This is a genomic window from Paracoccus limosus, from assembly GCF_009711185.1.
GTDB lineage: Bacteria > Pseudomonadota > Alphaproteobacteria > Rhodobacterales > Rhodobacteraceae > Paracoccus > Paracoccus limosus.
The window spans coordinates 54,406-109,248 of the sequence record NZ_WMIF01000010.1 but is presented as its reverse complement, the minus strand read 5'-3'; the positions used below and the strand labels follow the sequence as shown (position 1 = coordinate 109,248).

62 protein-coding genes and 1 tRNA gene (1 of these 63 only partly in view) are annotated in these 54,843 nt (G+C 64.5%); 8 read left to right on the top strand and 55 right to left on the bottom strand.

What is annotated here, in order from left to right; translation table 11 throughout:
- Window positions 1–34: 34 nt before the first annotated feature.
- The 48 genes from rplQ to GL279_RS09055 all read right to left on the bottom strand — a co-directional run bounded on the left by rplQ (window position 35) and on the right by GL279_RS09055 (window position 40,337).
- Window positions 35–448 carry a 50S ribosomal protein L17 gene (gene rplQ / locus GL279_RS09290; protein WP_155064347.1) on the bottom strand — a complete coding sequence of 138 codons (414 nt, stop codon included), beginning with the start codon at window positions 446–448 and terminating at the stop codon, window positions 35–37.
- A gap of 157 nt (window positions 449–605) precedes the next feature.
- Window positions 606–1,622: a DNA-directed RNA polymerase subunit alpha gene (locus tag GL279_RS09285; RefSeq protein WP_155064346.1), complete on the bottom strand. Its 1,017-nt coding sequence runs from the start codon at window positions 1,620–1,622 to the stop codon at window positions 606–608.
- A 121-nt stretch (window positions 1,623–1,743) separates the two neighbouring features.
- On the bottom strand, window positions 1,744–2,133 hold the full coding sequence (gene rpsK / locus GL279_RS09280; protein ID WP_155064345.1) for a 30S ribosomal protein S11: 390 nt from the start codon (window positions 2,131–2,133) through the stop codon (window positions 1,744–1,746).
- Between the two features lie 12 nt (window positions 2,134–2,145).
- Window positions 2,146–2,514 (bottom strand): 30S ribosomal protein S13, encoded by a 369-nt coding sequence (rpsM, locus tag GL279_RS09275; protein ID WP_343039761.1) that lies wholly within the window; start codon window positions 2,512–2,514, stop codon window positions 2,146–2,148.
- Window positions 2,515–2,668: 154 nt separating this feature from the next.
- Window positions 2,669–3,331, bottom strand: a complete 663-nt coding sequence (locus GL279_RS09270) for an adenylate kinase (RefSeq protein WP_155064344.1) — start codon at window positions 3,329–3,331, stop codon at window positions 2,669–2,671.
- Window positions 3,332–3,367: 36 nt separating this feature from the next.
- On the bottom strand, window positions 3,368–4,738 hold the full coding sequence (secY, locus tag GL279_RS09265; RefSeq protein WP_155064343.1) for a preprotein translocase subunit SecY: 1,371 nt from the start codon (window positions 4,736–4,738) through the stop codon (window positions 3,368–3,370).
- A gap of 103 nt (window positions 4,739–4,841) precedes the next feature.
- Window positions 4,842–5,327 (bottom strand): 50S ribosomal protein L15, encoded by a 486-nt coding sequence (gene rplO, locus GL279_RS09260; RefSeq protein WP_155064342.1) that lies wholly within the window; start codon window positions 5,325–5,327, stop codon window positions 4,842–4,844.
- A 153-nt stretch (window positions 5,328–5,480) separates the two neighbouring features.
- A complete protein-coding gene (locus GL279_RS09255; protein ID WP_170293944.1) occupies window positions 5,481–6,488 on the bottom strand; it encodes an acyltransferase family protein in 1,008 nt (335 codons plus the stop codon).
- Between the two features lie 141 nt (window positions 6,489–6,629).
- Window positions 6,630–7,373 (bottom strand): hypothetical protein, encoded by a 744-nt coding sequence (locus tag GL279_RS09250; RefSeq protein WP_246175258.1) that lies wholly within the window; start codon window positions 7,371–7,373, stop codon window positions 6,630–6,632.
- Between the two features lie 162 nt (window positions 7,374–7,535).
- The gene (gene rpmD, locus GL279_RS09245; RefSeq protein WP_155064340.1) at window positions 7,536–7,724 is read right to left on the bottom strand and encodes a 50S ribosomal protein L30; all 189 of its coding nucleotides are present in this window, start codon (window positions 7,722–7,724) and stop codon (window positions 7,536–7,538) included.
- A 12-nt stretch (window positions 7,725–7,736) separates the two neighbouring features.
- Window positions 7,737–8,303: a 30S ribosomal protein S5 gene (rpsE, locus tag GL279_RS09240; protein WP_155064339.1), complete on the bottom strand. Its 567-nt coding sequence runs from the start codon at window positions 8,301–8,303 to the stop codon at window positions 7,737–7,739.
- 110 nt (window positions 8,304–8,413) lie between these two features.
- Window positions 8,414–8,773, bottom strand: a complete 360-nt coding sequence (gene rplR / locus GL279_RS09235) for a 50S ribosomal protein L18 (protein ID WP_155064338.1) — start codon at window positions 8,771–8,773, stop codon at window positions 8,414–8,416.
- 11 nt (window positions 8,774–8,784) lie between these two features.
- Window positions 8,785–9,318, bottom strand: a complete 534-nt coding sequence (gene rplF, locus GL279_RS09230; protein ID WP_155064337.1) for a 50S ribosomal protein L6 — start codon at window positions 9,316–9,318, stop codon at window positions 8,785–8,787.
- Window positions 9,319–9,329: 11 nt separating this feature from the next.
- Window positions 9,330–9,728, bottom strand: coding sequence for a 30S ribosomal protein S8 (gene rpsH / locus GL279_RS09225; protein ID WP_017999568.1), 399 nt, complete (start codon window positions 9,726–9,728; stop codon window positions 9,330–9,332).
- A 9-nt stretch (window positions 9,729–9,737) separates the two neighbouring features.
- Window positions 9,738–10,043: a 30S ribosomal protein S14 gene (rpsN, locus tag GL279_RS09220; RefSeq protein WP_155064336.1), complete on the bottom strand. Its 306-nt coding sequence runs from the start codon at window positions 10,041–10,043 to the stop codon at window positions 9,738–9,740.
- 18 nt (window positions 10,044–10,061) lie between these two features.
- A complete protein-coding gene (gene rplE / locus GL279_RS09215) occupies window positions 10,062–10,622 on the bottom strand; it encodes a 50S ribosomal protein L5 (RefSeq protein ID WP_155064335.1) in 561 nt (186 codons plus the stop codon).
- Window positions 10,622–10,927 (bottom strand): 50S ribosomal protein L24, encoded by a 306-nt coding sequence (gene rplX / locus GL279_RS09210; RefSeq protein WP_155064334.1) that lies wholly within the window; start codon window positions 10,925–10,927, stop codon window positions 10,622–10,624. Before rplX ends, rplE begins: the two co-directional genes overlap by 1 nt.
- Window positions 10,927–11,295 (bottom strand): 50S ribosomal protein L14, encoded by a 369-nt coding sequence (gene rplN, locus GL279_RS09205; protein ID WP_010400243.1) that lies wholly within the window; start codon window positions 11,293–11,295, stop codon window positions 10,927–10,929. Before rplN ends, rplX begins: the two co-directional genes overlap by 1 nt.
- Before the next feature lie 63 nt (window positions 11,296–11,358).
- A complete protein-coding gene (gene rpsQ / locus GL279_RS09200; protein ID WP_155064333.1) occupies window positions 11,359–11,607 on the bottom strand; it encodes a 30S ribosomal protein S17 in 249 nt (82 codons plus the stop codon).
- 12 nt (window positions 11,608–11,619) lie between these two features.
- Window positions 11,620–11,826, bottom strand: coding sequence for a 50S ribosomal protein L29 (gene rpmC, locus GL279_RS09195; RefSeq protein WP_155064332.1), 207 nt, complete (start codon window positions 11,824–11,826; stop codon window positions 11,620–11,622).
- 188 nt (window positions 11,827–12,014) lie between these two features.
- Entirely contained in the window at window positions 12,015–12,428 is a 414-nt protein-coding gene (rplP, locus tag GL279_RS09190; RefSeq protein ID WP_155064331.1) for a 50S ribosomal protein L16, read from the bottom strand.
- A 12-nt stretch (window positions 12,429–12,440) separates the two neighbouring features.
- Window positions 12,441–13,163: a 30S ribosomal protein S3 gene (gene rpsC / locus GL279_RS09185; RefSeq protein WP_155064330.1), complete on the bottom strand. Its 723-nt coding sequence runs from the start codon at window positions 13,161–13,163 to the stop codon at window positions 12,441–12,443.
- A complete protein-coding gene (rplV, locus tag GL279_RS09180) occupies window positions 13,163–13,558 on the bottom strand; it encodes a 50S ribosomal protein L22 (RefSeq protein ID WP_155064329.1) in 396 nt (131 codons plus the stop codon). Before rplV ends, rpsC begins: the two co-directional genes overlap by 1 nt.
- A 5-nt stretch (window positions 13,559–13,563) precedes the next feature.
- Window positions 13,564–13,842: a 30S ribosomal protein S19 gene (gene rpsS, locus GL279_RS09175; RefSeq protein ID WP_019351882.1), complete on the bottom strand. Its 279-nt coding sequence runs from the start codon at window positions 13,840–13,842 to the stop codon at window positions 13,564–13,566.
- A gap of 3 nt (window positions 13,843–13,845) precedes the next feature.
- The gene (gene rplB / locus GL279_RS09170; protein WP_155064328.1) at window positions 13,846–14,682 is read right to left on the bottom strand and encodes a 50S ribosomal protein L2; all 837 of its coding nucleotides are present in this window, start codon (window positions 14,680–14,682) and stop codon (window positions 13,846–13,848) included.
- A 94-nt stretch (window positions 14,683–14,776) separates the two neighbouring features.
- The gene (locus GL279_RS09165) at window positions 14,777–15,073 is read right to left on the bottom strand and encodes a 50S ribosomal protein L23 (protein WP_155064327.1); all 297 of its coding nucleotides are present in this window, start codon (window positions 15,071–15,073) and stop codon (window positions 14,777–14,779) included.
- A complete protein-coding gene (gene rplD / locus GL279_RS09160; RefSeq protein ID WP_155064326.1) occupies window positions 15,070–15,690 on the bottom strand; it encodes a 50S ribosomal protein L4 in 621 nt (206 codons plus the stop codon). The genes GL279_RS09165 and rplD overlap by 4 nt, the downstream gene beginning before the upstream one ends.
- Window positions 15,687–16,550: a 50S ribosomal protein L3 gene (gene rplC, locus GL279_RS09155; protein ID WP_155064325.1), complete on the bottom strand. Its 864-nt coding sequence runs from the start codon at window positions 16,548–16,550 to the stop codon at window positions 15,687–15,689. Before rplC ends, rplD begins: the two co-directional genes overlap by 4 nt.
- Window positions 16,551–16,560: 10 nt before the next feature.
- Window positions 16,561–16,869 carry a 30S ribosomal protein S10 gene (gene rpsJ, locus GL279_RS09150; protein ID WP_042247848.1) on the bottom strand — a complete coding sequence of 103 codons (309 nt, stop codon included), beginning with the start codon at window positions 16,867–16,869 and terminating at the stop codon, window positions 16,561–16,563.
- A gap of 189 nt (window positions 16,870–17,058) precedes the next feature.
- Entirely contained in the window at window positions 17,059–17,652 is a 594-nt protein-coding gene (locus GL279_RS09145) for a hypothetical protein (protein ID WP_155064324.1), read from the bottom strand.
- Between the two features lie 144 nt (window positions 17,653–17,796).
- Window positions 17,797–18,972, bottom strand: coding sequence for an elongation factor Tu (gene tuf, locus GL279_RS09140; RefSeq protein WP_155064323.1), 1,176 nt, complete (start codon window positions 18,970–18,972; stop codon window positions 17,797–17,799).
- Between the two features lie 66 nt (window positions 18,973–19,038).
- The gene (gene fusA, locus GL279_RS09135) at window positions 19,039–21,162 is read right to left on the bottom strand and encodes an elongation factor G (RefSeq protein ID WP_155064322.1); all 2,124 of its coding nucleotides are present in this window, start codon (window positions 21,160–21,162) and stop codon (window positions 19,039–19,041) included.
- Between the two features lie 12 nt (window positions 21,163–21,174).
- Window positions 21,175–21,645, bottom strand: coding sequence for a 30S ribosomal protein S7 (gene rpsG / locus GL279_RS09130; RefSeq protein WP_017999551.1), 471 nt, complete (start codon window positions 21,643–21,645; stop codon window positions 21,175–21,177).
- A 12-nt stretch (window positions 21,646–21,657) separates the two neighbouring features.
- A complete protein-coding gene (rpsL, locus tag GL279_RS09125; RefSeq protein ID WP_022705687.1) occupies window positions 21,658–22,029 on the bottom strand; it encodes a 30S ribosomal protein S12 in 372 nt (123 codons plus the stop codon).
- 257 nt (window positions 22,030–22,286) lie between these two features.
- Complete coding sequence (locus GL279_RS09120; RefSeq protein WP_155064321.1) at window positions 22,287–23,135, bottom strand: putative rhamnosyl transferase; 849 nt, start codon at window positions 23,133–23,135, stop codon at window positions 22,287–22,289.
- Window positions 23,135–24,079, bottom strand: a complete 945-nt coding sequence (locus tag GL279_RS09115; RefSeq protein WP_155064320.1) for a DMT family transporter — start codon at window positions 24,077–24,079, stop codon at window positions 23,135–23,137. The genes GL279_RS09120 and GL279_RS09115 overlap by 1 nt, the downstream gene beginning before the upstream one ends.
- Before the next feature lie 496 nt (window positions 24,080–24,575).
- A complete protein-coding gene (rpoC, locus tag GL279_RS09110; protein WP_155064319.1) occupies window positions 24,576–28,781 on the bottom strand; it encodes a DNA-directed RNA polymerase subunit beta' in 4,206 nt (1,401 codons plus the stop codon).
- Window positions 28,782–28,830: 49 nt separating this feature from the next.
- Window positions 28,831–32,979, bottom strand: a complete 4,149-nt coding sequence (rpoB, locus tag GL279_RS09105) for a DNA-directed RNA polymerase subunit beta (RefSeq protein ID WP_155064318.1) — start codon at window positions 32,977–32,979, stop codon at window positions 28,831–28,833.
- Between the two features lie 265 nt (window positions 32,980–33,244).
- A complete protein-coding gene (rplL, locus tag GL279_RS09100; protein WP_155064317.1) occupies window positions 33,245–33,616 on the bottom strand; it encodes a 50S ribosomal protein L7/L12 in 372 nt (123 codons plus the stop codon).
- Between the two features lie 67 nt (window positions 33,617–33,683).
- Window positions 33,684–34,199 carry a 50S ribosomal protein L10 gene (gene rplJ, locus GL279_RS09095; RefSeq protein ID WP_343039760.1) on the bottom strand — a complete coding sequence of 172 codons (516 nt, stop codon included), beginning with the start codon at window positions 34,197–34,199 and terminating at the stop codon, window positions 33,684–33,686.
- A 234-nt stretch (window positions 34,200–34,433) separates the two neighbouring features.
- Complete coding sequence (gene rplA / locus GL279_RS09090; RefSeq protein ID WP_155064315.1) at window positions 34,434–35,129, bottom strand: 50S ribosomal protein L1; 696 nt, start codon at window positions 35,127–35,129, stop codon at window positions 34,434–34,436.
- A gap of 3 nt (window positions 35,130–35,132) precedes the next feature.
- Entirely contained in the window at window positions 35,133–35,585 is a 453-nt protein-coding gene (gene rplK, locus GL279_RS09085) for a 50S ribosomal protein L11 (RefSeq protein ID WP_155064314.1), read from the bottom strand.
- Between the two features lie 88 nt (window positions 35,586–35,673).
- On the bottom strand, window positions 35,674–36,213 hold the full coding sequence (gene nusG / locus GL279_RS09080; protein ID WP_155064313.1) for a transcription termination/antitermination protein NusG: 540 nt from the start codon (window positions 36,211–36,213) through the stop codon (window positions 35,674–35,676).
- 195 nt (window positions 36,214–36,408) lie between these two features.
- A complete protein-coding gene (gene secE, locus GL279_RS09075; protein ID WP_425495602.1) occupies window positions 36,409–36,600 on the bottom strand; it encodes a preprotein translocase subunit SecE in 192 nt (63 codons plus the stop codon).
- Between the two features lie 88 nt (window positions 36,601–36,688).
- A complete protein-coding gene (locus tag GL279_RS09070) occupies window positions 36,689–37,516 on the bottom strand; it encodes a hypothetical protein (RefSeq protein ID WP_155064311.1) in 828 nt (275 codons plus the stop codon).
- A gap of 113 nt (window positions 37,517–37,629) precedes the next feature.
- A tRNA-Trp gene (locus GL279_RS09065) sits at window positions 37,630–37,705 on the bottom strand.
- Between the two features lie 15 nt (window positions 37,706–37,720).
- Window positions 37,721–39,622, bottom strand: coding sequence for an ABC transporter ATP-binding protein (locus GL279_RS09060; RefSeq protein ID WP_155064310.1), 1,902 nt, complete (start codon window positions 39,620–39,622; stop codon window positions 37,721–37,723).
- 271 nt (window positions 39,623–39,893) lie between these two features.
- A complete protein-coding gene (locus GL279_RS09055) occupies window positions 39,894–40,337 on the bottom strand; it encodes a MerR family transcriptional regulator (RefSeq protein WP_155064309.1) in 444 nt (147 codons plus the stop codon).
- Window positions 40,338–40,413: 76 nt separating this feature from the next.
- On the opposite strand from GL279_RS09055, the gene GL279_RS09050 reads away from it, so the two are divergent.
- On the top strand, window positions 40,414–42,657 hold the full coding sequence (locus GL279_RS09050) for a heavy metal translocating P-type ATPase (protein ID WP_155064308.1): 2,244 nt from the start codon (window positions 40,414–40,416) through the stop codon (window positions 42,655–42,657).
- Window positions 42,658–42,663: 6 nt separating this feature from the next.
- Here GL279_RS09050 and cueR read toward each other — a convergent pair whose 3' ends face one another.
- From cueR to leuB, 3 genes are all read right to left on the bottom strand, one after another.
- Entirely contained in the window at window positions 42,664–43,053 is a 390-nt protein-coding gene (cueR, locus tag GL279_RS09045; RefSeq protein ID WP_155064307.1) for a Cu(I)-responsive transcriptional regulator, read from the bottom strand.
- The gene (locus tag GL279_RS09040; protein ID WP_155064306.1) at window positions 43,050–45,527 is read right to left on the bottom strand and encodes a heavy metal translocating P-type ATPase; all 2,478 of its coding nucleotides are present in this window, start codon (window positions 45,525–45,527) and stop codon (window positions 43,050–43,052) included. The genes cueR and GL279_RS09040 overlap by 4 nt, the downstream gene beginning before the upstream one ends.
- 151 nt (window positions 45,528–45,678) lie before the next feature.
- Window positions 45,679–46,800: a 3-isopropylmalate dehydrogenase gene (leuB, locus tag GL279_RS09035; protein ID WP_155064305.1), complete on the bottom strand. Its 1,122-nt coding sequence runs from the start codon at window positions 46,798–46,800 to the stop codon at window positions 45,679–45,681.
- Window positions 46,801–46,945: 145 nt separating this feature from the next.
- Here leuB and GL279_RS09030 point away from each other — a divergent pair, with 145 nt between their 5' ends.
- Both GL279_RS09030 and GL279_RS09025 read left to right on the top strand, forming a co-directional pair.
- On the top strand, window positions 46,946–47,365 hold the full coding sequence (locus GL279_RS09030; RefSeq protein WP_155064304.1) for a hypothetical protein: 420 nt from the start codon (window positions 46,946–46,948) through the stop codon (window positions 47,363–47,365).
- A 45-nt stretch (window positions 47,366–47,410) separates the two neighbouring features.
- Window positions 47,411–48,214, top strand: coding sequence for a uracil-DNA glycosylase (locus GL279_RS09025; protein WP_155064303.1), 804 nt, complete (start codon window positions 47,411–47,413; stop codon window positions 48,212–48,214).
- Here the strand turns inward: GL279_RS09025 and GL279_RS09020 are convergent.
- Window positions 48,211–48,984: a protein-disulfide reductase DsbD domain-containing protein gene (locus GL279_RS09020; protein ID WP_155064302.1), complete on the bottom strand. Its 774-nt coding sequence runs from the start codon at window positions 48,982–48,984 to the stop codon at window positions 48,211–48,213. The two genes, GL279_RS09025 and GL279_RS09020, sit on opposite strands and share 4 nt — an antisense overlap.
- Before the next feature lie 109 nt (window positions 48,985–49,093).
- Between GL279_RS09020 and GL279_RS09015 the strand changes: the two genes are divergently transcribed.
- Window positions 49,094–49,666, top strand: a complete 573-nt coding sequence (locus tag GL279_RS09015; protein ID WP_343039763.1) for a YqgE/AlgH family protein — start codon at window positions 49,094–49,096, stop codon at window positions 49,664–49,666.
- Window positions 49,667–49,755: 89 nt separating this feature from the next.
- Here the strand turns inward: GL279_RS09015 and GL279_RS09010 are convergent, their stop codons facing one another.
- A complete protein-coding gene (locus GL279_RS09010; protein ID WP_155064300.1) occupies window positions 49,756–50,706 on the bottom strand; it encodes an L-threonylcarbamoyladenylate synthase in 951 nt (316 codons plus the stop codon).
- A 119-nt stretch (window positions 50,707–50,825) separates the two neighbouring features.
- Between GL279_RS09010 and GL279_RS09005 the strand changes: the two genes are divergently transcribed.
- Genes GL279_RS09005 through GL279_RS08990 form a run of 4 tightly spaced genes read left to right on the top strand, consistent with a single transcriptional unit; the run spans window position 50,826 to window position 54,411 of the window.
- Entirely contained in the window at window positions 50,826–52,517 is a 1,692-nt protein-coding gene (locus GL279_RS09005) for an acyl-CoA dehydrogenase family protein (RefSeq protein WP_155064299.1), read from the top strand.
- The gene (locus GL279_RS09000; RefSeq protein WP_343039759.1) at window positions 52,514–53,539 is read left to right on the top strand and encodes an MBL fold metallo-hydrolase; all 1,026 of its coding nucleotides are present in this window, start codon (window positions 52,514–52,516) and stop codon (window positions 53,537–53,539) included. Before GL279_RS09005 ends, GL279_RS09000 begins: the two co-directional genes overlap by 4 nt.
- 57 nt (window positions 53,540–53,596) lie before the next feature.
- Window positions 53,597–53,749: an aa3-type cytochrome c oxidase subunit IV gene (locus GL279_RS08995; RefSeq protein ID WP_155064298.1), complete on the top strand. Its 153-nt coding sequence runs from the start codon at window positions 53,597–53,599 to the stop codon at window positions 53,747–53,749.
- A 14-nt stretch (window positions 53,750–53,763) separates the two neighbouring features.
- The gene (locus tag GL279_RS08990) at window positions 53,764–54,411 is read left to right on the top strand and encodes a hypothetical protein (protein WP_155064297.1); all 648 of its coding nucleotides are present in this window, start codon (window positions 53,764–53,766) and stop codon (window positions 54,409–54,411) included.
- Window positions 54,412–54,420: 9 nt separating this feature from the next.
- On the opposite strand, the gene GL279_RS08985 is transcribed toward GL279_RS08990, so the two are convergent.
- Together GL279_RS08985 and GL279_RS08980 are read right to left on the bottom strand one after the other, a co-directional pair.
- Window positions 54,421–54,747 carry an AzlD domain-containing protein gene (locus GL279_RS08985; protein WP_155064296.1) on the bottom strand — a complete coding sequence of 109 codons (327 nt, stop codon included), beginning with the start codon at window positions 54,745–54,747 and terminating at the stop codon, window positions 54,421–54,423.
- On the bottom strand, window positions 54,744–54,843 hold the 3' portion of the coding sequence (locus GL279_RS08980; RefSeq protein WP_155064295.1) for an AzlC family ABC transporter permease. 704 nt of this gene lie beyond the right edge of the window; 100 of the gene's 804 nt are visible here — the last part of the coding sequence; its start codon lies off the right edge, out of view; the stop codon is at window positions 54,744–54,746. The genes GL279_RS08985 and GL279_RS08980 overlap by 4 nt, the downstream gene beginning before the upstream one ends.

Genomic DNA, 54,843 nt, shown 5'->3' with positions numbered 1-54,843 from the left:
CGCTAAGCCTAAAAAAGGTTTAACGTTATCAGACTTATTCCGCCGATTCGGCCTCAACGCGGGCGCGATCGGCCGCACCTTTTGCATTCGGGTCACGATCGACCAGCTCGATGATCGCCATCGGAGCCATGTCGCCATAGCGGAAGCCGGCTTTCAGAATGCGGACATAGCCGCCCTGACGGTCCTTGTAGCGGGCACCGAGCACTTCGAACAGCTTGGCGACGTGCTGGTCTTGCTTCAGCTGGGCGTCGGCCTGACGGCGGGCGTGCAGGTCGCCGCGCTTTGCCAGCGTGATCAGTTTTTCAACGATCGGGCGCAGTTCCTTGGCTTTCGGCAGCGTGGTCTTGATCTGCTCGTGCTCGATCAGCGAGCCGGCCATGTTGGCGAACAGCGCTTTGCGGTGTTCGTGGGTACGGTTCAGACGGCGGTAACCGCGGGCGTGACGCATGATAATCTCCTATGACGTCTTTTGCTTTGTCTGGCGGCCCATGCGTGGCGGGCCACTCTCCTTGGGGCAGGATTGCCCAGTCGTTCCGGGGGCGTGCATCAGATGCACCGCGCGTACACAGGCTGTACACCGGGCGTATGCCGCCCCCGGCATTCGATCAGAACTGGTCGTCGAAACGCTTGGCCAGGTCTTCGATGTTCTCCGGCGGCCAGTCCACGACATCCATGCCGAGGTGCAGGCCCATGCCCGAGAGCACTTCCTTGATCTCGTTCAGCGACTTGCGGCCGAAGTTCGGGGTGCGCAGCATCTCGGCTTCGGTTTTCTGGATCAGGTCGCCGATATAGACGATATTGTCGTTCTTGAGGCAGTTGGCCGAACGCACCGACAGCTCCAGCTCGTCCACTTTCTTGAGCAGGCGCGGATCGAATTCCAGACCGTCCTCGGCATCCGAGCGGGTCGCGGCTTCGGGCTCGTCGAAGTTGACGAAGACCGAGAGCTGGTCCTGGATGATGCGCGCGGCATAGGCCACGGCGTCTTCCGGGGTCAGCGAACCGTCGGTTTCGACCTTCATCGTCAGCTTGTCATAGTCCAGCACCTGACCTTCGCGGGTCGGCTGCACTTCGTAGCTGACGCGCTTGACCGGCGAGAAGATCGCGTCGATCGGGATCAGGCCGATGGGCGCATCCTCGGGACGGTTCTTGTCGGCGGCGACATAGCCCTTGCCGTTGGCAACGGTCAGTTCCATGTGCAGCTCGGCGCCGTCGTCGAGATGGCAGATGATGTGGTCGCGGTTCAGGATGGTGATCCCGGCCGTTTCCTGAATGTCGCCGGCCTTGACCTCGCCCGGGCCCTTGGCCGAGAGCGTCAGGCGCTTGGGCGCGTCGACTTCCATTTTCAGCGTCACGCCCTTGAGGTTCAGGACGATGTCGGTCACGTCCTCGCGCACGCCGGGGACGGACGAGAATTCGTGCAGGACGTGGTCGATCTGCACCGAGGTGATGGCCGCGCCTTGCAGCGAGGACAAGAGCACGCGGCGCAGGGCGTTGCCCAGCGTCAGGCCAAAGCCACGCTCCAGCGGTTCCGCAACCACGGTCGCGACGCGCGAGGAATCGGCACCCGGCTTGATTTCCAGCTGGGTGGGCTTGATCAGTTCGGCCCAGTTCTTGTGGATCATGCGTTTTCCTCCATACCTGTTTCCAGCCCATGACCGGTGGCCGGAAACGCCCGAGGTGAAATGCGAAAAATCGCGCCCGCGCAAGACCAGCCTGCACGGAACGCGACAAGATCAAAGCCGATCAGACGCGACGGCGTTTCGGCGGGCGGCAGCCGTTGTGCGCGATCGGGGTCACGTCACGGATGGCCGTGATGTTGAAGCCGACAGCAGCCAGCGCGCGCAGAGCCGATTCGCGGCCCGAGCCGGGGCCTTGAACTTCGACTTCCAGCGAACGGACGCCATGTTCCTGAGCTTTCTTGCCGGCATCTTCAGCGGCCATCTGGGCGGCGTAAGGGGTCGATTTGCGCGAGCCCTTGAAGCCCATGGTGCCAGCCGACGACCACGAAATAGCGTTGCCTTGCACGTCCGAGATCAGGATCTTGGTGTTGTTGAACGAGCTGTTCACATGCGCCACGCCGGTGGCGATGTTTTTGCGCTCTTTGCGCTTGATACGGGTTTTATCGCGTGCCATGTCCGTTCCCCCTTACTTCTTCTTGCCGGCGATGGGCTTCGCCGGGCCCTTGCGGGTGCGGGCATTGGTGTGGGTGCGCTGGCCGCGAACCGGCAGGCCGCGACGGTGGCGCAGGCCGCGATACGAGCCCAGGTCCATCATGCGTTTGATGTTCATCTGAGTTTCGCGACGCAGGTCGCCTTCGACGGTGTAGTTGGCGTCGATGTATTCGCGGATCTTCAGAACTTCGGCATCCGACAGCTCGTTCACGCGGCGGGTCGGCTCGATGCCGACGGCGGTGACGATCTCGTCGGCGAATTTCGGGCCGATCCCGTGGATATAGGTCAGTGCGATCGGGACGCGTTTCCCGGTCGGAATGTTGACGCCAGCAATACGAGCCACGCGTTCTTCCTTTTCAAAGTTGCGGTTCCGTAGCACCGGAACCTTTTTTCACAACCAAAGACCCGAAAGCGTCGCCTTCGGGCCTTCGACGGCCATCCCCGAAAGGATGATTCTCATGCGAGATGCTGCGGATTAAGGGATTCGCCAGCCGAGGTCAAGCCTTGGAGGGCAATTGGTCCAGCACGGCGGCCATCTCGGCGCCGACGGTGTCGATCTCGGCCAGACCATCGACCGAGTGCAGGTTGCCCTTGCACCAGTAATAGCCGATCAGCGGCGAGGTCTTCTTGTAATATTCCATCAACCGGGTCTTGAGGCTGTCGGCATTGTCATCGGCGCGGCGGCGCAGATCGGTCGAGCCGCAGACATCGCAGGTGCCCGCCACCTTGGTCGGCTTGGTGACGTCGTGATAGACCTCGCCGCAATTGCCGCAGGTGAAACGGCCCGAGATGCGGCTGACGAGGGCGGCGTCATCGACGCGCATCTCGATCACGGCATCGACGCGCTGGCCTTCTTCGGCCATCAGCGCCTCAAGCGCGTCGGCTTGCGGCAGGGTGCGCGGGAAGCCATCAAAGATGAAGCCCTTGCCGCCCTGCTCGATCCGCTCGCGGATCAGGCCAATGACGATCTCATCGGTGACCAGCTCGCCCCGGTCCATGACCTCGGCCACGCGCTTGCCCATGTCGGTGCCCGAGCTGCGCGCTTCGCGCAGCATGTCGCCGGTCGAAAGCTGCACGAGCCCGCGCTCTTCGATCAGCCGGCGCGCCTGGGTGCCTTTGCCGGCGCCCGGAGGCCCCAGCAGAATGATGTTGACCGTCATTGTCGTCCCTCACTTGCCCTTGCCGGGCGTTCCCTCTCAGCGCCGCGCGGGTGCCTTGCGGGGCTTGGCGGCCCCGGCCTTGCGCTTGCCACGCAGCTGCGACTTTTCGATCAAACCTTCGTATTGATGCGCAAGCAAGTGGCTTTGCACCTGATTGATCGTATCCATCACAACGCTGACCACGATCAGAACGGAAGTCCCACCAAAGTAGAACGGGATCGCCAGCTGGTGACGGATCACCTCGGGCAGCAGGCAGACGGCCGCCAGATAGGCCGAACCGATGACCAGCACGCGGCTGACGACATAGGTCAGGTAATCCTCGGTCCGCTTGCCCGGCCGGATGCCGGGGATGAAGCCGCCCTGGTTCTTGAGGTTCTCGGCGACGTCATCGGGTTTGAAGCTGACGTTGAAGGTGTAGAAATAGGCGAAGAACACGATCATCGCGCAGAAGAACACCAGATACAGCGGCTGTCCGGGGCCGAAATAGGCCAGAATCGTCGACATGACCGGGCCGGTCTGGTTGCCCGAGAAGGTCGAGATCGTCACCGGCAGCAGCAGCAGCGAGGACGAGAAGATCGCCGGGATGACGCCGGCCGGGTTGACCTTGATCGGCAGGTGCGAGGACTGGCCGTCATAGATCTTCATGCCGACCTGACGGCGGGGATACTGGATGTGGATCTTGCGCAGCGCGCGTTCCATGAACACCACAAAGGCGATCACGGCGGCGACCATCAGAATCACGCCCAGAACCACCGGGGTCGAGATCGCGCCGGTGCGGCCCTGCGCCAGAAACTGCGCCAGATGGCCCGGGATCTCGGCCACGATGCCGACGAAGATGATCAGCGAGATGCCGTTGCCGATGCCGCGCGCGGTGATCTGTTCGCCCAGCCACATCAGGAACATGGTGCCGCCGACCAGCGTGATGACCACCGAGATGCGGAAGAACATGCCCGGCTCATGCGCGAGGTTGCCGTGCTCAAGGCTGACGGCAAGGCCCCAGGCCTGGAACAGCGCCAGCGCCACGGTGGCATAGCGGGTGTATTGGTTGATCTTTTTGCGGCCCTGCTCGCCCTCTTTCTTCAGCTGTTCCAGCGAAGGCACCATCGAGGCCAGAAGCTGCACGATGATCGAGGCCGAGATATAGGGCATGATGCCAAGCGCAAAGACACCCATGCGCCCCAGCGCGCCGCCGGTGAACATCGACAGGATGCCGCCGATGCCCGCTTGCGCGTTGTCCATGAAGTTGCGCAGCGCGGCGCCGTCGATGCCGGGCACCGGGATATAGGTGCCGAGGCGATAGATGATGAGAAGTCCGAGGGTGAACCAGATCCTCTGGCGAAGCTCGCTCGCCTTGCCGAACGCGCCCCAGGAGAGGTTCGCGGCCATCTGTTCTGCGGCTGACGCCATGACATGCCCCTTCGTGGCAGCGCCGCCGGATCGTTTTCCGATCCCGCGGCGCCTAGGAAAACTTGCAAGCTATCTATTGGGCGCGGGCGCGCCCTTCAACAGCTTATTCAGCCGCTGCTTCTTCTTTCGCCACGCGGGTGACGGTGATCTTGCCGCCGACCTTCTCGATGGCCTCGACGGCAGCTTGCGACGCGCCGGCAACGGTCAGGTTCAGCGCGGCGGTCAGCTCGCCCTTGGCCAGCACGCGCACGCCGTCCAGCTTGCGGCGGATGACGCCCGAAGCAACCAGCACGTCCTCGGTCACGTCGGCTTTCGCGTCCAGCTTGCCCGCGTCGATGAAGGCTTGCAGCTGGCCCAGGTTGACCACGGCGAAGTCCAGACGATTCGGCTTGCTGAAGCCGCGCTTCGGCAGGCGGCGATAGAGCGGCATTTGGCCGCCTTCGTAACCGTTCAGCGCGACGCCCGAACGCGAGGTCTGACCCTTGATACCACGGCCAGCGGTTTTACCCTTGCCCGAGCCGGGACCACGAGCAACACGTTTTTTCTTGCGCGAGGCGCCTTCGTTGTCGCGAATTTCATGCAGTTTCATATCGCTTCTCCATAAGCCGGAATCGCCCCATGAAGCGCAAGGGGGCGGACACGGCATTTCTTGCTTGTTGAGTCGGATGCCCGCAGGGGCACCGGCGGCTTTTAGCGACGGGGTGGGCGCAGGTCAAGGATGCTGTCGGCCAGCCCTGCCCTGTCAGCGCTGCGGCGGCGCGCCGGTCAGCACCGGGCCAGAATCGTGGCGCGGGCCCCAGATGCGAAGTGCAAGGCCGGTCAGCGGCTTTTCGACAAGCAGATAGGCCAGCACCCCGGCCAGCAAGCTGGCCGCGACCACCAGAAGCGCCGCCACGCCATCGGGCAGGGCCGGCAGCTTCTTGACGATACGAAAGGCAACCGGAATGGCAAAGACCTGCACCAGATAGATCGAATAAGAAGCAGCGCCGGCCAGTAGCGCCAGCCGGCCGCGTGCCTGCGGCAGCCCGATCAGCCCGGCTACGATCATCGCCGCCGGAATGCCATAGCCGATATGGCGCGGCACCGCCTGCAGCGGCAGATAGGCATGTGCCGCCATGGCAGCAAAGCCCAGCAGGACGAACAGCCAAGGCAGCGGCAGACGCCAGTTGCCGCGCAGGAAAAGCAGCCCGATCAGCATGCCATAGACAAATTCGATCGCGAAAAGCCCGATGAAACCGGCGACGTTCAGCAGTAGCAGGATCGCCAGCACCGGGATCCACGCCAGCCGCAGCGGCAGGACGGCAAAGCCCAGCGAAAACGCGACGTAGAAGATCCATTCATATTCCAGCGTCCAGCCGAGATACAGAACGGGCATCCCGTCTCCGGCCAGCCAGTTCACCATGAAAAGCGACGCAAGCGTCTTGCGCAGGGTAAAGCTGTCGCTGTTGAACAGCTGTGGCATCACCAGCAGCACCCCGGCCAAGAGCAGCGTCAGCGCCCAATACATCGGCAGGATGCGAATGGCGCGCTCGGTCAGAAAGGCCGCGGCCGTGCGGTGCTTGCGCGATTGCGACAGCATCATCACCAGCCCCGAGATGACAAAGAAGATGTCGACACCGCTTTCGCCCCAGATCCCGAAACCCTGAATCAGGCCCGGAGAGATCCCTTCGTTACTTGCGGTCAGGGCGACGTGGAACAGCACCACCATGCTGGCCGCGACAAAGCGCAGGATCTGGATGTTTCCAAGCAATGCAACAAACTCCATGGGCGCAAACAACAAGCCTGCGGCGCACCCGCAGCTGCTGACGCCCAGACTAATGCCTTATCACGCCTTGGTCATCGGCTTTCGCGCATCTTGCTTTCGCGCGCCCTGCCCCGTGGCCATTCGGGGTCAGAACCCGAACCACGCCCCCAGCTTGACGGCGCGTTCACCGGGGCCGGACAGCGGCTCGATCAGGCCCAGTTCGACCTTGGCCGGGCCGACCAGATCCTGCACCGCCGAAACCGCAAGCTTGCTGGAAAAGCCGGTGTCCTCGCGATCCTCGAAGCGGAACTGGTTGATCAGCATCAGCCGGTCAGAGACATGCCAGCCCAGCGTCGCCTCGGCCTTGCTGGTGCTTTCCGGGGTCAGGTAGGTGGTTTCGTCGGCGATGACATTGGGCCCGAAGTCGAATTCCTGCGTGACCGCGGCCATCTTGAAGCGGGTGTCCAGCGCCAGCCAGCCGCCGCCGGGCACCAGTTGCAGCAGCGGCAGGCTGTCGAAGCCCCTGCCCCATGCGGTGCCGATCTGCCCCATGGGATGGGTGCGCCCGTCGCGCTGGATCGCGCCAAGGCCCAGCGAGATCGACCAGCGATTCGGGCCGGACCCATCGTCCAGCGCCCGCTGCCACCAGATCAGCGCGCTGCTTTCGCCCTTGGTATGGCCCAGTTCCAGCCCCAGCGTATTGCGCGGGCTCAGCCCGTATTCGGTGTAGATGCTGTCATAGCGGCTGTCGTCGCGGTCCTGCTCGGTCGAGACCGACAGGAACACCCCGCCCTCTTCGCGCGGCCAAGGGCCGGCCAGCGCCATGCCAGTAAGGACTAGGGGCAGCAACACGGCCAGCACGGCGACAAGATGACGGATTGGCCTGGGCATCCCCTGCTCCTTTCGATGCGCACCCGGGCAGGTTAGCGCCAATCGGTTAGCAGAAGGTTAATGCCGGATGGCTGGACGTTCGACGGGACCGCGCCTGCCCGGCCCGAAACGCAAAACGCCCCGGATTGCTCCGGGGCGTTCGCCAGGATCGAGGGGCTGAAATCAGCCGCGCTCTTCGATGATGGTGGCCAGATGCGGGATCTTGGCGACCATGCCGCGCACGGCCGGGGTATCTTCCAGCTCGCGGGTGCGATTCATCTTGTTCAGGCCCAGGCCTTTCAGCGTTTCGCGCTGCACGGCCGGACGACGGATCGGCGAGCCGATCTGCTTGACGACGATGGTTTTAGCCATTGTTGCCTCTCCTTACGCTTCGACAGCGGCGTCAGCCGGCTTGTCGTTCGAGGGCAGGATGTCGGCCACTTTCTTGCCACGACGCTGAGCGACGTTGCGGGGCGAGGCCTCTTTCTTGAGACCGTCCAGAGTGGCGCGGATCATGTTGTAGGGGTTCTGCGAACCTTGCGATTTCGCAACAACGTCCTGAACGCCCAGCATCTCGAACACGGCGCGCATCGGACCACCGGCGATGATGCCGGTCCCCGGAACGGCGGTCCGCATGATCACCTTGCCGGCGCCATGACGACCTTCGATGTCGTGGTGCAGGGTGCGGCCATCACGCAGCGGCACGCGAACCAGCGAACGTTTCGCTTGCTCGGTGGCTTTGCGGATCGCCTCGGGGACCTCTTTGGCCTTGCCCTTGCCGAAGCCGACGCGGCCACGCTGATCGCCGACAACGACCAGAGCGGCGAAGCCGAAGCGCTTACCACCCTTGACGGTTTTCGACACACGGTTGATCGCGACGAGACGATCGGCGAATTCCGGGGTTTCTTCGCGCTCTTCGCGGCGACCCCGACGGTTTTCACGTTCTGCCATGAGGCATTCCTTATCAGGTTGGCGACAAGCGCCGGTTCATTCAATCCAGGTGGGCGCCCACGAAGGAGCGCCCCCGGATCATCGGGGCGGCTGGAACGCCGCCCGCAGGATCAGAACTTCAGACCGCCTTCGCGGGCTGCGTCTGCCAGTGCCTTGATCTTGCCGTGGAACAGGAAACCACCGCGGTCGAAGATGACTTCTTCCACACCGGCTTGCTTGGCCCGCTCGGCAATCGCCGCGCCGATCTTGGCGGCGGCTTCGACGTTGTTCTTGCCCACAACGCCCAGATCCTTTTCGAGCGTCGAGGCGGCGGCCAGAGTGACCCCCTTCACGTCGTCGATCAGCTGGACGCTGATGTTCTTGGAAGAACGGTGAACGGAAAGACGCGGACGACCGTCCGAGATTTTCCGCAGTTTGTTCCGCACGCGCAGGCGGCGCTTCAGGAACAGCTCTCGTTTGTTCAGTGCCATTTACGCGCCCCTTACTTCTTCTTGCCTTCCTTGCGGAAGACGACCTCACCCTTGTAGCGGATGCCTTTGCCTTTGTAGGGCTCGGGCTGGCGCCACTCGCGGATGTTTGCCGCGACCTGGCCGACCAGCTGCTGGTCGATGCCTTCGATCACGATTTCGGTCTGCTTCGGCGAGGTGATGGTCACGCCTTCCGGCGTTTCGAAGTTCACGTCGTGCGAATAGCCCAGAGCCAGCTTCAGAACTTTGCCCTGCATCGTGGCGCGGTAACCCACGCCCTGGATCTCGAGCTCTTTCTTGAAGCCGGTGCTGACGCCGATGGCCAGGTTCTCGACCATCGAGCGGGTCATGCCCCACTGCTGGCGAGCGCGCTTGGACAGGCCGCGCGGGGTCACCGTCACGGCGCCGTCTTCCAGCGACAGGGTCACGTCATCGGTCGCGGTGAAGCTGCGGGCGCCTTTCGGGCCTTTCACTTCGATCGTCTGACCTTTGATCTCTGCGGTCACGCCTTTCGGGAGAGCGACCGGTTTTTTACCAATCCGAGACATCTCTGCCCTCCTTAGAACACGGTGCAGAGCACTTCGCCGCCAACGTTGGCATTGCGTGCTGCTGCGTCCGACATGACACCTTTCGGCGTCGAGACGATGGAAACGCCGAGGCCGTTGCGGACCTGCGGGATTTCCTTGGCGCCGGCGTAAACGCGGCGGCCCGGTTTCGAAACACGAGCCAGTTCGCGGATGACCGGAGTGCCTTCGTAGTACTTCAGGCTGATTTCCAGTTCCTTGTGACCGGCTTCGGTCGTGGTTTCTTCATAGCCGCGGATGTAACCTTCGGCTTTCAGCACGTCCAGAACCCAAGCGCGCAGCTTGGAGGCAGGCGTGCGAACGGTCGATTTGCCGCGCATCTGAGCATTGCGGATGCGGGTCAGCATATCGCCGAGAGGATCGTTCATCGACATATTGCCCCCTTACCAGCTCGATTTGACCATGCCAGGGATCTGGCCGAACGAGCCGAGCTCGCGCAGCATGATCCGCGACAGTTTGAGTTTGCGGTAATACGCATGCGGACGACCGGTCAGTTGGCACCGGTTGTGCAGACGCGTTTCCGACGAGTTGCGCGGCAGTTCAGCCAGCTTCAGCGAGGCCTTGAAGCGCTCTTCCATCGGACGGGACTGATCGTTGATCACCTCTTTCAGAGAGGCTCGTTTGGTGGCGTATTTCGCAACCAGACGCTCGCGCTTCTTCTCGCGCTCGACCATGGATTTCTTAGCCATATCTTCTTCCCTCCGCGATCAGCTGTTGAACGGCATGTTGAAATGCTTCAACAGCGACTTCGCTTCCGCGTCGGTCGGCGCGGTGGTGCAGATGATGATGTCCATCCCCAGAACTTCGTCGACCTTGTCGAAGTTGATCTCCGGGAAAACGATGTGCTCTTTCAGGCCCATGGCGTAGTTGCCACGACCGTCGAAAGAGGTGCCCTTCACGCCGCGGAAGTCGCGGACGCGCGGCAGCGCGATGTTGATCAGACGATCCAGGAATTCATACATCCGGTCGCCACGCAGGGTCACTTTCGCGCCCAGCGGCATTTCCTCACGCACGCGGAAGCCGGCGATCGACTTTTTCGCATGGGTGACGACGGCTTTCTGACCGGCGATCAGCGAGAGCTCTTCAGCGCCTTGCTTGACCTTCTTGGTGTCCTTGACGGCCTCGCCGATGCCCATGTTCAGGACGATCTTGTCCAGACGCGGGATCTGCATGTCGTTCTTGTAGCCGAACTCTTCTTTCAGGGCAGCGCGGATGCTGTCCTTGAAGAGCGACTTCAGACGCGGGGTGTAATTGACTTGGTCCAGCATCAGATCACGTCTCCCGTGGTCTTGGCGAAACGGACCTTGTCGTCACCTTCCACGCGGAAGCCGACGCGGGTCGCTTTGCCGTTCTTGTCCAGCAGCGCGAGGTTCGACAGGTCGATCGGCATGGCTTTCGCCACGCGGCCACCCTGCGAGGTCTGGCTCTGACGGGTGTGACGGATCGCGATGTTGACACCGTCAACAACGGCCTTGTTCTCTTTCGGGAACACGGCAGTGATCTCGCCCTGCTTGCCTTTGTCCTTGCCGGCCAGCACGACGACCTTGTCGCCCTTTTTCAGCTTGGCAGCCATTACAGCACCTCCGGCGCGAGCGAGATGATCTTCATGAAGTTCTTGGCGCGCAGCTCACGAACGACCGGCCCGAAGATACGGGTGCCGACCGGTTCGCCCTGGTTGTTCAGGATGACGGCGGCGTTGCGGTCGAAACGGATCGAGGTGCCGTCTTCACGCTTCACTTCTTTGGCGGTGCGCACGACGACGGCCTTGCGGACGTCACCTTTCTTCACGCGGCCGCGCGGGATGGCTTCCTTGACGGAGACGACGATAATGTCGCCCACCGACGCATAGCGACGGTGCGAACCACCCAGGACCTTGATGCACTGCACCCGGCGAGCGCCGGAGTTGTCAGCGACATCCAGATTGGTCTGCATCTGGATCATAGGGTTACTCCCGACCTTTGGGGACCGGCATCACCCGGCCCCAGGGTATCGATTAAACTGGTGTCAGGCTTGGGCTTCAGCAGCGTCAAGCAGAACGGTCCAGCGCTTGGTCTTCGAGATCGGCGCACATTCGACGATGCGAACGGTGTCACCCACCTTGAATTGGTTTTCCGCGTCATGGGCGCGGTATTTCTTGGACGACCGCACGGTTTTGTGCAGCAGCGGGTGTTTGAAGCGACGCTCGACCAGAACGGTGACGGTCTGTTCGTTCTTGTCGCTGACGACCTTGCCTTGCAGGATGCGTTTGGGCATGGGCTTGGCTCCTTAGTTCGACGCAGCGGCCGCGGCCGCTTTCTGGTTCAGAATCGTTTTCACGCGAGCAACGTCACGTTTGACGGCGCGCATACGAGCGGTCGATTCGAGCTGGCCGGTGGCCTGCTGGAAGCGCAGGTTGAACGCTTCCTTTTTCAGCGACAGAAGCTGCTCGCGCAGCTGTTCCGGCGACTTTTCTTTCAGTTCTTGCGCTTTCATGCGCCTGTTCCTTTCAACATCACCGGAGGGCCCTTGCATGCAAGGCCACCCTGATTCCGGTGGAGTTTCATGTGAAGGCTTGCCCATACAGGCCTGCCCGGGCTTTGGCAACCCTTTTCACGGAATTGCCATGAAAACGCCCCGCCGGTTTCCCGACGGGGCGCTGGTCTTGAACCGGCGAGGCTGGATTACCAGTCTTCGCGGGCGACGATGCGGGTCAGCACCGGCAGCTTGTTGGCGCCCAGGCGCAGAGCCTCACGCGCGATCTCGTCGGACACGCCGTCGATCTCGAACATGATGCGGCCGGGGTGCACGCGGGCCGCCCAGTAATCGACCGAGCCCTTACCTTTACCCATCCGCACTTCGGTCGGTTTCGACGAAACCGGAACATCCGGGAAAATCCGGATCCAGACCCGGCCCTGACGTTTCATGTGACGGGTGATCGCGCGGCGGGCCGCTTCGATCTGACGGGCGGTCACACGCTCGGGCTCGGTGGCCTTCAGCGCGAACGAGCCGAAGTTCAGGGCGAAACCGCCCTTGGCTTCGCCATGGATCCGACCCTTGAACTGTTTGCGGAACTTGGTCCGTTTCGGTTGCAGCATGACAACTTCTCCTTAGCGCGCGTCGCGGTCGCGATCACGACGCGGACCACGCGGAGCCGGGCCGTCCTGCGCCTCGGTGGCGCGACGGTCACGGGCCTGCGGGTCGTGTTCCATGATCTCGCCTTTGAAGATCCAGACCTTCACACCGATGATCCCATAGGGGGTCGAGGCTTCCGACAGCGCATAATCGATGTCGGCGCGCAGGGTGTGCAGCGGCACACGGCCCTCGCGATACCATTCGGTGCGCGCAATCTCGGCGCCACCCAGACGACCCGACACGTTCACCCGGATCCCCAAGGCGCCCATGCGCATGGCGTTCTGCACGGCACGTTTCATCGCGCGACGGAACGACACCCGACGTTCCAGCTGCTGGGCGATCGACTCGGCCACCAGTTGGGCGTCCAGTTCGGGCTTGCGGACCTCGACGATGTTGAGGTGCAGTTCCGAAGCGGTGAAGTTCGCCAGCTTCTTGCGCAGGGTTTCGATATCGGCGCCTTTTTTGCCGATGATCACACCCGGACGCGCGGCATAGATCGTGACGCGGCACTTCTTGTGCGGACGTTCGATGATGACGCGGCTGACGCCGGCTTGTTTGGCTTCATCATGGATGAAGTCGCGGATCTTCAGGTCTTCCAGCAGCAGATTGCCGTAGTCCTTGTCGTCCGCATACCAGCGGCTGTCCCAGGTGCGGTTGACCTGAAGACGCATCCCGATGGGGTTGACTTTCTGACCCATTACGCGCGCTCCCCGGCTTCAATGGCCTCGACCTGACGAACCTTGATGGTGATTTCCGAAAACGGCTTCATGATCTTGCCGTAACGGCCACGGGCGCGCGGGCGACCACGTTTCATAACCAGGTTCTTGCCGACCCAAGCCTCGGCGACGATCAGATTGTCGACGTCCAGGTTGTGGTTGTTCTCGGCATTGGCGATGGCCGACTGAAGGCATTTCTTCACGTCGCCGGCAACGCGCTTGTGCGAGAAGGTCAGGTCGGCCAGAGCCTTGTCCACCTTCTTGCCACGGATCAGCGCCGCAACCAGGTTCAGCTTCTGCGGCGAGGTGCGAAGCATCTTGGTTTTCGCAAACGCCTCGTTCTCCGCCACGCGGCGCGGATTTTGTTCCTTACCCATGGGGATTACTTCCTTTTCGCTTTCTTGTCGGCGGCGTGACCATAGTAGGTCCGCGTCGGCGAATATTCACCAAACTTCTGGCCGATCATCTCTTCGGTCACAGCGACCGGGATGTGCTTGTGGCCGTTGTAGACACCGAAGGTCAGGCCGACAAACTGCGGCAGAATGGTCGAACGACGCGACCAGATCTTGATGACATCCGACTTGCCGGCATCGCGGGCTTTTTCCGCCTTGCGAAGCACGTATGCGTCGACAAAGGGGCCCTTCCAGATAGAACGTGCCATGGATTAGCGCCCCTTCTTCGCGTTACGCGACCGCAGAATGTATTTGTCGGTCGCCTTGTTCGTGCGGGTCTTGTTGCCCTTGGTGCCTTTGCCCCACGGGGTAACCGGGTGACGACCGCCCGAAGTCCGACCTTCACCACCGCCGTGCGGGTGGTCGATCGGGTTCATGGCCACACCGCGGACACTCGGGCGGATGCCGAAGTGACGGTTGCGGCCTGCCTTGCCGAGGTTCTGGTTCGAGTGGTCGGCGTTCGACACGGCACCGATGGTGGCCATGCATTCCTGACGGACCAGACGCAGCTCGCCCGAGGACAGGCGGATCTGGGCGTAGCCGCCATCGCGACCGACGAACTGGGCGTAGGTGCCGGCCGAACGGGCCAGCTGGCCGCCCTTGCCGGGCTTCAGCTCGACGTTGTGGACGATCGTGCCGATCGGCATGCCGCTGAAGGGCATGGCGTTACCGGGTTTCACGTCGACCTTGGCGCCGGCGATCACCTTGTCGCCAACAGCCAGACGCTGCGGCGCGATGATATAGGCCTGCTCGCCATCTTCGTATTTGATCAGCGCGATGAAAGCGGTGCGGTTGGGATCGTATTCGATCCGCTCGACCACGGCCGAAACATCGAACTTGGTGCGTTTGAAATCGACGATGCGATAGAGACGCTTCGCCCCGCCGCCCTTGCGGCGCATCGTGATCCGTCCGGTGTTGTTCCGGCCGCCATTCTTGGTCAGACCCTCAGTGAGGGATTTGACCGGGCGCCCTTTCCAAAGCTCCGAACGGTCGATCAGAACCAGCCCACGCTGGCCAGGCGTCGTCGGTTTATACGACTTGAGTGCCATGCTTTCTGTCTTCCGTTGCTTTGGACCGTAGGTGGTCCGTTTCAGTCAAAAATTGACGGCCCCGCTGCCGGGGCCGTCGATTCGCTGGCTTCTATCAGAGGCCGGTCGAGACGTCGATGCTGTTGCCAGCTTCCAGCGTCACATAGGCCTTCTTGACGTCCGAGCGCACGCCCGGACGGCCTTTGAAGCGCTTGGTCTTGCCTTTGGTGATGGTCGTGTTCACGGCCTTCACCTTGACGTTGAACAGGGCTTCGACAGCTTGTTTGATCGCCGGCTTGTTCGAGTCCTTGGCCACCTGGAAAACATAGGCGTTGGCGTCAGACACCAGCGTCGCTTTCTCGGTGATCAGCGGCTTGACCAGCACATCGTAATGTTCGGGTTTCACGCTCATTTCAGGCGAGCCTCCAGAGCTTCGACACCGGCGCGCGTCAGCACGAGCGTGTCGCGACGCAGGATGTCATAGACGTTTGCACCCATCGACGGCAGCACATCGACGCCTTCGAGGTTGCGGGCGGCACGGGCGAAGTTCTCGTTCACTTCGGCACCGTCGATCACCAGAACGCGCTTCCAGCCGTTTTCCTTGACCGCTTTGGCAACGGCCGAGGTCTTGGCATCGGCAAGGTTCAGGCTGTCGACGATGACCAGCTCACCCGCAGCGACTTTCGCCGACAGCGCGTGTTTCAGGCCAAGCGCGCGGACTTTCTTCGGCAGATCGAAGGCATGCGAGCGCGGGGTCGGGCCTTTGTAGACGCCACCGTGACGGAAGATCGGGGCCTTCTTGGAACCGTGGCGGGCGCCGCCGGTGCCTTTCTGGCGATAGATCTTCTTGGTCGAGTAGCTGACGTCCGACTTGCCGAGAACCGAGTGAGTCCCGGCTTGGGCCTTCGCACGCTGCCAGCGCACCACACGGTGCAGCAGGTCGGCGCGGGGCTCCAGACCGAAGATGTCATCGTTCAGGTCGATATCACCGGCTTTGCCGGCTTCGAGCGTGATCACATCAAGTTTCATTTGCTCTCTCCTTCCGGCGCGGCATCGTCAGCGGAGTTGTCCGCGGCGATCGAAGCCTCGGCTTCGGCCAGAGCAGCCTCTTGCGCGGCGGCTTCGGCTTCAGCAGCGGCCTTGCGGGCGGCTTCTTCCTCGGCGGCGGCGGCAGCGGCGGCTTCTTCGGCCAGACGCGCGGCTTCCTTGGCTTTCGAGCGGGTCGCAGCAGGGAAGATCGTGGTTTCAGCCAGCGGCTTCTTCACGGCGTCCTTGATGGTGACCCAGCCACCTTTCGAACCCGGAACCGAGCCCTTGACCATGATCAGGCCACGGTCGGCGTCGGTGCGCACGATCTGCAGGTTCTGCGTGGTGACGCGAACGGCACCCAGATGACCCGCCATCTTCTTGCCCTTGAACACCTTGCCGGGGTCCTGACACTGGCCGGTCGAACCGTGCGAGCGGTGGCTGATCGACACGCCGTGCGAGGCGCGCAGACCACCAAAGTTGTGACGCTTCATCGCACCGGCAAAGCCTTTACCGATCGAGGTGCCGGCGATGTCGACGAACTGACCCGCGAAATAGTGGTCGGCGATGATCTCTTCGCCCACGTTCACGAGGTTTTCTTCTGCAACGCGGAATTCCGCGATCTTGCGCTTGGGCGCGACATTCGCTTTCGCGAAATGGCCACGCAGCGCGGCGGTCGTGCGTTTGGCTTTCGCCTCGCCCGCGCCGAGTTGCAGAGCCACATAGCCGTCCTTATCGGTCGTGCGCTGAGCGACGACCTGGACATTGTCCAGATGAAGAACGGTGACGGGAACTTGACGCCCGTCTTCCAGGAACAGCCGGGTCATGCCCAGCTTCTTGGCGATAACACCAGTCCGCAGCATGGGGGCCTCCTTAAACCTTGATCTCGACATCCACGCCGGCGGCGAGGTCGAGCTTCATCAGGGCGTCAACGGTTTGCGGGGTCGGGTCGACGATGTCGAGCAGACGCTTGTGGGTCCGGATTTCCCACTGGTCGCGCGATTTCTTGTCGATGTGCGGGCCGCGCAGAACGGTGAATTTCTCGATCTTGTTCGGCAGCGGGATCGGACCACGAACGGTAGCGCCGGTGCGCTTGGCGGTGTTCACGATTTCCTGCGTGCTGGCATCCAGGACGCGATAGTCGAACGCCTTGAGCCGGATGCGGATATTCTGGCTTTGCATAGACTTCCCTCTTGCGGGGAGTTCCAGTTGAGAGGCTGACAGCGCACCATGCCCCGCCAGCGTCGAACCGTATAAAACAACAGCAGGCCGCCATGGCTGGCGGCCCTGCCTGATGGCCGCCGATTCTGGGAGAACGGGCAGCGATGGGCGGGGAATAGAGGGTCACATCACTGCTGTCAAGCAGTCGTTCTAGGAGAAGTCCGTGCCGTGCTCGGGGTTGATCACCCAAGAAATAGTCACCTCATCTCTGTCATCATTTCGAGTAGAGTCCCTAACATCGCAGACCACCATCGCGGCATAATGACCGTGTATGTTCCGTAGTACCACCACATCGCCTTCGGCAGGAGAGATGACCCGATTACTATAGTCCAGAGCCTTGGCATCGCGGACCTCACTTGGCAGTCCGGCTCCGTGGACTAAGGCGACCGCCTCGATGTCCGAGGGATCTCTGTAGATGTGTATTCTTTCATCGCTGGCCTTCGAGAACTTTAGCGTAAAACTGAGCTCCTCTCTCCCAATGATGAACTCTTGGTTGTTGGACATATAGTCTATCGAAGCCCGGCCTTTCAGACGGCGGTCCGTATAGTGTGGCGCCCACGGCCAATAAGATGCCAGAAGTGTCGCGATCCCACCAACAAACACAACGATTGGCTCCATAGGAAAACTCTGATCGTACAGTTCGAGGACGAACCAGATGATCGAAAGGATCAAAAACACGCATCCTAGCACGGCCAAAGCACGCTTTTGGTTCCTTTCTAGACGATAGAGCAGTGTATGGAACATCGTCACCTTCGCTTCTTATTAAAATTGCAAACCAAAAGGCCCGCCCTGTTTCCAGAGCGGGCCCGTCTCGCCGCGATATCCCTGGCGGGATCACCCGGCGAAGTCTCGACCGGGCAGAGGCAAGCCCCCGCCCCGCCCGTCAGATCACTTCAGGATCTTCGACACCACGCCGGCGCCGACGGTGCGGCCGCCTTCGCGGATGGCGAAGCGCAGTTTCTCTTCCATCGCGATCGGAGCGATCAGCTCGACCGTGAACTTCAGGTTGTCGCCCGGCATCACCATCTCGGTGCCTTCCGGCAGCTTCACGGTGCCGGTCACGTCGGTGGTGCGGAAGTAGAATTGCGGACGGTAGTTCGCAAAGAACGGCGTGTGACGGCCGCCTTCTTCCTTGGTCAGGATATAGGCTTCGGCTTCGAACTCGGTGTGCGGTTTCACCGAGCCGGGCTTGCACAGCACCTGGCCGCGCTCGACGCCGTCACGGTCAACGCCGCGCAGCAGCGCGCCGATGTTGTCGCCAGCTTCCCCACGGTCCAGCAGCTTGCGGAACATCTCGACGCCGGTGCAGGTGGTCTTGCGGGTGTCGCGGATGCCGACGATTTCCAGTTCGTCGCCGACGTTCACGGCGCCACGCTCGACGCGGCCGGTCACAACGGTGCCGCGGCCCGAGATCGAGAACACGTCTTCGATCGGCATCAGGAACGGCTGGTCGATCGCACGCTCGGGGGTCGGGATGTATTCGTCGACAGCGGCGATCAGCGCGCGGATCGAGTCCTCGCCGATTTCCTTGTCGCGGCCTTCCATCGCGGCCAGAGCCGAGCCCTTGATGATCGGAATGTCATCGCCGGGGTAGTCGTACGAGCTCAGCAGCTCGCGCACTTCCATCTCGACCAGTTCCAGCAGTTCGGCGTCATCGACCTGGTCGACCTTGTTCAGGTAGACGACCATGTAGGGGATGCCGACCTGACGGCCCAGCAGGATGTGCTCGCGGGTTTGCGGCATCGGACCGTCGGCGGCGTTCACCACCAGGATCGCGCCGTCCATCTGCGCCGCACCGGTAATCATGTTCTTCACATAGTCGGCGTGGCCGGGGCAGTCGACGTGCGCATAGTGGCGCGCGTCCGATTCGTATTCCACGTGAGCGGTCGAGATCGTGATCCCGCGCGCACGCTCTTCCGGAGCGCCGTCGATCTGGTCATAGGCGCGGAATTCACCAAAATACTTGGTGATCGCTGCCGTCAGCGTCGTCTTGCCGTGGTCAACGTGACCAATGGTCCCGATGTTGACGTGCGGCTTGTTACGTTCAAACTTTGCCTTTGCCATAAGCAGGGCTCCTTGGATTCTTGGTGTCTACTATGGAGCGGCGGGGCCGAGACCCCGCCAACCCGATCAGGCGTATTTCTTCTGGATCTCGTCCGAGATGTTCTGCGGCACGGCCTCGTAATGGTCGAACAGCATGGTGAACACCGCACGGCCCGAGGACATCGAGCGCAGGTTGTTGATGTAGCCGAACATGTTCGCCAGCGGCACGAAAGCGTCGATGACGTTCGCATTGCCGCGCGAGTCCTGACCACGCACCATGCCGCGACGGCTGGTGAGGTCGCCGATGATCGAACCGGTGTATTCTTCCGGCGTCACGACTTCGACCTTCATGATCGGTTCCAGCAGCTTCGCGCCGGCTTTCTTCAGACCATCGCGCATCGCGGCACGGGCCGCGATTTCAAAGGCCAGCACCGACGAGTCGACGTCGTGGAAGGCACCGTCGATCAGCGCCACCTTGAAGTCGATGACCGGGAAGCCGGCCAGCGGGCCCGAGTCCATGACGGACTTGATGCCTTTTTCGACGCCGGGAATGTATTCCTTCGGCACCGCACCGCCCACGATCTTCGATTCGAACGAATAACCTTCGCCCGGCTCGGTCGGGGTGATGACCAGCTTGACGCGCGCGAACTGGCCGGTACCACCGGTCTGTTTCTTGTGCGTGTAGTCGATCTCGGCCTGGGTCGAGATGGTCTCGCGGTAAGCCACCTGCGGCGCACCGATGTTCGCCTCGACCTTGAACTCGCGCTTCATGCGGTCGACCAGGATGTCGAGGTGAAGTTCGCCCATGCCCTTCATGATCGTCTGACCCGATTCCAGATCGGTTTCGACGCGGAAGGACGGGTCTTCGGCCGACAGGCGCGCCAGGGCAAGGCCCATCTTCTCCTGGTCAGCTTTCGACTTCGGCTCGACGGCGATCTCGATCACCGGCTCGGGGAAGGTCATGGTTTCCAGAACCACCGGCTTGTTCGGGTCGCACAGCGTGTCCCCCGTGGTGGTGTCTTTCAGACCGGCCAGCGCGATGATGTCGCCGGCGAATGCTTCCTCGATCTCTTCGCGGTTGATGGCGTGCATGATCATCATGCGGCCAACACGCTCGCGCTTGCCCTTGGTCGAGTTCATCATCTGGTCGCCTTTTTTCAGCGAACCCGAATAGATGCGCGTGAAGGTCAGCGAGCCGACGAAGGGGTCGTTCATGATCTTGAACGCCAGACCCGAGAAGGGCTGCTCGTCCGAGGCGGAACGCTCGATATTGCGGGTTTCGCTCTCGTCGCCCGGGGCAAAGCCCAGGTAGGCGGGAACGTCGGTCGGCGCCGGCAGATAGTCGACGACGGCGTTCAGCAGCGGCTGCACGCCCTTGTTCTTGAAGGACGAGCCGGCCATGACCGGGAAGAAGGACAGCGACAGCGTGCCTTTGCGGATCAGCTGGCGCAGGGTCGCCTCATCGGGCTCGTTGCCCTCGAGATAGGCTTCCATGGCATCGTCGTCTTGCTCGACGGCGAGCTCGATCATCTTGCCGCGCCATTCTTCGGCCAGATCCTGAAGCTCTTCACGGATCGGCTGACGGACCCAGCTTGCGCCGAGGTCTTCGCCCTTCCAGACCCATTCTTCCATCTTCACGAGGTCGATGATGCCTTCCAGCTTGTCCTCGGCGCCGATCGGCAGGGCGATCGGGCAGGGGGTGCCGCCGGTGCGGTCCTTGATCATGCGGACGCAGTTGAAATAGTCCGCGCCGATCTTGTCCATCTTGTTGACGAAGACGATCCGCGGAACCTTGTAGCGGTCAGCCTGACGCCACACGGTTTCGGTCTGCGGCTCGACGCCGGCATTGGCGTCCAGCAGACAGATCGCACCGTCCAGAACCGCCAGCGAACGTTCGACTTCGATGGTGAAGTCGACGTGGCCGGGGGTGTCGATGATGTTGAAGCGGTTCCGCTGCGACTGGTCTTCGACATAGTCGGTGTCTTCGTGGCGCTGCCAGAAGGTGGTGGTCGCCGCCGAAGTGATGGTGATGCCGCGCTCGGCCTCTTGTTCCATCCAGTCCATCGTCGCAGCGCCGTCATGGACTTCGCCGATCTTGTGCGACTTGCCGGTGTAGAACAGGATACGTTCGGTCGTCGTGGTCTTGCCCGCATCGATGTGGGCCATGATCCCGAAGTTCCGGTACCGCTCAAGCGGGTATTCGCGTGCCATGGTAGCTTTCCCTTACCAGCGGTAGTGGCTGAACGCCTTGTTGGCGTCGGCCATTTTATGCGTATCTTCGCGCTTCTTCACGGCGGTGCCGCGGCCGTTGACCGCATCGGCCAGCTCGCCGGCCAGGCGCTCTTCCATGGTGTGTTCGTTGCGGTTTTTCGCAGCGGTGATCAGCCAGCGGATGGCCAGAGCCTCGCGGCGGGTCGGGCGAACCTCGACCGGAACCTGATAGGTGGCACCACCGACGCGGCGCGAACGCACTTCGACCGAAGGCTTCACGTTGTCGAGGGCTTCGTGGAACACCTCGATGGGCTCGCGCTTCAGCTTGCCCTGAACGCGGTCAAGGGCGCTGTAGACGATGCGTTCGGCGACAGATTTCTTGCCGTCGATCATCAGGTTGTTCATGAATTTGGTCAGCACGCGATCGCCATACTTGGCGTCGGGCAGAACTTCGCGCTTCTCAGCGGCGTGACGACGAGACATTCTGGGATCTCCTTACTTCGGACGCTTCGCGCCGTATTTCGAACGGCGTTGACGACGGTCTTTGACGCCCTGGGTATCCAGCACACCGCGCAGGATGTGGTAACGGACACCCGGAAGGTCTTTTACCCGGCCGCCACGGATCAGCACGACGCTGTGTTCCTGCAGGTTGTGCTTTTCGCCCGGGATGTAGGAGATGACCTCGAAGCCATTCGTCAGGCGCACCTTGGCAACCTTACGCATAGCGGAGTTCGGTTTCTTCGGCGTCGTGGTATAGACGCGCGTGCACACGCCACGTTTCTGCGGGCACCCTTGCAGGTGCTGCGACTTCGAGCGCTGCACTTTCGGCTGCCGCGGCTTGCGGATCAGCTGTTGGATCGTCGGCATTCGGTTCCCCGTCTTGCTTTCGTCAATACTCGCAACCGGTTGGTTGCACCACTTCTCGACAGCGAATCACGCGAATCGTGAAACGCCACGACCCATCCTGTCCCCGGACTGGGGGCGGGACGGGTTATTCTCCAGAGGACCGGGGCAATTACGGCCCGGATCGTGACCGGTAAGGGTTCTGGGCACCCGCGCAGTCACCTGTCGGGTGTGCGGCGTATAGGAGGAAAGCCCGGATGAGTCAACAGCCGGCCCCGCCCTCACAGGCCCCAGCGCGGCCGGTCGGCGCCCGGCAGGCTGAACGCGCGCGCGGCCTGATCGATGCGCGCAAGGTCGATGCGGAAGCGCTCGGCCAGTATTCCGGCCCAGTTGTCGTTCTCGGCCGGAACGGCATAGCCCGCGCCGATGGCACCCGAGTCGTTGTCATGGTTCAGGAAGCGCACGAACATGGTTTTGCCGGGCAGCGTCACGCCGGGCATCGACAGGCCGATCTTCCAATGCGGGAAATGCATCACGCTGCGCCCGGCATCGGGAGGCAGATAGACCGTAAGCCCGGCGACGGCATTGTAGATGATCCGCTGCTCGACCGAAACCCCGTCCTGCGTCGCCTTCAGCACCAGCCCGCGCGCATAGTCGCAGGACAGACGGCGGCGGCGTTCCCACAGCGGTTGCATGGCGGCGAAGTCGCGTCTTGCATCGCGGATGTAGTCGATGGCCACGGCATCGTCGTCGTCCTGACGGAAATGTCCGACCACATCGGCCTTGGGGTCGATATGCGGTGCGGTGGCAGCCATGCAGGCGTCCAGATGCTTGTCCATCGGCGGGATCAGCGCCAGCCGGGCCTGCGGCATCGAGGCGACCAGATCGCGCAGGCGCGACATCCAGGGTTCGGGCAAATCGGGGCCGGTCATCAGGATCAGCGTGAAATCGGGATCGGTCTGCGCCATCAGCCCCGGCAGGGTGACGTTCTCGAACCAGAACCAGCGCCGGGCCAGCCGTTCGGGATCGTAAAGAAAGGCGCGGCGCGCCTCGACGGTCTCGTGCAGGATCTGAAAGCCGCGCCCCCCCAGATAGGAGAACCGGCACAGCCCCAGCATTTGCACGCGCATCACGTCACCTTTCCCAATTGCCGCTCGCGCAGGATGGTATAGATCCCCGCCCCCACCACCAGCGCCGAGCCGGCCCAGGTCCAGGCGTCGGGCCACTCGCCGAAAAGCACCAGTCCCAGCACGATGGCCCAAAGCAGCGACGTATAGCGGAACGGCGCCACGAACGAGATCTCGCCCACCCGCATGGTCGCCACGGCCGAGATATAGCCGACGGTCAGGAACAGCGCCGACAGCAGCAGCAGGCTCCACTCGCGGGAATCGGGCCAGCGCCAGACCTCTTCTCCGGCCAAGGCAAAGCCCGACAGCATCACCGTCAGCGCCGCGTAAAAGGCGATGGTCGATGACCCCAGCGCCGGCGAAAAACAGCGCGTCGCCATGTCGCGCACCACGATCAGCACCATCGAGATCAGCGCGATCAGCGACCAGCGGTCAAAGGCGCCGGTGCCCGGCCGCAGGATCAGCAGCACGCCGACAAAGCCGATGCCGATGGCCAGAAGCCGCCGCCAGCCCAATCGTTCGCGAAAGAGCAGCGCCGCGGCCAGCGTCACGCCCAAAGGCAGCGCCTGCATGATCGCCGACAGATCGGCCAGCGCCATCTGCCGCAGCGCAAAGAGGTAAAGCAGCGTCGAGACGATATCGGCCAGACTGCGCAGCACCAGGGCCCGGCGGTCACCGCGCGGCACCGCCAACCGCACGCCGCCCTGCTGGACCTGCGCGATGGCCAGCATCAGCCCAAGGATCAGCATGCCGCGCAGCGCCACCGATTCATAAAGCGGCATGCTGCGCGTCACCGCCTTCATCACCGCGTCGTTGCAGGTAAAGGCCGCCATGCTGAGCACCATCAGAAGAGTGCCGCGCAGGTTGTCCGAAGCCCCTGCGAACAGGATGCGCGGCTCGGATCGGGGGCGGGTCTTGCGGAAAGGCGAAAGAAGCGGAGCGCGCATGTGGTTCTCAAGGGGCGAACGTCTCCAGAGTTACGCAAGACGCAGGCGAAATGCCAGTGCCACGGCAGGATGTCCCGCGACGGCATTCGAGGGGGGCTGCCCCGCACCGGGCGGTCGTCGGGAAAGCGCACCTCTTGCGGCAGTTCGATAATTTCGCCCGCCGGCCCCTCGGGCCTGCCCAGATCATGCATCTCGAGACCATGCAGTTGCCGGGCGCCCGCCTCGACGATGCGCAGGCTGGCGACATTGAAATCGGTGACCGTCAGGCAGGCATGGTCCGGCGCCCCGGACACCACCACTTGCCCCGGCCTTGCAGCGGGATGGCTGCTTGCGGGTCGAAAGTCTCGATCCAGACTGCCGGGGTTGGGCCCAAGGCAAACCGCAAGAAAAATCCCGTCGCAGGTCAGGACCAGAGCACCGCTGACCGGCGCCCGGCTCCGCCAAATGAAAAGGCCCGGCGATCCGCCGGGCCTTTCCCATTCCTATCCTGCGGCGATCACTCGCCGCTGCGCTCGACCGGAACTTCCTCCGGCGCGATCAGCGCGGCGGCGGCTTCGGCCTCGGCGCGGCGGGCTTCGATCACCTCATTGTCGCGCTCGCTGGCGATGCGCTTGACGCGGGCGGTGGCACCACCCGTGCCCGCCGGGATCAGCCGGCCGACGATGACGTTCTCTTTCAGCCCAACCAGCTTGTCGCGCTTGCCCTGAACGGCGGCCTCGGTCAGCACGCGGGTCGTTTCCTGGAACGAGGCGGCCGAGATGAAGCTGCGGGTTTGCAGGCTGGCCTTGGTGATGCCCAGAAGCACCGGCTCGCCCGAGGCCGGACGGCCCCCCTTGGCTTCGATCTTGGCGTTCTCTTCCTCGAACTCGTCGCGGTCGACATGCTCGCCCTTCAGCAGCGTGGTGTCGCCGCTGTCGAGGATCTCGATCTTTTGCAGCATCTGGCGAACGATCACCTCGATGTGCTTGTCGTTGATCTTCACGCCCTGCAGTCGATAGACGTCCTGCACCTCGTCGATGAGGTAGTCGGCCAGAGCCTCGATCCCCATGATGCGCAGGATGTCATGCGGCGCCGGGTTGCCGTCCATGATGTAGTCACCCTTCTGCACGAAGTCGCCTTCCTGCACCGGGATGTGCTTGCCTTTCGGCACCATGTATTCGACCGGAGCCAGCGTGTCGTCGGCAGGCTCGATGGTGATGCGGCGCTTGTTCTTGTAGTCCTTGCCAAAGCGCACATAGCCATCCAGCTCGGCGATGATCGCGTGATCTTTCGGGCGACGGGCTTCGAACAGTTCCGCCACGCGGGGAAGACCCCCGGTGATGTCCTTGGTCTTGGCACCTTCGCGCGGGATCCGCGCCACCACGTCACCGGCCTTGATCTCCTGCCCGTCCTCGACCGACAGAACCGCGTCGACCGACATCGGATAGGTGACCGGGTTGCCGTTATCGTTGCGCACCGGCTCGCCATCGGCGTCGACGATGATGATCTCGGGCTTCAGCTCGTTGCCTTTCGGGGCCGAGCGCCAGTCCGTGACGATCTTCTGCGTCATGCCGGTGGCATCGTCGGTCTCGTCGCGGACCGAGATCCCCGACAGCAGGTCGACATATTTCGCCACACCGGCCTTTTCGGCGATGATCGGCAGGGTATAGGGGTCCCATTCGAACATCTTCTGGCCGCGCGCCACGGCATCGCCTTCGCGCACGAACAGCTTGCTGCCGTAGAACAGCTTGTGGCTGGCCAGCGTCTCGCCCGTGGCCGAGATGATGTGCAGCTGCATGTTGCGGCTCATCACGATCAGCTCGCCCGAGGCATTTTCCAGCGTGTTCTCGTTCTCGAACGAGATCGTGCCTTCCTGCGCCGCCGCGATGAACGACTGCTGACCACCCTGGGCGATGCCGCCGATGTGGAAGGTCCGCATCGTCAGCTGCGTGCCCGGCTCGCCGATCGACTGCGCCGCGATGATGCCCACGGCCTCGCCGATGTTGACCAGCGTGCCGCGCGCAAGGTCGCGACCATAGCACAGCGCACAGATGCCGTCCTCGGCTTCGCAGGTCAGGGCCGAGCGGATGCGGACCGACTGCACGCCGGCCTGCTCGATCTCGTCCGCCTTGCGTTCGTCGATGACTTCGTTCTTGCGAACGATCACGACATCCTCGCCCGGCACCAGCACGTCCTCGGCCGCGACACGGCCCAGCACACGCTCGCTGAGCGGACTGACGACTTCACCGTCGTTGACCGCCGCCGAAGCGGTGATCGCGCGTTCGGTGCCGCAGTCATGCTCGCGGATGATGCAGTCCTGCGCCACGTCGACCAGACGACGGGTCAGGTAACCCGAGTTCGCCGTCTTCAACGCGGTGTCCGACAGACCCTTCCGGGCGCCGTGGGTCGAGTTGAAGTATTCAAGAACGGTCAGACCTTCCTTGAAGTTCGAGATGATCGGCGTCTCGATGATCTCGCCGTTCGGCTTGGCCATCAGGCCGCGCATCCCGCCCAGCTGTTTCATCTGGCTGACCGAACCCCGGGCACCCGAGTGCGCCATCATGTAGACCGAGTTCGGCTCCATTTCGGCGCCCTTCTCGTCCTTCTTGGTGGCCGAGATGGTTTTCATCATCGCGTCGGTGACCTTGTCGTTACATTTCGACCAGGCATCGACCACTTTGTTGTATTTCTCGCCCTGGGTGATCAGACCGTCGAGATATTGCTGCTCGAAGGATTTGACCTGATCCTGGGTTTCCTCGACCAGTTCCCATTTCGTCGGCGGCACCACCATGTCGTCCTTGCCGAACGAGATGCCGGCGCGAAACGCTTCGCGGAAGCCCAGACCCATGATCTGGTCACAGAAAATGACCGACTCTTTCTGGCCGCAGTAGCGGTAGACGGTGTCGATGACGTTCTGGATGTCTTTTTTCCGCAGCAGGCGGTTGACCAGCTCGAAGGGCGCTTTCGCGTTCTTCGGCAGCAGCGAGCCCAGACGCAGACGACCCGGCGTGGTGTCATAGCGCTTGATGACCTCGTTGCCGTTCTCGTCGATCTGCGGCAGGCGGGCCTTGATCCGGGCGTGCAGATGCACCGAACCCGAGGCCAGAGCATGCTCGACCTCTTCGAGGTTCGCGAAGACCATGCCTTCGCCCTTCATGCCTTCGCGTTCCATGGTCGTGTAATACAGACCCAGAACCATGTCCTGCGACGGAACGATGATCGGCGCGCCGTTGGCGGGCGACAGAACGTTGTTCGTCGACATCATCAGGACGCGCGCTTCCAGCTGCGCCTCAAGGCTCAGCGGGACGTGCACGGCCATCTGGTCGCCGTCGAAGTCGGCGTTGAAGGCCGAGCAGACCAGCGGGTGCAGCTGGATCGCCTTGCCTTCGATCAGGATCGGCTCGAACGCCTGGATGCCCAGACGGTGCAGCGTGGGCGCACGGTTCAGCAGAACCGGGTGCTCGCGGATGACCTCATCCAGAATATCCCAGACCTCGGGACGTTCCTTTTCGACCAGCTTTTTCGCCTGTTTGACGGTGCTGGACAGGCCCTTCGCCTCAAGCCGCGAATAGATGAACGGCTTGAACAGCTCCAGGGCCATCTTCTTGGGCAGACCGCATTGATGCAGCTTCAGCTCGGGACCGGTCACGATCACCGAACGACCCGAGAAGTCGACGCGTTTGCCCAGAAGGTTCTGACGGAAACGGCCCTGTTTGCCTTTCAGCATGTCGGACAGCGATTTCAGCGGGCGCTTGTTGTTGCCGGTGATGACGCGGCCACGACGGCCGTTGTCGAACAGCGCATCGACCGATTCCTGCAGCATCCGCTTTTCGTTGCGCACGATGATGTCGGGCGCACGCAGTTCGATCAGACGCTTCAGACGGTTGTTGCGGTTGATCACCCGGCGATACAGATCGTTCAGATCCGAGGTCGCAAAGCGGCCGCCATCCAGCGGAACCAGCGGACGCAGTTCCGGCGGGATGACCGGAACCACGGTCAGCACCATCCACTCGGGGCGGTTGCCCGATTCCAGGAACGACTCGACGATCTTCAGACGCTTGATGATCTTTTTCGGCTTCAGCTCGCCGGTCGCCTCTTTCAGCTCTTCGCGAAGCTGCTCGGCGGTGGCGGCCAGATCGATATTGGCCAGCATTTCGCGAATCGCTTCGGCGCCGATATTGGCGGTGAAAGCGTCGGCGCCGTACTGGTCCTGCGCGTCAAGGAACTCTTCCTCGGTCAGCAACTGACCATAGGACAGGTCCGTCAGACCCGGTTCGATCACGACGTAGTTTTCGAAATACAGGATACGCTCAAGATCGCGCAGCGTCATGTCCAGCATCAGACCGATGCGCGAGGGCAGCGACTTGAGGAACCAGATATGCGCCACGGGCGCCGCCAGCTCGATATGGCCCATGCGTTCGCGGCGGACCTTTTGCAGGGTCACTTCCACGCCGCATTTTTCGCAGACCAGACCGCGATATTTCATGCGCTTGTATTTGCCGCAGAGGCATTCGTAATCCTTGATCGGGCCAAAGATCCGCGCGCAGAACAGACCGTCACGCTCGGGCTTGAACGTGCGGTAGTTGATGGTTTCAGGTTTCTTCACCTCGCCATAGGACCAGGCGAGGATTTCCTCGGGGCTGGCCAGCGAGATCTTGATTTCGTCGAACTGCCGCGGCGAGGCCAGCGGGTTCAGGGGGTTGTGAGCGAGTTCCTGGTTCATTTCCAAATCCTAATGAGGGGCGCGGTGGGGTGAAGTGAGGGGATACCCCTCACTCCTCGTCCTCCGCATCCAGGAGTTCCATGTTGAGGCCCAGACCCCGGACCTCCTTGACCAGAACGTTGAACGATTCCGGCACGCCGGCTTCGAAATTGTCCTCGCCTTTCACGATGCTCTCATAGACCTTGGTGCGGCCTGCGACGTCATCCGACTTGACCGTCAGCATTTCTTGCAGGGTGTAGGCGGCGCCGTAGGCTTCCAGAGCCCAGACCTCCATCTCACCCAGACGCTGACCACCGAACTGCGCCTTACCACCCAGCGGCTGCTGCGTGACGAGGCTGTACGGACCGGTCGAGCGGGCGTGCATCTTGTCGTCGACAAGGTGGTGCAGCTTCAGGACGTATTTCATCCCGACGGTGACCTTGCGGGCGAACTGCTCGCCGGTGCGGCCGTCGAACACCGTGGACTGACCCGAGGTGTCGAAACCGGCACGCCGCAGCGCATCGTTCACATCCGCTTCCTTGGCGCCGTCAAAGACCGGCGTGGCAATCGGCACACCGCCGCGCACGGCGTCGGCATGTTCGATCAGCGCCTCGTCTTCCAGACCGTCGAAGGTCTCGCCGTAGAACTGATCGCCGTAGCCGATCCGCATGGCTTCGCGCACCGGGGCCAGATCGCCATTGCGGCGATAGTCCTGCAGCGCTTCGTCGATCTGGATGCCCAGACCGCGCGAGGCCCAACCCATGTGGGTTTCAAGGATCTGCCCGACGTTCATCCGCGACGGCACGCCCAGCGGGTTCAGCACCAGATCGACCGGGGTGCCATCTGCAAGGAACGGCATGTCTTCGATCGGAACGACCTTGGACACCACACCCTTGTTGCCGTGACGACCGGCCATCTTGTCACCCGCCTGCAGCTTGCGCTTCACGGCGACGAACACCTTGACCATCTTCATCACGCCCGGAGGCAGGTCGTCGCCCTGACGGACCTTTTCGACCTTGTCGTCGAAACGGTTGTCCAGCGCGCGCTTCAGGCTGTCGAACTGCTGGTTCAGCGCTTCGACTTCCTTGGCGGTCTCTTCGTCGGCGACGGCAAGCTGCCACCACTGACCACGCGACAGCTGACCCAGCACGTCCTCATCGACGGCCACGCCCGGCTTGATGCCTTTCGGACCCTTGACGACTTCGCGACCCGTGATCAGCGACTTCAGACGCGCGTAGATGTTGCGCTCGAGGATGGCCAGCTCGTCGTCCCGGTCACGGGCCAGACGTTCGACTTCCTCACGCTCGATCTGCAGCGCACGTTCGTCCTTGTCGACGCCGTGACGGTTGAAGACCCGCACTTCGACGATGGTGCCGTAAGCCCCCGGCGGCAGGCGCAGCGAGGTATCGCGCACGTCCGACGCTTTTTCGCCAAAGATGGCGCGCAGCAGCTTTTCTTCCGGCGTCATCGGCGATTCACCCTTCGGGGTGATCTTGCCAACCAGAATGTCGCCAGGGCCGACTTCGGCACCGATATAGACGATACCGGCCTCGTCGAGGTTGCGCAGGGCTTCCTCGCCGACGTTCGGGATGTCGCGGGTAATCTCTTCCGGCCCCAGTTTCGTGTCGCGGGCCGCCACTTCGTATTCGTCGATATGGATCGAGGTGAACACGTCGTCGCGGTGGATCCGCTCGGAAATCAGGATCGAGTCCTCATAGTTGTAGCCGTTCCAGGGCATGAAGGCCACGACCACGTTGCGGCCGATCGCCAGTTCGCCCTGATCGGTCGACGGACCGTCAGCCACGACCTGACCTTTGACCACGCGGTCGCCCACCTTGACCAGCGGACGCTGGTTGATGGTCGAGGACTGGTTCGAGCGTTTGAACTTGCGCAGACGATAGATGTCCACGCCCGCATCGCCCGCGCCCAGATCCTCGGTCGCCCGGATAACGATCCGCTGTGCATCGACCTGGTCGATGATGCCGCCGCGACGCGCCATGATGGCGGCCCCGGAATCGCGTGCCACGGTCGCTTCCATGCCGGTGCCCACCAGCGGCGCTTCGGCGCGCAGCAGGGGAACGGCCTGACGTTGCATGTTCGAACCCATCAGGGCGCGGTTGGCGTCGTCGTTTTCAAGGAAGGGGATCAGCGCCGCAGCAACCGACACCAGCTGTTTGGGCGACACGTCGATCAGGTCGATCGCATCTACCGGGTTCAGCATGAAGTCGCCCGCCTGACGGGTCGAGATCAGGTCGTCCACGAACTTGCCGTCATCGTCCAGCGTGGCGTTCGCCTGCGCGATGGTGTGGCGCATTTCCTCGGTCGCGGACATATAGACCACGTCGTCGGTGACCTTGCCTTCGATGACCTTGCGGTAAGGGGTCTCGATGAAGCCGTATTTGTTCACACGCGCGAAGGTCGCCAGCGAGTTGATCAGACCGATGTTCTGACCTTCCGGCGTTTCAATCGGGCACATCCGGCCATAATGGGTCGGGTGAACGTCGCGCACCTCGAAGCCCGCACGTTCGCGGGTCAGACCGCCCGGCCCGAGTGCCGACAGACGACGCTTGTGCGTCACTTCCGACAGCGGGTTGGTCTGGTCCATGAACTGCGACAGCTGCGACGAGCCAAAGAACTCGCGCACCGCAGCCGCAGCCGGCTTGGCGTTGATCAGGTCCTGCGGCATCACGGTGTCGATTTCGACGCCGGACATGCGTTCGCGGATCGCCCGCTCCATGCGCAGCAGACCGATGCGATACTGGTTCTCCATCAGCTCGCCGACCGAACGCACCCGGCGGTTGCCGAGGTGGTCGATGTCGTCGATCTCGCCCTTGCCGTCGCGCAGTTCCACCAGCCCGCGGATACAGGCGATGATGTCATCGGGACGCAGGGTGCGCTGGGTATCGGGCGCATCCAGATCCAGACGCATGTTCATCTTGACGCGACCCACGGCCGAAAGGTCGTAGCGCTCGCTGTCAAAGAACAGGCTGTCGAACAGGGTCGAGGCGGCCTCGACGGTCGGCGGCTCGCCCGGACGCATGACGCGATAGATGTCCATCAGGGCACCGTCGCGGTTCATGTTCTTGTCGGCCGCCATGGTGTTGCGGATGTAGGGACCGACGTTGACATGGTCGATGTCCAGGATCGGGATATCCTCGACGCCGTTGTCCAGTAGCACCTTAAGCAGGCCGCCCGAGATCTCGCCGTCGCGGTCGTATTCAACGGTCACTTCATCGCCGGCCTCGGCATAGATCAGGCCGGTGCGCTCGTTGATGATGTCCTTGGCGACGAAACGGCCGATGATCTTGTCGAACGGCAGCAACAGGTTGATGTCGCCTTTTTCCGCCAGTTGCTTGACCAGACGCGGCGTCACCTTGTCGCCCGACTTGGTGATGACTTCGCCGGTTTCGGCGTTCACCAAATCAAAGCTGGGGCGGGTGCCACGCATCCGCTCGGGGAAGAAGCGGGTGATCCAGCCGGCTTCCTTGCCCTTGACGGCGCGTTGCAGCTTGTAGTCCACGGTGTCGTAGAAGGCATCCATGATGCCTTCCTGATCCATGCCAAGCGCATAAAGCAGCGTGGTCACCGGCAGTTTGCGGCGGCGGTCGATGCGCGCGAACACCAGATCCTTGGCGTCGAATTCGAAGTCCAGCCACGAGCCGCGATAGGGAATGATGCGGCAGGCGAACAGCAGTTTGCCCGAGGAATGGGTCTTGCCGCGGTCGTGGTCAAAGAACACGCCGGGCGAACGGTGCATCTGCGACACGACGACACGCTCGGTGCCGTTCACGATGAACGTCCCGTTCTGCGTCATCAGGGGCATGTCGCCCATGTAGACGTCCTGTTCCTTGATGTCCTTGACCGACTTGGCGCCGGTGTTTTCATCGACATCGAACACGATCAGGCGCAGGGTGACCTTCAGCGGCGCGGCATAGGTCATGTCGCGGGCCTGGCATTCGTCCACGTCGTATTTCGGGCGCTCCAGCTCGTATTTCACGAACTCCAGCGTCGCGGTCTCGTTGAAGTCCTTGATCGGGAACACCGACTGGAAGACGCCCTGGATGCCTTCGCCATCCTGATGGCCCTCATCCTCACCCGACCGCAGGAACAGGTCGTAAGAGGATTTCTGAACCTCGATGAGGTTCGGCATCTCAAGAACTTCGCGGATATTGCCATAGTAACGCCGGATGCGTTTCTGGCCGACATAAGCTTGCGCCATAGAGGGTCTTACCTTTCGTCTTTCGCTTGCGGCGGTCGTCGGGGCCCGACCGGCACAAGGCGGCGAATGTGGGGTGGGGTCCAATTCGTGCCGCCCGTCCCACCGCGCGGCTCCCGAACCCCGAACATGCCCTGAAGGAAGGTCTGCGCCCCGCCTCACGCGGAAAACCGTCCTTCAAGACAGGTTCGGCAGGGACCGGGAAAGCCCCGGACCCTGCCATTTTCTTCCGAAATCAATCGGCGCGCACCATGTGGTGCAGGCCTGATTACTTCAGCTCGACTTTGGCGCCAGCCGCTTCGAGCTTTTTCTTGATGTCTTCGGCGTCGGCTTTCGAAGCGCCTTCTTTGACTTTGCCACCGGCTTCGACCAGGTCTTTGGCTTCTTTCAGGCCCAGACCGGTGATGCCGCGCACTTCTTTGATCACGTTGATCTTGTTGGCGCCGGCGTCGGTCAGAACGACGTCGAATTCGGTTTTCTCTTCGACGGCTTCGGCAGCAGCGGCCGGGCCGGCAACCATGACGGCGCCACCGGCGGCCGGCTCGATGCCGTATTCGTCTTTCAGGATGGTTTTCAGCTCTTGGGCTTCCAGCAGGGTCAGGCCCACGATTTGTTCGGCGAGTTGTTTCAGATCAGCCATTTTTCCGTTCTTTCCATTAAGTGTTCCAACGTCGGGGTTTCAACCCCACGACGGGACGGGGATTGCCTCAAGCGGCCTCGCGCTCTTCCAGAGTCGTGAGGATGCTCGCGATGTTGGAAGCAGGTGCGCCAATCGCGCCCGCGATGTTTGCAGCAGGGGCACCGATGCAGGACACGATCTGAGCGATAAGCTCTTCACGCGACGGCATCTGGGCCACGGCTTTCACACCGGCCGGGTCAAGCGCCGAGTCACCCATTGCACCGCCCAGGATCACGAACTTGTCGTTGCCCTTGGCGTATTTGTCCGCGACCTTGGCAGCAGCCACAGGGTCTTCGGAATAGGCGAGCACGGTCATGCCCGTCAGATAGTCGGCGATGCTGGCGCAAGGCTTTCCATCCAGGGCGATCTTGGCGAGCCTGTTCTTGGCAACGCGAACGGACCCGCCAGCTTCGCGCATTTGCGCGCGCAGGTCCTGCATTTCGGCAACCGTCATCCCCTCGTAGTGGGCAACCACCACGACGCCAGAGGCTTCGAAGATTTGGCCGAGCTCTTCGACCAACTGCTCTTTCTGCGCTCTATCCACGGTTTCACTCCAAGTATGGGGGTTTCCCCCCGGCTCTCACTTTCCTGTCGCCAGAACAGCGGCAGGAACGGGTCCGTGACGGTCCAAGATCCCCCGAAGAAACCTTCGGAAAAATGGTCTTGATCCCATCTCAGGAAGGAAATTAAGCCAGTTCCCCGGCACCCTCCGTCTCGGACAGGACGGGGCAGCGATGCCCCGCCATCCGCCAGATCACTCTGGCGAAATTCTTGCCGCTTACTGCGCGGCCGAAGACAGGTCCAGCGACACGCCCGGACCCATGGTCGAGCTGATCGAGACTTTCTTCATATAGGTGCCCTTGGCGCCCGACGGCTTCGCACGGTTGACCGCATCCACGAACGCGCGGATGTTTTCAGCCAGCTTGGCGGCATCGAACGAAGCCTTGCCGACGCCGGCGTGCACGACGCCCGCTTTTTCGGCCTTGAACTGGACTTCACCGCCCTTGGCAGCTTCCACGGCCGATTTCACGTCCATGGTCACGGTGCCGACCTTGGGGTTCGGCATCAGGTTGCGCGGGCCCAGGATCTTGCCCAGACGGCCGACCAGCGGCATCATGTCCGGGGTGGCGATGCAGCGATCGAACTCGATCTTGCCCGACTGGATGGTTTCCAGCAGGTCTTCTGCACCGACGATCTCGGCGCCGGCGGCCTTGGCTTCGTCAGCTTTCGGGCCACGGGCAAAGACGGCGACGCGCACATGCTTGCCGGTGCCGTTGGGCAGGGTGACGACGCCGCGGACCATCTGGTCGGCGTGGCGCGGGTCAACGCCCAGGTTCATCGCGATTTCGACGGTCTCGTCGAATTTCGCCTTGGTGTTGGCTTTCACCAGCGCAACGGCGTCTTCGACCGACAGGTTCGCTTTGCCTTCAAAGGCGGCGCGGGCGGCGGCTTTGTTCTTGGAAACTTTTGCCATGACTTAGCCTTTCACCTCGATGCCGATCGAACGGGCCGAGCCGAGGATGATTTGCATCGCGGCTTCCACGTCGTTCGCGGACAGGTCTTTCATCTTGGCTTCGGCGATCTCGCGGACCTGCTTGGCGGTCACGGTGCCGGCGACCACACGGCCGGGCTTTTCCGAACCCTTGGCGCGGTTGCGCTTGCCGACCGGCTTCAGGCCAGCAGCTTTTTTCAGCAGGAACGAGGCCGGGGCCGTCTTCATCTCGAAGGTGAAGGACTTGTCGGCGTAATAGGTGATCACGACCGGAACGGGCGAACCCTGTTCCATTTCCTGCGAGCGCGCGTTGAACGCCTTGCAGAATTCCATGATGTTGATGCCGCGCTGACCCAGCGCGGGACCGATCGGCGGGGACGGGTTCGCTTGGCCCGCCTTCACTTGCAGCTTGAGGCTGCCGACAACTTTCTTGGCCATCTGGCCCTCTCCTTATCATCACGCCCGGGAACCGGGCCGACTTAGCGGTACGGCCTGCGCCCCTCGGGACGCGGACCTCCCGCGACGATCACGCGGTCTTGGAGACCTGCGTGAATTCCAGCTCGACCGGCGTCGGCCGGCCAAAAATCGAAACGGTGACCTTGATGCGGCTCGAAACCTCATCCACCTCCTCGACCATGCCCGAGAAGCCCTCGAAGGGCCCGTCGGTCACGTTCACTTTCTCGCCCACGTCGAAGCGGATCAGGTTGCGCGGCGCAACCTCGACCCCGCCATCGCCGGTGCGATGCAGGATGCCGTTCACTTCGTCGTCGCGCATCGGCATCGGCTTGCCCTGCGCGCCAAGGAAACCGGTGACCCGGTTGATCGAGTTCACCAGATGATAGGTCTTGTCCGACAGGTCCATATGCACCAGCACATAGCCCGGCATGAAACGCCGCTCCGACGTCACTTTCTTGCCGCGACGGATCTCGATCACCTCTTCGGTGGGGACCAGAACCTCGTCGATCTCATCTTCGAGACCCTTTTCGGCGACAGCCTGACGAATCGCCTCGGCGACCTTCTTTTCAAAGTTCGACAGGACGCTGACCGAATACCAACGCTTTGCCATGTCTCGATCGACCCCTGTTTCTTCCAGCTTGGTTTGCACCAAGCCCTTGAATTCGCTTACCGCCCGTCAGCCGGCCGACCTGTTCTGGCCAGACCCCCGACAAAATTGAAATCGGCGCGCACGACCGAATCGATGCACGCCGCGTCACGGGCAGGTCGGGCGGACATACCGCCAGACGCCTGCCAATGCAAGCCCTCAGCCGACCAGATGCAGGATTCCCGACAGGCCCGACTTGATCGCAAGGTCCACGAGGAAGAAGAAGATCGAGGCCAGAGTCGCCATGACGAAGACCATGACCGTGGTCGTGATCACCTCGCGGCGCGTGGGCCAGGAAATCTTGCCGACTTCGGCACGCACCTGGCTGATGAACTGGACGGGGTTGGCCATGTTGATCCCTTCGGTCTTGCAGCGCGTCAGATAGCCGGTGCGGGCCGGCATTTCAAGCCGGGATCTGCCGCCGCCCGGCCTTGTGCGCTCAGGGCTGCAACAAGGTGACGCCCGGCAGGCTGCCGATGCGCGCAATCTCGGCGGCATAGGCGCGGGCCGAACGGGCGCGCGTCGCCTCGTCCATAAGGCGCAAGGGCGGATGGCCCTGACTGCGCGGGAACCGCGCCCGCGCCCGCCGCGCCAGCACCCGCAGGTCGATCTCGCTGTCGGCCATGGCGCGGCTCAGGAACCAGTCATAGCCCGGCTGGGTCAGGCTTTCGTTCGAGGGCGGCGGATCCGGGATCCGCGCCGCCAGATCGCCGGGCAGCAGCATGCGCAGCAACTGCGACCGCACCGCCGCATAGTCCTCAAGGCGCCAGACGACGATCCCGGCGACACCCGGCACCGTCAGCAGCCGCCTGACCAGCCCCGACCAGCCGACCCGCACCGGATCGCGCCCCTGCAGATAGGGCGCAAGCTCCAGCTCATTGCCCAGAGCCAGCTGCAGCGCAAAGGCCGAGACCTGAAAATCCGCCGGATCGCGCAGGCCCAGATACAGCGTGACCGGCCCGCCGCCGGTGATGTCGATGGCCTGACGCAGCCGCCGCACCGCAAAGGGATAAAGCACGCCTTGGGGCGAAAACATCGTGCCGCGCCGGGTGCCGCCAAGGATGTTCTCCTCGGTCAGCAGCAGATCGGGCGCATCGCCGCGCGCCTCGGCCAGCAGGCGCCGGCAGTCGTGCTGCGCGGCGCAGCCCTCGCCCTCGGCCAAAGCCTGACTGAGCGGGATCGTCGCCGCCTCCTCGCGCAGCATCGAGGGTTCGGCCAGAAACACCCCTGCCGCCCGCAGCTCGTCGCGCGCTCGGCGCAACGACAATTGCAGATGCGTTGAAGCGGTCTTGTGCGCGCCGAGATGTATGGAAACAGCCAATGCCCGTCTGCCGCGTGGTGTGATCGACCTGCGTGGTCAGGAATGTCGGGGGATGCGGCTGGCAGGGGTTGGGGGACTCGAACCCACGACCCTCGGTTTTGGAGACCGATGCTCTACCAACTGAGCTAAACCCCTAAGCCGCGCTGTTGATTACGCGAGGACCGAGCGCGGTTCAAGAGGGAACTCGCGGCCTTCGTCGCTTTCCGATGCGTCATCTTCCAGAAAGCCGCCCGATTGCCGCGCCCACAGGCCGGCGTAGATGCCGCCCCGCGCCAGCAATTCGGCATGGCTGCCCTGTTCGACGATGCGTCCCCGCTCCATCACCACCAGCCGGTCCATGCGCGCGATGGTGGACAGTCGGTGCGCAATGGCGATCACGGTCTTGTCGCGCATCAGGCTTTCCAGTTGCGACTGGATCGCGGCCTCGACCTCGCTGTCCAAGGCACTGGTCGCCTCGTCCAGAATCAGGATCGGCGCGTCCTTCAGCAGCACGCGGGCAATGGCGATGCGCTGGCGCTGTCCGCCCGACAGTTTCACGCCACGCTCGCCGACATGGGCCTGATAGCCGCGCCGCCCGCGCGTGTCGCCAAGGCCGGGGATAAAGGCACCCGCCTCGGCCAGTTCGGCGGCGCGGGCAATCTCGGCGTCGCTGGCATCGGGCCGGCCATAGGCGATATTGTCGCGAATCGAACGGTGCAGCAGCGAGGTGTCCTGCGTCACCACGCCAATGGCGGCGCGCAGCGATTCCTGCGTGACCTGCGCAATGTCCTGCCCGTCAATGGTGATGCGCCCCGATTCCACATCGTGGAACCGCAAGAGCAGGTTCACCAGCGTCGACTTGCCCGCACCGGAACGGCCGACCAGCCCGATCCGCTCGCCCGGGCGGATGGTCAGCGTCAGGCCGTCCAGCACCGCGTCGGGCCGCCCCTCGGCCGGCTCGCCATAGCGGAATGTCACATCGTGGAACGCCACCTCGCCCCGCGTCACGTCCAGCGCCCGCGCCTGCGGCGCATCAACCACCATGCGCGGCAGCGACAGCGAGCCGATGCCGTCGCGCACCGTGCCGATATTCTCGAAAAGGCCGGCGAATTCCCACATGATCCAATGTGACATGTTGCTGAGCCGCAGCGCCAGAGGGATCGCCACGGCCAGCGCGCCGACCTCGACCTGACCGCGCGTCCACAGCCACAGCCCCAGCGCGGTCACGGCAAAGGTCAGCGCCGAGTTCAGCGCCGCCAGCAGGATATTCTGCACCGAGGCCAGCCGCATCTGGCCATGCACCGTTTGCAAAAACCCGTCCATGCTGTCGCGGACATAGCTTTCCTCGCGCGAGGAATGCGAGAACAGCTTGACCGTCGAGATATTGGTGTAGCTGTCGACGACGCGGCCGGTCATCACCGCGCGGGCATCGGCCTGCGCCTCGCTGACGCGGCCGATGCGCGGGATCAGCCAGCGCAGCAGCACCGCATAGGCCAGCCCCCAGGTCACGAAAGGCAGCGCCAGCCAGCCGTCGGTCGAGGCCGCAAGCCAGATCGCGCCCAGGAAATAGACGCCGACATAGACCAGCACGTCCATGAACTTCATCGCCACTTCGCGCACGGCCAGTGCCGTCTGCATCAGCTTGGCGGCGATGCGCCCGGCGAATTCGTCCTGAAAATAGCTCATCGACTGGCGCAGAAGATAGCGGTGCGCCTGCCAGCGGATGCGTTGCGGCAGGTTCCCCATCAGCGTCTGGTGCATGAGCAGAGAAAAGATCACCTGCAGGACCGGCAGCGCGATCACCAGAAGCGCGCCCATGATCAGCAGGCGGTTGCCCTCGGTCGCCCAGAAACTGGCGCGGTCGGCCTGCGACAGCTTGTCGACCAGGTCGCCCAGATAGCCAAACAGCACCACTTCGGCCAGGGCGATCAGCGCCGAACAGGCGGCCATGCCCAGCATGAAGCCCCAGGCGCCGCGGGTGAAATGCACGATGAAGCGCCACAGGCCGCGCGGCGGCATCTGCGGGGCCTCGGCCGGATAGGGGTCGAGCCGGCGCTCGAACCAGGCAAACATGGCAATCCTCGGTGATGTGATGGGCCCCCGATCCTGACGCGGTTCACGGGCAGGCGCAAGGCGGCTGGGCATGTCGCCGACGCAGGGTCGCGGCGGGTGAAAACTAATTTGCGGCAATCCGCATGAACGCGGGAACCTTTGGCCGGTTGCGGGGTTTCCACCCCGTCCGCAGCCTGACTGCGGCCAGATCCGCCTCTACAGACCGTCGGATCGGCAGGCCCCGCCCCGCAAGGGCGGGGCTTTCCGTTTTGTGTCCCCTTAAGCGCTCCGGCTAGGCCGCATCATGGCGATGGTCGGCCTGATGGGTGTGCTGGCACAGGTCATGGTTGCCCAGCACCTCGATCACCCGGCAATCCGAGATGGTGCCATGCGCGCATTGCCCCAGCATGCGCTGCAGCTCCTCGCGCAGCGCCGTCAGCCGGGCGATTCGCAGCTCGACCTCGGCCAGCTGGCGGCGGGCGATGTCATCGGCGGCGGCGCAGGGATCGCCGGGCGCGCCCGACATGCTGAGCAGTTCGCGCACCGCCTCCAGCGGAAAGCCCAGATCGCGCGCGTGGCGGATGAACCGCAGCCGCTCGCGCGCCGCGCGGTCATATTTGCGCTGGTTGCCCTCGCTGCGCGGCGGTTTCGCCATCAGGCCGATCTGTTCGTAATAGCGGATCGTCGGCACCTTGACCCCGGTTTCCGCGCTGAGCCGCCCGATCGAGATTTCCATGAAATACCTCTTGAAGCTCTAGTTGCTAGAGGAATTAGGTATGGCCTGCGACCGGAACAAGGGCAGGAGAATCCCGATGGCCGACAAGGCAACCGAACGTCACGAATGGCGCGTCACCGGCATGGATTGCGCGTCTTGCACCACCAAGGTCACGCGCGCCGTCGAGCGGATGCCCGGCGTCAGCGATGTGCGCGTGGCGTTGATGAGCGAGCGGCTGTCGTTGCAGCTGACCCCCGGCACCACCGACCCCGCCCGGATCGAGGGCGCGGTGCGCGATCTGGGCTATGGCATTGCCGCGCCGCAGGCGGGGGCCGCCGCCCCGGCCGAGACGCAGGCCGCGCACGACCATGCCGGCCATGACCATGAGCATGACCACGACCACGGCGATCACGACCACGCCGCCAGCGGCCATGTGCACGACGACCCGGCCGAGCGTGGCCTGCCGTGGTATCGCACCGCCAAGGGCCGGCTGGTGATCGTGACCGGCACCCTGCTGGTGCTGGCCTGGGCATTCGAGCTTCTGACCTCGGCCCGCTTTGGTTACTGGGCCTTTCTGGCCGCCTGCCTGATCGGGCTGGCGCCGGTCGCGCGACGGGCGTGGGCGGCGCTGCGCATGGGCCAGCCGTTTACCATCGAGGGGCTGATGACCATCGCCGCGCTTGGCGCGGTGGCCATTGGCGCGGCCGAAGAGGCGGCGCTGGTCGTGTTCCTGTTCGCCGTGGGCGAGGTGCTGGAGGGCGTCGCCGCCAACAAGGCCCGCGCCAGCATCCGCGCCCTGTCGGCGCTGGTGCCCAAGACCGCATGGGTCGAGGACGCCGGCAACACGCGCGAAGTTCCCGCTGACAGTCTGGCGCTTGGCCAGATCGTGCTGGTGCGTCCCGGCGACCGCATCCCCGCCGATGGCGAGATCATCGAGGGCACCTCGGGCATCGACGAAAGCCCGGTCACCGGCGAAAGCATCCCGGTGACGCGCGGCCCCGGCGAGCAGGTCTTTGCCGGCGCCATCAATGCCGAGGCGGCGCTGCGCATCCGTGTCGACAAGACCGCCGCCGACAACACCATCTCGCGCATCATCCGCCTTGTCGAAGAGGCCGAAGAGGCCCGCGCCCCGACCGAGCGTTTCATCGACCGTTTCAGCCGCTGGTATATGCCCGCCATCGTGGCGCTGGCGGCGCTGGTGGTGCTGGTGCCGCCGCTGGCTCTGGGTGGTGACTGGGACACGTGGATCTATCGCGGGCTGGCGCTGCTGCTGATCGGCTGCCCCTGCGCGCTGGTGATCTCGGTCCCGGCCTCGATCGCCTCGGCGCTGTCCTCGGGCGCGCGGCGCGGTCTCTTGATGAAGGGTGGCGCGGTGATCGAGGCCACCGCCGCCGTGCGCCATATCGCCTTTGACAAGACCGGCACCCTGACCCATGGCCGCCCCCGCGTGACCGATGTGCTGACCGCCCCCGGCATCACCGAGGCCGAGCTGCTGGCCGTGGCCGGTGCGGTTGAGACCGGCTCCAGCCACCCGCTGGCGCAGGCCATCCTGAAGCGGCTCGACGAGGCTGGAATCGCCGCCCTGCCCGCGCGCGAAGCCCGTGCTCTGCCCGGTCGCGGCGCGCAGGCCATGGTCGGCGACAGCCTTGCCTGGGTCGCCTCGCCCCGCCACGCGGCCGAGCTTTCCGGCATCGCCCCCGAGGCCACCGCCCGCGCCACCGCACTTGAGGCCGAGGGCAAGACCGTCGTCGCCGTCTTCCGTCAGGACCAGCCGCTGGGCCTGATGGCGCTGCGTGACGAGCCGCGCACCGAGGCCGCCGAGGCGATGCGCCAGCTGGCCGCGATGGGCGTCGGGGCCACCATGCTGACCGGCGACAATTCCCGCACCGCCGCAGCCATCGCCGAAGGTCTGGGCATGTCCTTTCAGGCCGAGATGATGCCCGAGGACAAGCTGGGCGCCATCCGCGCCATAAGCAAGGACGGCGGCGTGATGATGATCGGCGACGGCATCAACGACGCCCCGGCGCTGAAACAGGCGGGCGTGGGCGTGGCCATGGGCTCGGGCAGCGACGTGGCTCTGGAGACCGCCGATGCCGCCATCCTGCGCGACAAGGTGACCGATGTGCCGGCGCTGATCCGGCTGGCGCGCGCCACCATGGGCAATATCCGCCAGAACATCGGGCTGGCTCTGGGGCTGAAGGCGGTGTTTCTGGTGACCTCGATCCTTGGGATCACCGGGCTCTGGATCGCCATTCTGGCCGATACCGGCGCGACCGTGTTGGTGACGCTGAACGCGCTGCGGCTTCTGGGCTTTGACCCGATGCGCGAGGGCGCGCGCTAGCAGGCGTCAGGGCCGCGCCAGCCGGTCTAGGATCGGGCAGTCGGGGCGGTCATCGCCCTGACAGCAATGCACCAGCTCCTGCAGGGTGTCGGCCATCTCCTGCATGTCGCGGATCTTTTGCTGCAGCGCCTCGACATGGGCCTCGGCAATGCGGCGCACCTCGGCGCTGTGACGTTCGCGGTCGCGCCACAGCGCCAGCAGCTCGTGGATCTCGGCCAGCGCAAAGCCCAGATCGCGGGCGCGGCGGACAAAGCGCAGCACATGCAGATCGGCCTCGGAATAATCGCGATAGCCCGAGGCGCGCCGCGCGGCGGGCGCAATCAGCCCGACGGATTCGTAATAGCGGATCATCTTGGCCGAAACGCCCGAGGCCCGCGCCGCATCGCCGATGTTCATGCCGCAACCTCTGCCCGGAACCGGCGCAGGCGCAGCGCATTGCCCAGCACGAACACGCTCGACAGCGCCATCGCCCCGGCGGCAAAGACCGGCGACAGCAGGATGCCAAAGCCGGGATAGAGCACCCCCGCCGCCACCGGAATCAGCGCCACGTTATAGGCAAAGGCCCAGAAAAGGTTCTGCCCGATGTTCGCCATGGTCGCCCGCGACAGCGCGATGGCATTGGCCACCCCCGTCAGACTGCCCGAGATCAGCACCACATCTGCCGCCTCGATGGCGACATCGGTGCCGCTGCCGATGGCGATGCCCACATCCGCCTCGGCCAGCGCCGGGGCGTCGTTGATGCCGTCGCCGACAAAGGCCAGCGCGCCATGCGCGGCCCGCAGGCGCTGGACGGCGGCGACCTTGCCCTCGGGCAGGACCTCGGCCACCACATCGTCGATCCCCAACTGGCCGGCGATGGCCTGCGCGGTTCGGGCATTGTCGCCGGTGATCATCGCGACCTTCAGCCCCATGCCATGCAGCGCGCGAATGGTGGCCGCGGCCGAGGGCTTCACCGGGTCCGCGACCGCGATCACTGCCGCCAGCCGGTCCCCGATGGCGGCATAAAGCGGCGACTTGCCCTCGGTGCCCAGCCGGGCTGCGGTCTCGGCAAAGGGCGCCACATCCAGCCCCAGCTGCGCCATGTAGCGGTCGGCGCCGATGGCGATGGCCTCGCCCTCCACCTCGGCATGCACGCCATAGCCGGTGACCGAGGCAAAGCGCGAGACCGGCGGCAGCGTCAGCCCCTCGGCGGTCGCGGCATCGGTGATGGCGCGGGCGATGGGATGTTCGGATTGCGCCTCGACTGCCGCGATGCGGGCCAGAGCCGTGGCGCGGTCAAAGCCGGACGCCAGTTCCAGATCGGTCAGTACCGGCTTGCCCAGCGTCAGCGTGCCGGTCTTGTCCAGCGCCACCACGCGGGCATCCTTGAGCTGCTGCAGCGCCTCGCCCTTGCGAAACAGCACCCCCATCTCGGCACCGCGCCCGGTGCCGACCATGATCGAGGTCGGCGTGGCCAGCCCCATGGCACAGGGGCAGGCGATGATCAGCACCGCCACCGCATTGACCAGCGCAAAGCCCAGGGCCGGGCTGGGGCCGAAGGCCAGCCAGACCAGAAAGGTCAGCGCCGCCGCCACCATCACCGCCGGCACGAACCACATCGTCACCCGGTCGACCAGCGCCTGGATCGGCAGCTTGCCACCCTGGGCCTGTTCGACCAGCCGGATGATCTGCGACAGCATGGTGTCGCCGCCGACCGCCGTGGCGCGAAAGGCAAAGGCGCCGGTCTGGTTCACCGTGCCGCCGACCACCGCCGCGCCGGCAGTCTTGGCGACCGGGACCGGCTCGCCAGTGACCATGGATTCGTCGACATAGCTTTCGCCCTCGACCAGTTCGCCATCGACAGGGATGCGTTCGCCCGGGCGCACCTCAAGGACATCACCCAGCGCGACCGCCGCCACCGGCAGCTCGACCACCGCGCCACCGCGCCGGACCCGTGCCTGCTGCGGTTGCAGCCGCACCAGCCGGCTGATCGCCTCGGAGGTGCGCCCGCGCGCCCGCGCCTCGAGCAGGCGCCCCAATAGGATCAGCGTGACGATGACGGCGGCGGCCTCGTAATAGACATGCACCGTGCCCGCAGGCAGCAGGCCGGGCGCAAAGGTGGCGATCACCGAATAGCCATAGGCGGCCAGCGAACCCACGGCGACCAGCGCGTTCATGTCGGGCGCACCGCGCAGCAGCGCCGGCAGGCCGCCGGTCAGGAAGCGCCGGCCCGGCCCGACAAGCACCAGCGTCGTCAGCACGAATTGCAGCACCCAGCTGGCCTGCATACCGATGGTGTCATGGATCAGCATGTGCAGCGCGGGAAACATGTGGCCGCCCATTTCCAGCAGAAAGACCGGCAGTGCCAACACCAGCGCCAGCAGGAAATCGCGGCGCAGCGCCTGTTGCTGGGCGGCGTGGCGGTCGTCGCGATCTGCGGGGGCGGCGGCATCCGCCACCGGCTGCGCGCTGTAGCCCGCCTTGGCGATGGCCGCGATCAGCGCGGGCATGGCGGCGGTGCCCTGCACCCGGGCGCGCTCGGTCGCAAGGTTGACGGCGGCACTTTCGACGCCCGGCACCGCCTTCAACGCGCGCTCGACCCGGCCCACGCACGACGCGCAGCTCATGCCCTCGATGGCCAGTTCATAATCGGCCTGCGGCACCTCGTAGCCGGCCTTGCGGATGGCCGCGACCAGGGCTGCCGGCGCGACCCCCTGCCCCTGCACGGTGGCGCTTTCGGTGGCCAGATTGACCGCAGCTGCCTCGACGCCCGGCACAGCCTTCAGCGCACGTTCGACCCGGCCCACGCACGAGGCGCAACTCATCCCCAGAACCGGCAGCGTGATGGCGGGGTCAGAGGCGGCGGGGCCGATGGCGCGGGCATTGGTCATGGGAAGGCTTCCTTGATGCCGGATTGCGGGTCAGCACGCGATATGGGGGTTCCCATCATGGGAAGGTCAAGGGGCTGTTCCGGGAAAAGCGCAAAAGAAAACCGCGCCCCCCGACCGGGGGACGCGGCAATTCAGGCAGGGTCCGGTGCGATTACAGCGCCGACAGCGCCGCCACGATCTTGTCGCCCATTTCCGAGGTCGAAACCGGGGTGCCGCCCTCGGCGCCCATCAGATCGGCGGTGCGCACGCCATCGGCCAGCACCTTTTCGACCGCGCGCTCCAGCAGATCGGCGTCATCGCCCAGATTCAGCGAATAGCGCAGGCACATAGCAAAGCTGAGGATACAGGCGATCGGGTTGGCCTTGCCCTGACCGGCGATATCGGGGGCCGAACCGTGCACGGGTTCATACATCGCCTTGGGCTTGCCATTGGCCATCGGCGCGCCAAGGCTGGCCGAGGGCAGCATGCCAAGGCTGCCGGTCAGCATCGCCGCCGCATCCGACAGGATATCGCCGAACAGGTTGTCGGTCACGATCACGTCGAACTGGTTGGGACGGCGCACCAGCTGCATGGCGCCGTTATCGGCATACATGTGCGACAGCTCGACATCCGGGTATTCGTTGTCGTGGACCCATTGCACCTCTTCGCGCCACAGGATGCCCGATTCCATGACGTTGGCCTTTTCCATCGAGCAAACCCGGTTGCCGCGCTTGCGGGCCAGCTCGAAGGCGGCGCGGGCAACGCGACGGATCTCGCCCGAGGTATAGCGCTGGGTGTTGATGCCGACGCGGCCACCCTCGTTCTCGGGGTTGTTGTCATCGGCATGGATGCCGCGCGGCTCGCCGAAATAGATGCCCGAGGTCAGCTCGCGCACGATCAGAATGTCCAGACCGGCCACCACGTCGCGTTTCAGCGAGCTGAAATCGGCCAGCGCGTCAAAGCACTGCGCCGGGCGCAGGTTGGCAAACAGGTCCATTTCCTTGCGCAGGCGCAGCAGACCGCGCTCGGGTTTCAGGCTGAAGTCCAGATTGTCATAGGCCGGGCCGCCCACGGCGCCCAGCAGCACCGCGTCGACTTCTTGCGCCTTGGCCATGGTCTCGTCGGCCAAAGGCTTGCCGTATTTGTCGTAGGCGGCGCCGCCGACCAGATCCTCGGACACGTCGAAGGACAGGCCCTTGTTCGCTTCGAACCAGCCGATGACCTTGCGCACCTCGGCCATGACTTCGGGGCCGATGCCGTCGCCGGGCAGGATCAGCAGGGAATGGGTGGTCATCGCAGGCATCTCCTCGTGCGTCTCGCGGTTCGGGCAATCGCCTAGACCCGCAGCCCGGTGCCGTCAAGTTCACGGCAAATTGGCTTGCGGCCCGGCCCCGGCTGGGGCGGGATAGGGCGCGGAAACGAACGGAAAGGGCGATGCCATGAAAGTCATGCTGGCGGCCGCACTGATCCTGGGTTGCAATGCCGCGCTGCCGGGGGCGGTGCAGATGGCCCGGGCCGATGGCGGGATCGCCGTGCAGATGCCGGATGTCTCGGGGCTGAGCGAGGCCGAGGCCCGCGCGCTGCTGACCGAGCTGGCCAATGTCAACGTCATCACCTCGAACTGCCCCGCCTACCCGATCAGCAACGGCGAATGGACGCTGATCACCGCCACCGGCGACCGGCTGGCGGCACGGCTGGGGCTGGACCCGCGCGCCTATGATCAGGCCTATTACGGCCCGGCCTTCAAGCTGCTGGACGATCCCGGCGCCTGCGACCGGATCGGGCCCAGCGCCAAGCCGCTGATCCAGCGGCTGGTCGGGATGGGCGGCGGCACGACGCCGCTGACGCAACCCCAATAGCCGCGCCGGCTTGTGGCGCGGCCCGGCGCGGCATAGCCTGCGGCCATGACGGCAGATCCCACCTATCGCGGATTCGCGCTCGACGCGGACACCGCGCTCGCGCTCTTGCAATGGCAGGCAGAGCTGGGCGCCGATGAGCCATGTCTGGACGCGCCGCTGGACCGCTATGACATGCCCGAGCGTGTCGAGGCGCCGGTGGCCCCTGCCATCACTGCCGCGCCTGTCGCAGCGCCCGCCGATGCGGCGGTCGATCAGGTCGCGCTGGCCGAGACGCTGGCCGCCCGCGCCGGCACTCTGGCCGAACTGGCGCAAGTGCAAGAAGGCTTCGACGGCCTCGACCTGAAAAAGGGCGCGCGCAATTTCTGCTTTGCCGATGGCCGGCCGGGCGCGCGGGTGATGATCATCGGCGAGGCGCCGGGCGAGGAAGAGGACCAGCAGGGCCGCCCCTTTGTTGGCCGCGCCGGCCAGCTGCTGGACCGGATGTTTGGCGCCATCGGTCTGGCGCGCGACGCGGTGGACGCGGAAAAGGCGCTGTATATCAGCAATGTGCTGACATGGCGCCCGCCCGGCAATCGCCGCCCCGAACCCGCCGAGATCGCAATGATGCTGCCGTTCCTGCGCCGGCATGTCGAACTGGCCCAGCCCGAGATTCTGGTGCTGATGGGCAATACTCCCTGCATCGCGGCGCTGAACCGGCAGGGCATCCTGCGCCTGCGCGGGCAATGGACCGAGGCCTTCGGCCTGCCCACCCTGCCGATGACGCATCCGGCCTATCTGCTGCGCACGCCACTGGCCAAACGCGAGGCCTGGGCCGACCTTTTGTCCATCGCGGCGCGGCTGGGGCTTTAGCTGCCGGCGGGGCGGCAGCCGCGATATTCCACCGCATGATCGGGCGCGATCAGGGTCAGGCGCAGCCCTGCCGGGTCCAGCGGAAACGGCTTGCCCGATTCGGCGATGAAATCGGCCTCGGCCACCAGCTGCCCGTCCTGACGGCTGAGCTGCGGCTGCGAGACCCAGATGCGGCTGTCGTCCAGCTCCATCGCAGCCTCGGGGGCATCGGCGTCAAAGCGGGCGGTGACGCGCATGCCGTCCTCGATCTCTTCGACGCGGCAGGCGGGTTGATCGGTCGCCAGCCGGGGCACCTGTTGCAGCGCGGCCTCGATCGCCGGATCGGGGGTGGCGGCGGGCGGCGGCGCACGCAGAGCGACATGCGCCGGCACGCAGATCGTGTCACACAGGCCGAAATCCACCCGCGCCTGCGCCTCGACCGGCTGGCCGGGCTGCGCGGGGGCGATCTCGATCGGCAGGATCAGTTCGCGGTGATAGCCCAGACTGCGCTCGCCGCCGGATTCGATGGTCTCGGGGCGGGGCCAGTGCATCGTCACCTCGCCCAGATTTTCGGACCCCGACCAGTCGAAGCGCGGCGGCACGCCGGCATCGCCGGGGCTGCGCCAATAGGTCTTCCACCCCGGTTCCAGCTGCAATTGCAGCGCGGTCATGCGGTGGCCCTCGGGCGTGGTCCAGCCGGGCAACAGCCGGGCCGCCATCAGCCCCGGCGGCACCTCCGTCTGGGCCAGCGCCGGCAGCGGCAGGAACATGAGCAAGGCAAGCAGTTTCATACGTCTTTCATAGGCCGGCGTCCGGCATGGGGTGAAGTCACAAAACCGGCAGGCTCTTGCGAAATCGCCCGGCAGCGCCGATCTTTGTGCAAAAGAACAGGAGCGGATGGTGGAGTCGTCGAGCAACCTTACCGGAAAGATGCTGATCGCCATGCCCGGGATGCGCGATCCGCGTTTCGAGCATTCGGTCATTCTGGTCTGTGCACATTCCGAAGAGGGTGCCATGGGGCTGGTGGTCAACCGGCCCCTGCCCGACGTGGACTTCAGCGACCTGCTGACGCAGCTGGGCATCGACGCGAGCGATGCGGCGCTGGACATCCCGGTGCGCTTTGGCGGCCCGGTCGAGCCGGGGCGGGGGTTCGTGCTGCATCGCGTGCCCGAGGGCGGCGAGGTCGACGAGACGCGGATGCGGATCGGCGAGAATCTGGCCATGTCGACCACCCGCGACATCCTTGAAGATTACGCCCGCGGCATGGGCCCGCAGCCGGCGGTGCTGGCGCTGGGTTATGCCGGCTGGGGGCCGGGGCAGTTGGACAACGAGATCTTAGAAAACGGCTGGCTGACCAGCGAGCGGCTGGACGAGATCATCTTTGGCGCCGACAATCCCGGCAAATGGCGTGCGGCCCTGAAGGGCATGGGCATCGACCCCCTGGTGCTGTCCCCGAGCGCCGGGCATGCCTGAGGCGGGATCGGCGAGGTTGGGTTGCAGGGGGGCTCTGCCCCCGTCCTGCGGACTCCCCCGGGGTATTTGGGAAATGATGAAAGCCGGGCCTAACGGGGCGCGGCGGCGCGGCGCAGGCGGTCGTTGATCGCGGCGCCAAGCCCGGTTTCGGGCACCGGCGCCACGGCGATGGGCCGGCCCTGATCGTCAGCGCGGTGCAGCAGGTCGAAGAGCCGCGCGGCGGCCTCGGCGAGATCGCCGCTGTCGCTGAGGGTCATGTCGCCCTTGATCGGGCCGAAACCGATCAACAGCTCGCCCGGGCGGGCGCTGTCGGCCTGCAGCCGCAGGCTGGCGCGCGGGGCGTAATGGCTGATCAGCTGGCCGGGCGCGGTCGGGGCGTCGGGATCGGCGTGATGGCTGGCCAAGGGGCGGTCCAGCACCGCCTCAAGCCGCTCGGCGGCGATGCCGCCCGGGCGCAGCAGCACCGGCGCGCCATCCTGCCAGCCAAGGATGGTCGATTCGACGCCCACGGCACAGGGCCCGGCATCGAGCACCGCCGCAATGCGCCCGCCAAGGCCGGTTTCGGGATCGGCGACATGGCCCGCCGTGGTCGGGCTGATCCGCCCCGAGGGATTGGCCGAAGGCGCCGCCAGCGGTCCGTCGAAGCACCGCAGCAGCGCCTGCGCCGCCGGATGCGCCGGCACCCGGATCGCCACCGTATCGAGCCCCGCCGTCACCAGCCCGGCGATCCCCGATCCCGGCCGCAGCGGCAGCACCATGGTCAGCGCGCCGGGCCAGAAGGCCGCCGCCAGCGCCAGCGCCGGCGCGTCGAAGACGGCGTAGCGTTCGGCCGTGGTCAGGTCGGGCACATGCACGATCAGCGGGTTGAAGCTGGGCCGGCCCTTGGCCGCATAGATCGCCGCGACCGCGCGGGCGTCGCGCGCATCGCCGGCCAGACCATAGACCGTTTCCGTCGGCATCGCGACTAGCGCGCCCTGCGCCAGCCAGCGCGCCGCCTCGGCAAGGCCCTGATCATCCGGGGCTAAGATCCGTGTCTGCATCACCGTCAGCCGTTACGTCGGGTTCGTATTGAAGGCGCAACCCGCGCCCATATGATAGTCTGAGGGAGCACTATGCGTCATCAACCGCTTTGCCAAGGCGGAACCCGAGGGAGAGATCATTGACCTATCGCGCACCTGTCGAGCAGATCAGTTTCATCCTCAACCGCGTGGTGGCCTTTGCGCAGTTGGCGCAGACCGAGCGTTTCGCCGAGGCGACCCCCGAGATGGTCGAAGCGATCCTGACCGAGGCCGGCAGGCTGGCCAACGAGGTCATCGCCCCGGTCAACCGCAATGGCGATCTGGAACCGGCGCGGCTGGAGAACGGCAGCCTGCGATCCTCGCCCGGCTTTGCCGAGGCGTTCCGGGCCCTGGCCGAGGGCGGCTGGATCGGCATTGCCGCCAGCCCCGAACATGGCGGCATGGGCCTGCCGCAGGCGCTGAACATGGCGGTGAACGAGATGGTCGCCTCGGGCTGTCTGGCGCTGCAATTGAACCCGATGCTGACGCAGGGCCAGATCGAGGCGCTGGAGCATCACGGCAGCGCCGAGCTGCGCGAGCTTTACCTGCCCAAGCTGATCTCGGGCGAATGGTCGGGCACGATGAACCTGACCGAACCCGGCGCCGGTTCGGACGTGGGCGCGCTGACCACCCGGGCCGAGCCGGACGGCGACGGCACCTATCGGGTGACCGGGCAAAAGATCTTTATCACCTGGGGCGACAGCGACGTGACGGCGAATGTCTGCCATCTGGTGCTGGCGCGCCTGCCGGGCAGCCCCGCCGGCACGCGCGGCATCAGCCTGTTCATGGTGCCGAAATACCTGCCCGATGCCGAGGGCCAGCCCGGCGCGGCCAACAGCCTGCGCACCGTCAGTCTGGAGCACAAGCTGGGCATCCACGGCTCTCCGACCTGCGTGATGAGCTTTGAGGGGGCCCGCGGCTGGCTGGTCGGTCAGGAAAACAAGGGCATGGCAGCCATGTTCACCATGATGAACGCCGCGCGGCTGGGCGTGGGCGTGCAGGGCGTGGCCCAGGCCGAGGCGGCGCTGCAAAAGGCCACCGCCTATGCCGCCGAGCGCGTGCAAATGGGACCGATCATCCAGCATCCCGACGTGCGCCGGATGCTGGCGGAATCGCGGGCCGAGGTCTTTGCCGCGCGGGCGATCTGTCTGGCCTGCGCCGTGGCGCTGGACATGGCGCGGGCGACCGGCGGCGCCGATTGGGCGGCGCGCGCCGCGCTGCTGACCCCGATCGCCAAGGCGCATGGCACCGATGTCGGCAGCCGCGTGGCCGACATCGCCCTGCAAGTGCATGGCGGCATGGGCTATATCGAGGAGACCGGCGCGGCGCAGTATCTGCGCGACGTGCGCATCACCCAGATCTACGAAGGCACCAACGGCATTCAGGCCATGGATCTGGTCGGCCGCAAGCTGGCCGATGACGGCGCCGCCGCCATGGCGCTGCTGGACGAGATACTGGACGGCGCCAAGGCGGCACAATCCTCCCAGCCCGCGATGGCCCATCAGCTGTGGCAGGCCACCGAATTTCTGCGCGAGACCACGCTGGAGCTGCTGGCCAAACCCCTGCCCGACCGCTTTGCCGGCGCGGCGCCCTATCTGTCGGCCTTTGCGCGGCTGCTGGGCGCGCATTTCCACCTGCGCGCGGCGGTGGCGGATGGCTCGGCCTGCCTTGCGCGGATCTATTTCTCGCGGGTGCTGGCGCGCAACACGGCCGATCTTGCCATCGCGCTTGTCGGGGGCGCCGATCTGGATGCGCTGGAGGATGGGCTGCTCGCGGGCCGGATGGCCGGGTGATCCGCACCGAGACCCATAACCTGCCGGCCGAGGGCGAGGCGCATGAGATCGCGCCGGGCGTGCTGTGGATCCGCATGCCCCTGCCCTTCAAGCCGGATTTCGTGAATTGCTACGCCCTGCGCGAAGGGGCAGGCTGGGCGCTGGTCGATACCGGCATCGACACGCCGCGCAGCCGCGCGATCTGGGAGGCGTTGCTGGCCGGGCCGCTGGGCGGCCTGCCGGTTGAGCGGGTGCTGGCCACGCATCACCATCTGGACCATATGGGGCTGGCCGGCTGGTTCCAAAGCCGGCATGGCGCCGGGCTGATGACCTCGCGCACCGCATGGCTGATGGCGCGCATGTCGATCCTTGATGTGCAGGACCGGCCGACGCCGCAGGCCATCGCCTTCTGGACGCAGGCCGGGATGCCGGCCGAGATGATCGCCGAGCGCGCCGGCGAGCGGCCCTTCAACATGTCGGACCTGTCCGCGCCGCTGCCACCCGGCTATCACCGGCTGGCCGAGGGCGATGTGATCACCCTGGGGGACCGGCGCTGGGACGTCCGCATGGGCGAGGGCCATGCGCCCGAACATGTCACGCTGTGGTCCCAAGACGACGGGCTGGTGATCGGCGGCGACCAGCTTCTGGCCTCGATTTCGCCCAATCTGGGGGTCTATCCCAACGAGCCCGGCGCCGATACGGTCGGCGGCTGGCTGCAGAGCTGCCGCGCCCTGCAACCCCATGCCCGGCCCGAGCAACTGGTGCTGCCCGGGCATAAATCACCCTATCGCGGGTTGCCGACCCGGCTGGCACAGTTGATCGACAACCAGCAGGCCGCGCTGGAGCGGCTGGTGCGCGGCCTGCAAAACGGCCCGCGCACCACCGTCGGCTGCTTTGCACTGCTGTATCGGCGCGAGATCTCGAAACCCGAGTTCGGGCTGGCGCTGGCCGAGGCACAGGGCCACGTCAACCACCTTGGCGCCACGGGCCGGCTGTGGCCGGTGGGACAAACCGCCGAAGGGGCCACCCTTTGGGGGGCGTGACAGGGGCCGGGGCTTGGGCTATCCAAGGGGGGAACGGCGCAGATACAGGAACAGCCCATGGCCTCGCATCACGAAGTGACCGATTACAAGCACGGCGAAATGGACATCCGTGACCACCAGAAGACCTTTGCCGGCTTCATCAAGGCATCGACCTGGGTGGCGGGTCTGTCCATTGCGGTGCTGATCTTCATGGCGCTTGCCAACAGCTGATCCGGGGTCATCCGATGCAAAGACGTGCGTTTCTCGCGCTGGCGCTGCCAGCCGCGCTGGCGGCCTGCGGGGCCGACAATATCTGGGCCAGCGACGACGCGATCCGCAAGGCGCGCTATGTCTCGCCCGAGCCGCCCTCGATCGGGCTCCTGACCGTCATCGGCATTCCGCGCGGCGAAGGCGGGCATTCGGCGCTGATCATCAACGGCAGCCAGCGGGTGATCTATGACCCGGCCGGCAGCTGGAATCACCCGGCGATCCCGGAACGCCATGACGTGCTTTACGGCATCACCCCGAACTTCAAGAACTTCTACATCGATTACCACGCGCGTGAGACCTATTGGGTCGCCGAGGACACCATTCAGGTGCCGCTGGCCGTGGCCGATGCCGCCATCCGTTCGGCCGAACAGCAGGGCGCCACGAACAAAAGCTTCTGCGCCGTCTCGACCGGCAAGGTGCTGCGCCGCGTGCCGGGGTTCGAGGGTGCGCCGACCGGGTTTTCGCCGCTGAACCTGCGCCGCTGGTTCCTGACCCTGCCCGGCGTGGTCAGCAAGAAGCACATGGACGGCGATCCGGCCAACAACCACAACGTGCTGCTGCGCCAGAAGAACGGCGTGATCGAGGGTTATGGCGCCGACGGACGCCTGCACGCCCAGAACTGAACCTGAAGGTCAGCCGAGCAGCCACAACATGGCAAACAGGCTGGCCATCCCTGACAGGATCGCCGAAAGCACATTGCGCGTGACGAGGCCCACCAGCACCGTCACCGCAGCCGCCACCAGCCGCGCCGGATCGGGTTGCCCGCCCGTCGCCGCCGGCCACAGCGTCAGCGGCGCAAGGATCGCGGGCAAGACCCCCACCGCCGTATAGCGCAGCGCCCGCGTAGCCCATGCCGGGATCGCCCGTCGGCCCAGCGCGCCCAGAAACGACCAGCGGATCAGATAGGTGCCCAGACCCACCGTCAGGATCACCACCCAGATCCTTGCGTCAAAGCTCATGCCCCGGCCCCCCTGCGCGCCTTGCGCGCCTCCACCAGCATCTCGACCGCGACGCCGGTCGCCATGGCCAGCGGCGCGGCCAGCAGCACCCCCAGC

Excerpts from the sequence above, each read along its gene's own strand:
- rplQ (WP_155064347.1), bottom strand. The coding sequence starts at position 448 with ATGCGTCACGCCCGCGGTTACCGCCGTCTGAACCGTACCCACGAACAC.
- GL279_RS09285 (WP_155064346.1), bottom strand. The coding sequence starts at position 1,622 with ATGATCCACAAGAACTGGGCCGAACTGATCAAGCCCACCCAGCTGGAA.
- rpsK (WP_155064345.1), bottom strand. The coding sequence starts at position 2,133 with ATGGCACGCGATAAAACCCGTATCAAGCGCAAAGAGCGCAAAAACATC.
- GL279_RS09270 (WP_155064344.1), bottom strand. The coding sequence starts at position 3,331 with ATGACGGTCAACATCATTCTGCTGGGGCCTCCGGGCGCCGGCAAAGGC.
- secY (WP_155064343.1), bottom strand. The coding sequence starts at position 4,738 with ATGGCGTCAGCCGCAGAACAGATGGCCGCGAACCTCTCCTGGGGCGCG.
- rplO (WP_155064342.1), bottom strand. The coding sequence starts at position 5,327 with ATGAAACTGCATGAAATTCGCGACAACGAAGGCGCCTCGCGCAAGAAA.
- GL279_RS09250 (WP_246175258.1), bottom strand. The coding sequence starts at position 7,373 with ATGCCCAGGCCAATCCGTCATCTTGTCGCCGTGCTGGCCGTGTTGCTG.
- rpmD (WP_155064340.1), bottom strand. The coding sequence starts at position 7,724 with ATGGCTAAAACCATCGTCGTCAAGCAGATCGGCTCGCCGATCCGTCGT.
- rpsE (WP_155064339.1), bottom strand. The coding sequence starts at position 8,303 with ATGGCAGAACGTGAAAACCGTCGGGGTCGCCGCGAAGAGCGCGAAGAA.
- rplR (WP_155064338.1), bottom strand. The coding sequence starts at position 8,773 with ATGGCACTGAACAAACGAGAGCTGTTCCTGAAGCGCCGCCTGCGCGTG.
- rplF (WP_155064337.1), bottom strand. The coding sequence starts at position 9,318 with ATGTCTCGGATTGGTAAAAAACCGGTCGCTCTCCCGAAAGGCGTGACC.
- rpsH (WP_017999568.1), bottom strand. The coding sequence starts at position 9,728 with ATGTCGATGAACGATCCTCTCGGCGATATGCTGACCCGCATCCGCAAT.
- rpsN (WP_155064336.1), bottom strand. The coding sequence starts at position 10,043 with ATGGCTAAGAAATCCATGGTCGAGCGCGAGAAGAAGCGCGAGCGTCTG.
- rplE (WP_155064335.1), bottom strand. The coding sequence starts at position 10,622 with ATGCTGGACCAAGTCAATTACACCCCGCGTCTGAAGTCGCTCTTCAAG.
- rplX (WP_155064334.1), bottom strand. The coding sequence starts at position 10,927 with ATGGCTGCCAAGCTGAAAAAGGGCGACAAGGTCGTCGTGCTGGCCGGC.
- rplN (WP_010400243.1), bottom strand. The coding sequence starts at position 11,295 with ATGATCCAGATGCAGACCAATCTGGATGTCGCTGACAACTCCGGCGCT.
- rpsQ (WP_155064333.1), bottom strand. The coding sequence starts at position 11,607 with ATGCCCAAACGCATCCTGCAAGGCAAGGTCGTCAGCGACAAGAACGAA.
- rpmC (WP_155064332.1), bottom strand. The coding sequence starts at position 11,826 with ATGAAAGCGCAAGAACTGAAAGAAAAGTCGCCGGAACAGCTGCGCGAG.
- rplP (WP_155064331.1), bottom strand. The coding sequence starts at position 12,428 with ATGCTGCAACCGAAACGGACCAAGTTCCGCAAACAGTTCAAGGGTCGG.
- rpsC (WP_155064330.1), bottom strand. The coding sequence starts at position 13,163 with ATGGGTCAGAAAGTCAACCCCATCGGGATGCGTCTTCAGGTCAACCGC.
- rplV (WP_155064329.1), bottom strand. The coding sequence starts at position 13,558 with ATGGGTAAGGAACAAAATCCGCGCCGCGTGGCGGAGAACGAGGCGTTT.
- rpsS (WP_019351882.1), bottom strand. The coding sequence starts at position 13,842 with ATGGCACGTTCTATCTGGAAGGGCCCCTTTGTCGACGCATACGTGCTT.
- rplB (WP_155064328.1), bottom strand. The coding sequence starts at position 14,682 with ATGGCACTCAAGTCGTATAAACCGACGACGCCTGGCCAGCGTGGGCTG.
- GL279_RS09165 (WP_155064327.1), bottom strand. The coding sequence starts at position 15,073 with ATGAGCGTGAAACCCGAACATTACGATGTGCTGGTCAAGCCGCTGATC.
- rplD (WP_155064326.1), bottom strand. The coding sequence starts at position 15,690 with ATGAAACTTGATGTGATCACGCTCGAAGCCGGCAAAGCCGGTGATATC.
- rplC (WP_155064325.1), bottom strand. The coding sequence starts at position 16,550 with ATGCTGCGGACTGGTGTTATCGCCAAGAAGCTGGGCATGACCCGGCTG.
- rpsJ (WP_042247848.1), bottom strand. The coding sequence starts at position 16,869 with ATGCAAAGCCAGAATATCCGCATCCGGCTCAAGGCGTTCGACTATCGC.
- GL279_RS09145 (WP_155064324.1), bottom strand. The coding sequence starts at position 17,652 with ATGTTCCATACACTGCTCTATCGTCTAGAAAGGAACCAAAAGCGTGCT.
- tuf (WP_155064323.1), bottom strand. The coding sequence starts at position 18,972 with ATGGCAAAGGCAAAGTTTGAACGTAACAAGCCGCACGTCAACATCGGG.
- fusA (WP_155064322.1), bottom strand. The coding sequence starts at position 21,162 with ATGGCACGCGAATACCCGCTTGAGCGGTACCGGAACTTCGGGATCATG.
- rpsG (WP_017999551.1), bottom strand. The coding sequence starts at position 21,645 with ATGTCTCGTCGTCACGCCGCTGAGAAGCGCGAAGTTCTGCCCGACGCC.
- rpsL (WP_022705687.1), bottom strand. The coding sequence starts at position 22,029 with ATGCCGACGATCCAACAGCTGATCCGCAAGCCGCGGCAGCCGAAAGTG.
- GL279_RS09120 (WP_155064321.1), bottom strand. The coding sequence starts at position 23,135 with ATGCGCGTGCAAATGCTGGGGCTGTGCCGGTTCTCCTATCTGGGGGGG.
- GL279_RS09115 (WP_155064320.1), bottom strand. The coding sequence starts at position 24,079 with ATGCGCGCTCCGCTTCTTTCGCCTTTCCGCAAGACCCGCCCCCGATCC.
- rpoC (WP_155064319.1), bottom strand. The coding sequence starts at position 28,781 with ATGAACCAGGAACTCGCTCACAACCCCCTGAACCCGCTGGCCTCGCCG.
- rpoB (WP_155064318.1), bottom strand. The coding sequence starts at position 32,979 with ATGGCGCAAGCTTATGTCGGCCAGAAACGCATCCGGCGTTACTATGGC.
- rplL (WP_155064317.1), bottom strand. The coding sequence starts at position 33,616 with ATGGCTGATCTGAAACAACTCGCCGAACAAATCGTGGGCCTGACCCTG.
- rplA (WP_155064315.1), bottom strand. The coding sequence starts at position 35,129 with ATGGCAAAAGTTTCCAAGAACAAAGCCGCCGCCCGCGCCGCCTTTGAA.
- rplK (WP_155064314.1), bottom strand. The coding sequence starts at position 35,585 with ATGGCCAAGAAAGTTGTCGGCAGCCTCAAGCTGCAAGTGAAGGCGGGC.
- nusG (WP_155064313.1), bottom strand. The coding sequence starts at position 36,213 with ATGGCAAAGCGTTGGTATTCGGTCAGCGTCCTGTCGAACTTTGAAAAG.
- secE (WP_425495602.1), bottom strand. The coding sequence starts at position 36,600 with ATGGCCAACCCCGTCCAGTTCATCAGCCAGGTGCGTGCCGAAGTCGGC.
- GL279_RS09060 (WP_155064310.1), bottom strand. The coding sequence starts at position 39,622 with ATGTTTGCCTGGTTCGAGCGCCGGCTCGACCCCTATCCGGCCGAGGCC.
- GL279_RS09055 (WP_155064309.1), bottom strand. The coding sequence starts at position 40,337 with ATGGAAATCTCGATCGGGCGGCTCAGCGCGGAAACCGGGGTCAAGGTG.
- GL279_RS09050 (WP_155064308.1), top strand. The coding sequence starts at position 40,414 with ATGGCCGACAAGGCAACCGAACGTCACGAATGGCGCGTCACCGGCATG.
- cueR (WP_155064307.1), bottom strand. The coding sequence starts at position 43,053 with ATGAACATCGGCGATGCGGCGCGGGCCTCGGGCGTTTCGGCCAAGATG.
- GL279_RS09040 (WP_155064306.1), bottom strand. The coding sequence starts at position 45,527 with ATGACCAATGCCCGCGCCATCGGCCCCGCCGCCTCTGACCCCGCCATC.
- leuB (WP_155064305.1), bottom strand. The coding sequence starts at position 46,800 with ATGACCACCCATTCCCTGCTGATCCTGCCCGGCGACGGCATCGGCCCC.
- GL279_RS09030 (WP_155064304.1), top strand. The coding sequence starts at position 46,946 with ATGAAAGTCATGCTGGCGGCCGCACTGATCCTGGGTTGCAATGCCGCG.
- GL279_RS09025 (WP_155064303.1), top strand. The coding sequence starts at position 47,411 with ATGACGGCAGATCCCACCTATCGCGGATTCGCGCTCGACGCGGACACC.
- GL279_RS09020 (WP_155064302.1), bottom strand. The coding sequence starts at position 48,984 with ATGAAACTGCTTGCCTTGCTCATGTTCCTGCCGCTGCCGGCGCTGGCC.
- GL279_RS09010 (WP_155064300.1), bottom strand. The coding sequence starts at position 50,706 with ATGCAGACACGGATCTTAGCCCCGGATGATCAGGGCCTTGCCGAGGCG.
- GL279_RS08995 (WP_155064298.1), top strand. The coding sequence starts at position 53,597 with ATGGCCTCGCATCACGAAGTGACCGATTACAAGCACGGCGAAATGGAC.
- GL279_RS08990 (WP_155064297.1), top strand. The coding sequence starts at position 53,764 with ATGCAAAGACGTGCGTTTCTCGCGCTGGCGCTGCCAGCCGCGCTGGCG.
- GL279_RS08985 (WP_155064296.1), bottom strand. The coding sequence starts at position 54,747 with ATGAGCTTTGACGCAAGGATCTGGGTGGTGATCCTGACGGTGGGTCTG.